The organism is Simplicispira sp. GW247-4R2A, from assembly GCF_059424465.1.
The window spans coordinates 1-55,734 of sequence record NZ_JBWKZM010000027.1 but is presented as its reverse complement, the minus strand read 5'-3'; the positions used below and the strand labels follow the sequence as shown (position 1 = coordinate 55,734).

At 65.4% G+C, this 55,734-nt stretch carries 52 protein-coding genes (1 of these 52 only partly in view); 17 read left to right on the top strand and 35 right to left on the bottom strand.

Annotated features, from left to right (window positions below; all coding sequences use genetic code 11):
- A protein-coding gene (gene serS / locus AC07ZH_RS16525; protein ID WP_495200593.1) for a serine--tRNA ligase crosses the window boundary here: on the bottom strand, nucleotides 1–963 show its 5' portion. Its footprint begins 348 nt before the window's first position; the window shows 963 of its 1,311 coding nt (coding positions 1–963); it begins with the start codon at nucleotides 961–963; its stop codon lies off the left edge, out of view.
- A gap of 86 nt (nucleotides 964–1,049) precedes the next feature.
- Here serS and AC07ZH_RS16520 point away from each other — a divergent pair, with 86 nt between their 5' ends.
- Nucleotides 1,050–1,721 carry a CBS domain-containing protein gene (locus AC07ZH_RS16520; protein WP_119109453.1) on the top strand — a complete coding sequence of 224 codons (672 nt, stop codon included), beginning with the start codon at nucleotides 1,050–1,052 and terminating at the stop codon, nucleotides 1,719–1,721.
- 175 nt (nucleotides 1,722–1,896) lie between these two features.
- Here AC07ZH_RS16520 and ispH read toward each other — a convergent pair whose 3' ends face one another.
- Nucleotides 1,897–2,865 carry a 4-hydroxy-3-methylbut-2-enyl diphosphate reductase gene (ispH, locus tag AC07ZH_RS16515; protein WP_495200592.1) on the bottom strand — a complete coding sequence of 323 codons (969 nt, stop codon included), beginning with the start codon at nucleotides 2,863–2,865 and terminating at the stop codon, nucleotides 1,897–1,899.
- 163 nt (nucleotides 2,866–3,028) lie between these two features.
- The gene (locus AC07ZH_RS16510) at nucleotides 3,029–3,481 is read right to left on the bottom strand and encodes an FKBP-type peptidyl-prolyl cis-trans isomerase (protein WP_495200591.1); all 453 of its coding nucleotides are present in this window, start codon (nucleotides 3,479–3,481) and stop codon (nucleotides 3,029–3,031) included.
- Between the two features lie 66 nt (nucleotides 3,482–3,547).
- On the opposite strand from AC07ZH_RS16510, the gene radC reads away from it, so the two are divergent.
- Together radC and AC07ZH_RS16500 are read left to right on the top strand one after the other, a co-directional pair.
- Nucleotides 3,548–4,261 (top strand): RadC family protein, encoded by a 714-nt coding sequence (gene radC, locus AC07ZH_RS16505; RefSeq protein ID WP_119108878.1) that lies wholly within the window; start codon nucleotides 3,548–3,550, stop codon nucleotides 4,259–4,261.
- On the top strand, nucleotides 4,258–4,923 hold the full coding sequence (locus AC07ZH_RS16500) for a Smr/MutS family protein (RefSeq protein WP_495200590.1): 666 nt from the start codon (nucleotides 4,258–4,260) through the stop codon (nucleotides 4,921–4,923). The genes radC and AC07ZH_RS16500 overlap by 4 nt, the downstream gene beginning before the upstream one ends.
- A 105-nt stretch (nucleotides 4,924–5,028) precedes the next feature.
- Here the strand turns inward: AC07ZH_RS16500 and AC07ZH_RS16495 are convergent, their stop codons facing one another.
- From AC07ZH_RS16495 to AC07ZH_RS16425, 15 genes are all read right to left on the bottom strand, one after another.
- Nucleotides 5,029–6,147, bottom strand: a complete 1,119-nt coding sequence (locus AC07ZH_RS16495; RefSeq protein ID WP_495200589.1) for a M48 family metalloprotease — start codon at nucleotides 6,145–6,147, stop codon at nucleotides 5,029–5,031.
- A 23-nt stretch (nucleotides 6,148–6,170) separates the two neighbouring features.
- Nucleotides 6,171–6,764, bottom strand: coding sequence for a LemA family protein (locus AC07ZH_RS16490; protein WP_495200588.1), 594 nt, complete (start codon nucleotides 6,762–6,764; stop codon nucleotides 6,171–6,173).
- A gap of 126 nt (nucleotides 6,765–6,890) precedes the next feature.
- Nucleotides 6,891–9,410, bottom strand: coding sequence for an ABC transporter permease (locus AC07ZH_RS16485; RefSeq protein WP_495200587.1), 2,520 nt, complete (start codon nucleotides 9,408–9,410; stop codon nucleotides 6,891–6,893).
- A gap of 23 nt (nucleotides 9,411–9,433) precedes the next feature.
- Nucleotides 9,434–10,330 carry a formate dehydrogenase accessory sulfurtransferase FdhD gene (locus tag AC07ZH_RS16480; protein ID WP_495200586.1) on the bottom strand — a complete coding sequence of 299 codons (897 nt, stop codon included), beginning with the start codon at nucleotides 10,328–10,330 and terminating at the stop codon, nucleotides 9,434–9,436.
- A 54-nt stretch (nucleotides 10,331–10,384) separates the two neighbouring features.
- Nucleotides 10,385–10,753 carry a hypothetical protein gene (locus AC07ZH_RS16475; protein WP_495200585.1) on the bottom strand — a complete coding sequence of 123 codons (369 nt, stop codon included), beginning with the start codon at nucleotides 10,751–10,753 and terminating at the stop codon, nucleotides 10,385–10,387.
- A gap of 17 nt (nucleotides 10,754–10,770) precedes the next feature.
- A complete protein-coding gene (locus AC07ZH_RS16470; RefSeq protein ID WP_495200584.1) occupies nucleotides 10,771–12,000 on the bottom strand; it encodes a formate dehydrogenase subunit gamma in 1,230 nt (409 codons plus the stop codon).
- A gap of 13 nt (nucleotides 12,001–12,013) precedes the next feature.
- On the bottom strand, nucleotides 12,014–12,241 hold the full coding sequence (locus AC07ZH_RS16465; RefSeq protein WP_495200583.1) for a hypothetical protein: 228 nt from the start codon (nucleotides 12,239–12,241) through the stop codon (nucleotides 12,014–12,016).
- On the bottom strand, nucleotides 12,238–12,885 hold the full coding sequence (fdh3B, locus tag AC07ZH_RS16460; RefSeq protein ID WP_495200582.1) for a formate dehydrogenase FDH3 subunit beta: 648 nt from the start codon (nucleotides 12,883–12,885) through the stop codon (nucleotides 12,238–12,240). Before fdh3B ends, AC07ZH_RS16465 begins: the two co-directional genes overlap by 4 nt.
- A 28-nt stretch (nucleotides 12,886–12,913) precedes the next feature.
- A complete protein-coding gene (locus tag AC07ZH_RS16455; RefSeq protein ID WP_495200581.1) occupies nucleotides 12,914–15,883 on the bottom strand; it encodes a formate dehydrogenase subunit alpha in 2,970 nt (989 codons plus the stop codon).
- Between the two features lie 15 nt (nucleotides 15,884–15,898).
- Nucleotides 15,899–16,108: a formate dehydrogenase gene (locus AC07ZH_RS16450; RefSeq protein ID WP_495200580.1), complete on the bottom strand. Its 210-nt coding sequence runs from the start codon at nucleotides 16,106–16,108 to the stop codon at nucleotides 15,899–15,901.
- A gap of 154 nt (nucleotides 16,109–16,262) precedes the next feature.
- Nucleotides 16,263–16,841, bottom strand: coding sequence for a TorD/DmsD family molecular chaperone (locus AC07ZH_RS16445; RefSeq protein WP_119109457.1), 579 nt, complete (start codon nucleotides 16,839–16,841; stop codon nucleotides 16,263–16,265).
- A 50-nt stretch (nucleotides 16,842–16,891) separates the two neighbouring features.
- Nucleotides 16,892–18,958, bottom strand: a complete 2,067-nt coding sequence (locus AC07ZH_RS16440) for a 4Fe-4S binding protein (RefSeq protein ID WP_495200579.1) — start codon at nucleotides 18,956–18,958, stop codon at nucleotides 16,892–16,894.
- A complete protein-coding gene (locus AC07ZH_RS16435; protein WP_495200578.1) occupies nucleotides 18,918–19,583 on the bottom strand; it encodes a DUF3306 domain-containing protein in 666 nt (221 codons plus the stop codon). The genes AC07ZH_RS16440 and AC07ZH_RS16435 overlap by 41 nt, the downstream gene beginning before the upstream one ends.
- Nucleotides 19,580–20,158, bottom strand: coding sequence for a DUF3305 domain-containing protein (locus AC07ZH_RS16430; RefSeq protein WP_495200577.1), 579 nt, complete (start codon nucleotides 20,156–20,158; stop codon nucleotides 19,580–19,582). Before AC07ZH_RS16430 ends, AC07ZH_RS16435 begins: the two co-directional genes overlap by 4 nt.
- Nucleotides 20,149–21,639, bottom strand: coding sequence for an ABC transporter substrate-binding protein (locus AC07ZH_RS16425; protein WP_495200576.1), 1,491 nt, complete (start codon nucleotides 21,637–21,639; stop codon nucleotides 20,149–20,151). Before AC07ZH_RS16425 ends, AC07ZH_RS16430 begins: the two co-directional genes overlap by 10 nt.
- 132 nt (nucleotides 21,640–21,771) lie before the next feature.
- Here AC07ZH_RS16425 and AC07ZH_RS16420 point away from each other — a divergent pair, with 132 nt between their 5' ends.
- Entirely contained in the window at nucleotides 21,772–23,829 is a 2,058-nt protein-coding gene (locus AC07ZH_RS16420; RefSeq protein WP_495200575.1) for a GGDEF domain-containing protein, read from the top strand.
- On the opposite strand, the gene fdhF is transcribed toward AC07ZH_RS16420, so the two are convergent.
- The 3 genes from fdhF to apbC all read right to left on the bottom strand — a co-directional run bounded on the left by fdhF (nucleotide 23,795) and on the right by apbC (nucleotide 29,739).
- Nucleotides 23,795–26,653, bottom strand: a complete 2,859-nt coding sequence (gene fdhF / locus AC07ZH_RS16415) for a formate dehydrogenase subunit alpha (protein WP_495200574.1) — start codon at nucleotides 26,651–26,653, stop codon at nucleotides 23,795–23,797. The genes AC07ZH_RS16420 and fdhF overlap by 35 nt on opposite strands.
- Nucleotides 26,650–28,518: an NADH-ubiquinone oxidoreductase-F iron-sulfur binding region domain-containing protein gene (locus AC07ZH_RS16410; RefSeq protein WP_495200573.1), complete on the bottom strand. Its 1,869-nt coding sequence runs from the start codon at nucleotides 28,516–28,518 to the stop codon at nucleotides 26,650–26,652. Before AC07ZH_RS16410 ends, fdhF begins: the two co-directional genes overlap by 4 nt.
- A gap of 129 nt (nucleotides 28,519–28,647) precedes the next feature.
- Nucleotides 28,648–29,739 carry an iron-sulfur cluster carrier protein ApbC gene (gene apbC / locus AC07ZH_RS16405; protein ID WP_495200572.1) on the bottom strand — a complete coding sequence of 364 codons (1,092 nt, stop codon included), beginning with the start codon at nucleotides 29,737–29,739 and terminating at the stop codon, nucleotides 28,648–28,650.
- 101 nt (nucleotides 29,740–29,840) lie between these two features.
- On the opposite strand from apbC, the gene AC07ZH_RS16400 reads away from it, so the two are divergent.
- From AC07ZH_RS16400 to AC07ZH_RS16385, 4 genes are all read left to right on the top strand, one after another.
- Nucleotides 29,841–30,416: a restriction endonuclease gene (locus tag AC07ZH_RS16400; protein WP_495200571.1), complete on the top strand. Its 576-nt coding sequence runs from the start codon at nucleotides 29,841–29,843 to the stop codon at nucleotides 30,414–30,416.
- A gap of 108 nt (nucleotides 30,417–30,524) precedes the next feature.
- On the top strand, nucleotides 30,525–31,838 hold the full coding sequence (locus AC07ZH_RS16395) for a patatin-like phospholipase family protein (protein WP_495200597.1): 1,314 nt from the start codon (nucleotides 30,525–30,527) through the stop codon (nucleotides 31,836–31,838).
- Nucleotides 31,839–31,954: 116 nt separating this feature from the next.
- Entirely contained in the window at nucleotides 31,955–34,051 is a 2,097-nt protein-coding gene (gene metG / locus AC07ZH_RS16390) for a methionine--tRNA ligase (RefSeq protein WP_495200570.1), read from the top strand.
- Nucleotides 34,052–34,063: 12 nt separating this feature from the next.
- Nucleotides 34,064–35,773, top strand: coding sequence for a SulP family inorganic anion transporter (locus AC07ZH_RS16385; RefSeq protein WP_495200569.1), 1,710 nt, complete (start codon nucleotides 34,064–34,066; stop codon nucleotides 35,771–35,773).
- Here AC07ZH_RS16385 and AC07ZH_RS16380 read toward each other — a convergent pair.
- Nucleotides 35,676–36,716, bottom strand: coding sequence for an AraC family transcriptional regulator (locus AC07ZH_RS16380; RefSeq protein WP_495200568.1), 1,041 nt, complete (start codon nucleotides 36,714–36,716; stop codon nucleotides 35,676–35,678). The genes AC07ZH_RS16385 and AC07ZH_RS16380 overlap by 98 nt on opposite strands.
- 72 nt (nucleotides 36,717–36,788) lie before the next feature.
- Here AC07ZH_RS16380 and AC07ZH_RS16375 point away from each other — a divergent pair, with 72 nt between their 5' ends.
- The 4 genes from AC07ZH_RS16375 (at nucleotide 36,789) to AC07ZH_RS16360 (ending at nucleotide 43,694) form a co-directional block, all read left to right on the top strand.
- Nucleotides 36,789–38,417, top strand: a complete 1,629-nt coding sequence (locus AC07ZH_RS16375; RefSeq protein WP_495200567.1) for an FAD-dependent oxidoreductase — start codon at nucleotides 36,789–36,791, stop codon at nucleotides 38,415–38,417.
- Between the two features lie 21 nt (nucleotides 38,418–38,438).
- Complete coding sequence (locus AC07ZH_RS16370; RefSeq protein WP_495200566.1) at nucleotides 38,439–40,097, top strand: acetolactate synthase large subunit; 1,659 nt, start codon at nucleotides 38,439–38,441, stop codon at nucleotides 40,095–40,097.
- A 363-nt stretch (nucleotides 40,098–40,460) separates the two neighbouring features.
- A complete protein-coding gene (locus AC07ZH_RS16365; protein ID WP_495200565.1) occupies nucleotides 40,461–41,618 on the top strand; it encodes an FIST signal transduction protein in 1,158 nt (385 codons plus the stop codon).
- 3 nt (nucleotides 41,619–41,621) lie between these two features.
- Entirely contained in the window at nucleotides 41,622–43,694 is a 2,073-nt protein-coding gene (locus tag AC07ZH_RS16360; RefSeq protein WP_495200564.1) for an EAL domain-containing protein, read from the top strand.
- A gap of 88 nt (nucleotides 43,695–43,782) precedes the next feature.
- On the opposite strand, the gene AC07ZH_RS16355 is transcribed toward AC07ZH_RS16360, so the two are convergent.
- The gene (locus AC07ZH_RS16355; RefSeq protein ID WP_119108900.1) at nucleotides 43,783–44,289 is read right to left on the bottom strand and encodes an outer membrane protein assembly factor BamE; all 507 of its coding nucleotides are present in this window, start codon (nucleotides 44,287–44,289) and stop codon (nucleotides 43,783–43,785) included.
- 44 nt (nucleotides 44,290–44,333) lie between these two features.
- Between AC07ZH_RS16355 and AC07ZH_RS16350 the strand changes: the two genes are divergently transcribed.
- From AC07ZH_RS16350 to AC07ZH_RS16330, 5 genes are all read left to right on the top strand, one after another.
- The gene (locus tag AC07ZH_RS16350) at nucleotides 44,334–44,546 is read left to right on the top strand and encodes a DUF3460 family protein (RefSeq protein WP_119108901.1); all 213 of its coding nucleotides are present in this window, start codon (nucleotides 44,334–44,336) and stop codon (nucleotides 44,544–44,546) included.
- A 62-nt stretch (nucleotides 44,547–44,608) separates the two neighbouring features.
- The gene (locus tag AC07ZH_RS16345; RefSeq protein ID WP_119108902.1) at nucleotides 44,609–45,445 is read left to right on the top strand and encodes a segregation and condensation protein A; all 837 of its coding nucleotides are present in this window, start codon (nucleotides 44,609–44,611) and stop codon (nucleotides 45,443–45,445) included.
- 71 nt (nucleotides 45,446–45,516) lie between these two features.
- On the top strand, nucleotides 45,517–47,097 hold the full coding sequence (gene nadB, locus AC07ZH_RS16340) for an L-aspartate oxidase (RefSeq protein ID WP_495200563.1): 1,581 nt from the start codon (nucleotides 45,517–45,519) through the stop codon (nucleotides 47,095–47,097).
- Nucleotides 47,098–47,111: 14 nt separating this feature from the next.
- A complete protein-coding gene (gene panD / locus AC07ZH_RS16335; protein ID WP_119108904.1) occupies nucleotides 47,112–47,492 on the top strand; it encodes an aspartate 1-decarboxylase in 381 nt (126 codons plus the stop codon).
- An 11-nt stretch (nucleotides 47,493–47,503) separates the two neighbouring features.
- Nucleotides 47,504–47,863, top strand: coding sequence for a 5-carboxymethyl-2-hydroxymuconate Delta-isomerase (locus AC07ZH_RS16330; protein ID WP_495200562.1), 360 nt, complete (start codon nucleotides 47,504–47,506; stop codon nucleotides 47,861–47,863).
- Between the two features lie 123 nt (nucleotides 47,864–47,986).
- Here AC07ZH_RS16330 and tatC read toward each other — a convergent pair whose 3' ends face one another.
- From tatC to AC07ZH_RS16270, 12 genes are all read right to left on the bottom strand, one after another.
- Entirely contained in the window at nucleotides 47,987–48,784 is a 798-nt protein-coding gene (gene tatC / locus AC07ZH_RS16325; protein ID WP_119108906.1) for a twin-arginine translocase subunit TatC, read from the bottom strand.
- Between the two features lie 57 nt (nucleotides 48,785–48,841).
- On the bottom strand, nucleotides 48,842–49,309 hold the full coding sequence (tatB, locus tag AC07ZH_RS16320) for a Sec-independent protein translocase protein TatB (RefSeq protein ID WP_495200561.1): 468 nt from the start codon (nucleotides 49,307–49,309) through the stop codon (nucleotides 48,842–48,844).
- A 24-nt stretch (nucleotides 49,310–49,333) separates the two neighbouring features.
- Nucleotides 49,334–49,576 (bottom strand): Sec-independent protein translocase subunit TatA, encoded by a 243-nt coding sequence (tatA, locus tag AC07ZH_RS16315; protein WP_119108908.1) that lies wholly within the window; start codon nucleotides 49,574–49,576, stop codon nucleotides 49,334–49,336.
- A gap of 101 nt (nucleotides 49,577–49,677) precedes the next feature.
- Entirely contained in the window at nucleotides 49,678–50,034 is a 357-nt protein-coding gene (locus AC07ZH_RS16310) for a histidine triad nucleotide-binding protein (protein WP_119108909.1), read from the bottom strand.
- Nucleotides 50,035–50,047: 13 nt separating this feature from the next.
- On the bottom strand, nucleotides 50,048–51,076 hold the full coding sequence (locus AC07ZH_RS16305; protein ID WP_495200560.1) for a patatin-like phospholipase family protein: 1,029 nt from the start codon (nucleotides 51,074–51,076) through the stop codon (nucleotides 50,048–50,050).
- Complete coding sequence (locus AC07ZH_RS16300) at nucleotides 51,069–51,455, bottom strand: DUF4870 family protein (RefSeq protein WP_495200559.1); 387 nt, start codon at nucleotides 51,453–51,455, stop codon at nucleotides 51,069–51,071. Before AC07ZH_RS16300 ends, AC07ZH_RS16305 begins: the two co-directional genes overlap by 8 nt.
- 2 nt (nucleotides 51,456–51,457) lie before the next feature.
- A complete protein-coding gene (locus AC07ZH_RS16295; protein WP_495200558.1) occupies nucleotides 51,458–51,847 on the bottom strand; it encodes a phosphoribosyl-ATP diphosphatase in 390 nt (129 codons plus the stop codon).
- Nucleotides 51,848–51,852: 5 nt separating this feature from the next.
- Nucleotides 51,853–52,242: a phosphoribosyl-AMP cyclohydrolase gene (gene hisI, locus AC07ZH_RS16290; RefSeq protein ID WP_495200557.1), complete on the bottom strand. Its 390-nt coding sequence runs from the start codon at nucleotides 52,240–52,242 to the stop codon at nucleotides 51,853–51,855.
- Between the two features lie 10 nt (nucleotides 52,243–52,252).
- Complete coding sequence (locus tag AC07ZH_RS16285; protein WP_495200556.1) at nucleotides 52,253–53,290, bottom strand: S49 family peptidase; 1,038 nt, start codon at nucleotides 53,288–53,290, stop codon at nucleotides 52,253–52,255.
- Between the two features lies 1 nt (nucleotide 53,291).
- Nucleotides 53,292–53,663, bottom strand: coding sequence for a Rieske (2Fe-2S) protein (locus AC07ZH_RS16280; RefSeq protein ID WP_119108914.1), 372 nt, complete (start codon nucleotides 53,661–53,663; stop codon nucleotides 53,292–53,294).
- A complete protein-coding gene (locus AC07ZH_RS16275) occupies nucleotides 53,660–54,331 on the bottom strand; it encodes an HAD family hydrolase (RefSeq protein ID WP_119108915.1) in 672 nt (223 codons plus the stop codon). The genes AC07ZH_RS16280 and AC07ZH_RS16275 overlap by 4 nt, the downstream gene beginning before the upstream one ends.
- A complete protein-coding gene (locus AC07ZH_RS16270) occupies nucleotides 54,328–55,347 on the bottom strand; it encodes an RluA family pseudouridine synthase (protein ID WP_495200555.1) in 1,020 nt (339 codons plus the stop codon). The genes AC07ZH_RS16275 and AC07ZH_RS16270 overlap by 4 nt, the downstream gene beginning before the upstream one ends.
- Between the last annotated feature and the right edge of the window lie 387 nt (nucleotides 55,348–55,734).

The following is a 55,734-nucleotide window of genomic DNA, read 5'->3' as shown; positions in this document are numbered from 1 at the left end:
CACGGCTTCGGCGTGGCCGGTCATTTGTTCCAGCGCTTCATAGCTCTTTTCGGGATGCACGATCTGCACCATTTCGACCTTGTCGAACTGGTGCTGGCGGATCATGCCGCGCGTGTCCCGGCCGTAGCTGCCGGCCTCGGACCGGAAGCACGGCGTGTGGGCGGTGAGCTTGATGGGCAGCTGATCTTCAGCCACCACCACGTCGCGCACGAAGTTGGTCAGCGGCACTTCGCTGGTGGGGATGAGGTACAGCGCCGCGTTATCGGGCACGGGTTCGGCGTCCTGCCCGCCCTTTTGCGCGGCGAACAGGTCGCCTTCGAACTTGGGCAATTGGCCGGTGCCTTTGAGCGAATCGGCGTTCACCGCGTAGGGCACGTAGCACTCGGTGTAGCCGTGCTCTTGCGTCTGCAGGTCGAGCATGAACTGGCTGAGCGCGCGGTGCAACCGGGCAATCGGCCCTTTCATGACCGTGAAGCGCGAGCCTGAGAGCTTCACGCCCATGTCGAAGTCCAGCCCCAGCGGGGTGCCGACATCGACGTGGTCCTTGGGCGCGAAGTCGAAGCTGGGCAGGGTGCCCCAGCGGCGTACTTCCACGTTGCCCGCTTCGTCGGCGCCGACCGGCACGCTGGCGTGCGGCAGGTTGGGCACAGCCAGCAGCAGGGCTTGGATCTCGGGCTGGATCTGGTCGAGGCGCGCGGCCGACTGCTCCAGCTCGGCTTTGAGCGCGCCGACCTGGGCCATCACGGCATCGGCGCTTTCGCCTTTGGCTTTGAGCTGACCAATCTGCTTGGAGAGCTGGTTGCGCTGCGCCTGCAGCTCTTCGGTGCGCGTCTGCAGCGTCTTGCGCTCGGCTTCGAGCGCCTGGAAGGCCGCCACGTCAAGAAAGGGCTGGGGGTTTTTGCGGGTTTCCAGGCCGGCAATCGCGGTCGGAAGGTCTTTGCGGAGAAGGAGGATGTCGAGCATGCCGGGATTTTAGGCGGCGCCCCTTGAGGCTGGCTCCTTGGATGCCGATAACATGGCGCAAGGCACACGACGTGCGGGAGGAAGCCATGTTTTTTGTCTTTGGTCCTTCAGGGCAGATGCTACGGGGCGGCCCGGAGCAGATTTCCCGCATTGCATCCGTGCGCCGGGTGCGGCGTCCGCAGGCGCTGCGTGCCACCGGCCCGCGCGGGACGGCGCAGGCGGAACCCGTCACGCCCGCCGCGTACGACAGCGCCTTTGGCAGTTTGCGGGCACAGGACGCCGTCAGCGCCTATGCGCAGACCGACCAGGGGCCGGCCACGGTACGCCAGCCGCTCAGCCTGGTGAGCGATGTGATGACGCGCGGCGCACTGACGGTGCCCAGCGGCGCGCTGGTCAGCGAGGCCTGGGGCCTGCTGGCAGAGCACGGCGTGGGGCAGGCACCCGTGGTCGATACGCTGGGCCGCGTCATCGGCCTGCTGCTGCGCGCCGACATGGTGCCGCTGGAGCTGATTCCCAAACCGGGCGGCGTGCCAGCCGCCATTGCGCGGGCGCGCCGGCTGGTGGATGAGGTGATGGTCTCGCCCGTGCCCACGGCGTCTGCCGATACCGGCCTGCGCCGCGTCGCTTCGGTGCTGTTGGACACGGGCTTGCCCGGCCTGCCGGTCACCAACGAGCTGGGGCTGCCGGAGGGCTTTGTCTCGCGCACCGACATCCTGCGCGCGGTGGCGGCAGACCCGCCGCTTGATCTGTGGACCTGATTTCCTTGCCAAATCCAAGGTGCGCTTTGTCGGCCTCGCTTGCCGTAGGCCTGGGCCGTCTGCGCTTGGCCTTCGCGTTCACGCTGGATTTAGAAACGGGAAGGCGCAAAAACTTTAAGCAAAATAAGGCTTTAACGCTTATCCCATAAGCGCTGCCAGCTATCAAAACAATAGTTCAGGCCTCTTCGCCGGCCTCTGGCGCCGCACCGTCCATGCGCAGGCCCTTGGGCAGCGGGAACTTGATGGATTCTTCGATGCCGCTGAGCGTGCGCACCGACACCGCCCCCAGGGCCTTGACGCGCTCGATCACTTCGGCCACCAGCACCTCGGGGGCCGAAGCGCCAGCAGTCAGGCCCACGCGGGCGATGCCGGTGAACCATGCGGGCTGCAGTTCGTCGGCGCTGTCGACCATGTAAGCCGTAGTGCCCAGGCGCTCGGCCAGCTCGCGCAGGCGGTTGCTGTTGGAGCTTGTCGGGCTGCCGACCACGATCACCAGATCCACCTGCCGGCTCATCAGCTTGACGGCATCCTGGCGGTTCTGCGTGGCGTAGCAGATGTCCTGCTGCTTGGGTTCGCGCACCTGCGGGAAGCGCGCGCGCACGGCGGCCATGATTTCGGCGGCATCGTCCACCGACAGCGTGGTCTGCGTGACCACGGCCAGCTTCTCCTGCTGCACCGTTTGCACGCCGGCCACGTCCGCCACGTCTTCCACCAGGTGGATGCCGCCGTCGAGCTGGCCCAATGTGCCCTCGACCTCGGGGTGGCCCTTGTGGCCGATCATGATGAATTCGTAGCCCTCTTGCGCCAGCTTGGCCACTTCGACGTGCACCTTGCTGACCAGCGGGCAGGTGGCGTCAAAAATGTGGAAACCGCGCGCCTTGGCTTCTTCCTGCACCGCTTTGCTGACGCCGTGGGCGCTGAAGATCAGCGTGGCGCCGGGCGGAACGTCGGAGAGCTCTTCGATGAAGATCGCGCCCTTGGCCTTGAGGTCGTTGACCACGTAGGTGTTGTGCACGATCTCGTGGCGCACGTAGATGGGCGCGCCGAACTTGGCCAGCGCCCGTTCGACGATCTCGATCGCCCGGTCCACCCCCGCGCAAAAGCCGCGCGGCTCGGCCAGCAGGACTTCTTGCGGACTCATCATTTCAACACTCCATGGCACTGAGCACCGCACAAAAGGTTGGAAACCGACGCGATCAATGCCAGCAACCGCCGCGCAAGGGCCGACCCGCCGCGCTGGCGGTGTCCCCCTTCCCGTGCGCAGCGCGAGAGAAGGGGAAAGCGGCGCAGCCGCGCAGGGGGATGCCTCATAAAACGCCGATCACGTAGGCCTCGAAGCTCACGGCGCGGCCCGCCAGCGGGTGGTTGAAATCCACCAGCAGGGCGCGCGGGTCGCCCTCCTTGCCCACGCGCAGCACGGCGCCGGCGTAGGTGCCCTGGCCGTCGGGCGTGGGGAACTCGATGACCTCGCCGACGTGGTACTGCTCGTCAGGGTCGCCCACCTCGTCGAGCAGCTTGCCGGGCAACCACTGCTGCATTTCGGGGTTGCGCTCGCCAAAGGCCTCGCCAGCCGCCAGCTCAAAGGTGGTGCGCGCGCCCTCCTGCATACCGACCAGGCGCGCCTCCAGCGCGGGCGAGAGCTCGCTGTTGCCCAGCGTGAGCGTGGCCGGCTTGTCGTCGAAAGTGTTGATCACATCGCCAGCCGGGCCGGCCAGGCGGTAGTGAAGCGTCAGAAAGGAGCCTTGTTGAACGATTGCCATGCGTGCCTCTATAAACTGGCTGCATTTTAGGATTCCTGGAATTCCCACTCGGGAAAGTACCAATCCATGCCCCTCAAAGACCTCCCCGCCGACGCCCGCCCGCGTGAAAAACTGCTCGCACGCGGCCCGGCCGCGCTCAGCGACGCCGAGTTGCTTGCCCTGCTGCTGCGCACCGGCATCGTCGGCAAGGGCGTGCTGCAATTGGCGCAAGAGCTGCTTGATGCCCCGCGCACCTGCCCCGAAACCAGCCGCCCGGCAGGTGGGTTTGGCGGCATCGCCGGCCTGCTGCACGCCAGCATGGCGGACCTCTCGCGCATCAAGGGCCTGGGGCCCGCCAAACGCGCCGAGCTGGTGGCGGTGCTCGAACTCGCCCGGCGAGCCTTGGCCCAGCAGCTTCGCGAGCGCGAGGTGTTCGACTCGCCTGATGCGGTGGGCCATTACCTGCAACTGCACCTGGCGGCCAAGGGCCACGAAGTGTTTGCCGTGCTGTTTCTCGACAGCCAGCACCGGCTGATTGCCCTCGAAGAACTGTTTCGCGGCACGCTCACGCAAACCAGCGTCTACCCGCGCGAAGTGGTGCTGCGCGCCCTGCACCTGCAGGCCGCTGCCGTAGTGCTGGCGCACAACCACCCCAGCGGCAGCGTGCAACCGAGCCGCGCCGACGAGGTGCTGACGCAAACCCTCAAAAGCGCCCTGGCGCTGGTGGATGTGCGCGTGCTGGACCACGTCATCGTCGCACACGGCCAGTGGCTGTCGATGGCGGCCAAGGGGCTGGTGTGAGTCTGAGGCGCGAGCGCTTTCACGGCCTGGCCTCACTCGCCCAGCTCGCCCGCCACCTGCGCGAGCAGCAGGCGCTGCGCGCTGCGCAGGAGCAGGCCGCGCGCGAAGCCGCCGCCCGGCGCGAGGCAGAGCGCCATCTGTTTGCCCGCAGCGTGGGTGCGGTTACTGCGCTGAAAACCCGCAACCTGGCACACCTCGCACCGGCCCGGCCCGAGCCGCTGCCGGTGCAGCATTGGCTGGACGAAGCACAGGTGCTGCGCGAATCCATGAGCGACGAGTTCGACGTCAGCACCCTGCTCGACGTGGACGACCAACTGAGTTTTCGCCGCCCCGGCATCGGCACCGACGTGACCGCGCGCCTGCGCGCGGGCCGCTGGAGCATCCAGCGCCAGCTCGATCTGCATGGCCTGCGCGTTCATGAAGCGCGCGAAACGCTGGGGGAGTTCATCCGCCAGGCGCACAAGGCCGGTCTGCGCTGCGTGCGGGTGGTGCACGGCAAGGGCCTGGGCTCGCCGGGCAAGGCGCCGGTGCTCAAGAGCCGGGTACAGCGCTGGTTGGTGCAAAAGAGCGAGGTGCTGGCCTTCGTGCAGGCCAAGCCTGCCGATGGCGGTGCCGGCGCGCTGGTGGTGCTGTTGGCACCCGTGGGGCGGCGGCAAGTGTGAACTGCGCCGGCATAGGCCGGCGTGAAGGTTCCCGCAAAAAATATTAGCGTTTTAAGCCTCTAGCGATTATCCCATAAGCGATAGCAGCTATTATTTTTATAACATTTACAACCGTGCAAACGGGTCCACCAGCGACGCCAGCGAAGGCCCACTCGCTGGGGCCGCCGTGCCAGACGCCCCGTGCGCCCGCTCGGGCGGCTCATCCACCGGCGTCAGCGGCAGCGGCGCCATGCTGCGGCCATAAACACGCCGCACCCGGTCTTCCAGCGTAGGGTGCGAATCAAGCCGGCCAGCGAGGCGCGCGGCAAGCCCATCGCCCCAGCGCCCGTTGGTTTCCACGTCGACCAGCAGCATGTGTTGCACGCTCGGGTGCGCCAGGCCGCTGCGGCGTGATTCTTGCTGCCCGGTGCGCTCGGCCGCCTGGCGCTGGCCCATCACCTTGCGCAGCACGCCGCCCAGGCCGTTCTGGCTGCGCGTCCATTGCACGGCGCGGGCGTCGGCCAGGTATTCGCGCTGGCGCGAGACGGCTGCCTTGAGAATCCGCCCGGTGAGCCAACCCGCCAGGCCGGCCAGCATGATGGCCGAGCCAAACCACCAGGCCAGGCCACCGGATTCGCGCATTTCGTCGCCAAAGTTATAGACCAGCTCCAGCCCGAAGACCATACCCGCCAGCCGCATCTTCAGGCGCGTGTCGCCCTCGTGCAAATGGCTGAGTTCGTGCGCCACCATGCCCTGCATTTCTTCGCGCGTGAGGTGGCCAAGCGCGCCCTGGGTGACGGCGAGTACGGCATCCTGCTCGTCCCAGCCGGCGGCAAAGGCGTTGATGGCGTCCACACGCGGCAGCACCATGATTTCGGGGCGCGGCATCTGCGCCGCAAGGCACAGCTCATCGACGACGTTGGCCAGGCGCTGCTCGGCATGCGAGAGGCTGGGCCGCAGCTCGCGCGCACCGATGCGCTTGGCCAACTTGACACCGCCGGCGCGCAGGTTCGATGTCTCCACCCACCAGCCGCCCAGCACCAGCAGCAGCGACACGCCCACGTTGGCCACCAGAAAGCCCGCCGGAAACGGCAGGCGCACCGGCAGCACCAGCGCCATCAGCCACCAGGCAAGCACCAGCGAGGCATGCACGGCCAGCACCAACAGGACGGTGGCGACCGCGAACGCCAGCAGCAGGCGCCGCGTTTCGCTGCGCGCGTCGTGCTGCTGGTCCCAAAAGCGCATGCCAGGAAAAGTGCTTGATGTGCTTAAAACTGCACGCGCGGCGCCCGGCGCTCCTCGTCACTTTGCGTCGATGCCAGCATGGCGGCGGGGGCAAACCCGGCCAGCCGCGCGACGATGAGCGCGGGGAACCGCTGGGCGGCGTTGTTGAAGTCCAGCACCTGGTCGTTGAAGGCCTGGCGGGCAAAACCGACCCGGTTTTCGGTGCTGGCGAGTTCTTCGCTGAGCTGCTGCATGGTGGCATCGGCCTTGAGTTCAGGGTAGCGCTCGGACACGGCCATCAAGCGGCCCAGGCTCGCACCCAGCACGCCTTCGGCCATGGCCAAGCCGCCCACCGCGCCCGCGTTGGTGGGCGCTGCACGCGCCACGGCGGCTGCGCCCTGTGCCTGACCGCGCGCCTCGATCACGGCCTGCAGCGTGCTGGCTTCGTGCTGCAGATAGCCGCGCGCGACTTCCACCAGATTCGGAATCAGGTCGTAGCGGCGCTTGAGCTGCACGTCGATCTGGCCGAAGGCGTTGGCAATGCGGTTGCGCAGCTCCACCAGCCGGTTGTAAGCGGCAATGGCCCACCACACGAGTGCCGCCACGATGGCAAGAAGAACCCAGCCGGTTGTTGTCATGTTGCTCCCTCGCTTGGATATTCTGGAAGCCGCATCTTAGAGGCAAGCGCCGGGCAAGCCGAAAAAACAAGGAAAATAAGCCTCTAGCGCAATACCCATAAGCGCAAGCAGCTATGTAATTAATAGCTATTCCGGGGCGCTGCGCAGGGTCTCCACCACCGGCCGCGCCAGCACGTCGCGCAGCCCCCACCAACCCGCCAGCAGCGCCAGCACCGCACCGGCCAGGCTGCCGGCGAGCGGCACCAGGGGTGAGGCGGTCCAGGTGAAGCCAAACACGTAGTGCGCCAGGGCCCAGCCCACCACCACGGCCGCGCTACTGGCCAGCAGGCCGGCAAGCAGGCCAACGCCCGCCAGTTCGGCGCGCTGCACCTGGCGCAGCAGGCGGCTGCCCGCGCCCAGCGCCCGCATGATGGCGAATTCGCGCGCACGCTCTTCGCGCGTGGCGGTGACGGCGGCAAACAGCACCACCAGCCCGGCGGCCAGGGTGAAGACGAACAGGAATTCCACTGCACGAATCACCTGGTCGAGCACGCCTTGAATCTGTGCCAGCGTGGCGCCCATGTCCACATTCGTCACGTTCGGGAAGCGCCGCACCAATGCGTTGTCAAACCCCGGCGTCTCGGGCGCGCGGTAGGCGGCCAGGTAGGTGATGGCCACATCCGGCATCGCATCCACCGGGTACATGACGAAAAAGTTGGCGTGCAGCGAGCCCCAGTCCACCTTGCGCAGCGAAGTGATACGCGCTTCGGACTGAACCCCGCCCATATCAAAGCGCAGACGGTCACCCAGCGCCAAACCCAAGGTCTTGGCCAAGCCCTCTTCCACGCTGATGGCGCCGCTCTCGCCTGCCTTCCAGGCGCCCGCGACGATCAGGTTGTGCGGCGGCTGTACCGCGCTGTTGGACAGATTGAACTCGCGTTCGACCAGCCGCTTGGCGCGGTCGTCGGCAAAAGAGCCCTCCTCCACCGCCTTGCCGTTGATGGCCACCAGCCGGCCGCGGAACATGGGGTACCAGTCGTAGCGGGCCACGCCTGCGCCATCGAGCATGGCGCGAAAGTCCTGCGCCTGATCGGGCTGGACGTTGATGACAAAGCGGTTGGGCGCGTCCGGCGGTGTGGCTTCGCGCCAGCTGGCGATCAGGTCGGTGCGCAGCAGCACCAGCAGCACCAGCGCCAAAAGCCCCACGGCGAGACTGCTGACCTGCACCACCGCATAGGCCGGGCGGGCGGAAATCTGCCGCGTGGCCAGCACCAGCCAGCGCGGCGCCGTGGCCTCGTTCACGGTGCGGCGCAGCAGGCGCACCGCGAGCCAACTGAGCAGCGCAAACAGCAGCACGGCAGCGGCAAAGCCGCCGATGGCAATCAGGCCCAGTCGCAGGTCGCGGCTGACCACCAGCAGCAGCGCGGCAAAGCCCGCGACGCCAATCCCGAGCACGGCCAGCGACGCGGGCCGTAGCGCCCCCACGTCGCGACGGATGACGCGCAGCGGCGGCACCTGGGCGAGCTGCAGCACCGGTGGCAGGCCAAACGCGAGCAACAAGGTCATGCCCACACCGACGCCGAGCAGCGCCGGCCAGATGCTGGCAGCCGGCAGGCCGGCCGTCACCAGGCCAGAGAGCAAATAGACAAAGGCGTAGTGCACTGCAAAACCCAACGCTACGCCCAGCACGCTCGCCAGCAGGCCGACCAGCGCGAATTCGGTGGTGTAGCTCGCGGCAATGCGCCGCTGGCTCTGGCCGAGCACGCGCAGCATGGCGGACGCATCAAGATGGCTGGCGGCAAAGGCACGTGCCGCCAGCGCCACGGCCACCGCCGACAGCATGGCGGCCAGCAGCGCCACGAGGCTGAGGAAGTTCTGCGCGCGCTCCAGCGTCTGCTTCATGTCGGCGCGGCCGGAATCCAGCGATTCCACGCGCATGCCGCGCATGCCCGGCTGCTGCAACTGCGCATCGACAAAGGCCTGGAACTGGCGCACCGGCGCCGCTGCGCCTGCCACCACCAGCCGGTAAGTGACGCGGCTGGCCGGCTGCACCAGGCCCGTGGCGGCGACGTCGGCTTCGTTGACCATGACGCGCGGGGAAAAGCTCATGAAGCCCGCGCCGCGGTCAGGCTCCAGCGTGATGATGCGGGCAATGCGCAGGCTGGCGTCGCCCAGCAGCAGCGGGTCGCCCAGATTCAGACCCAACGCGTCCAGCAGCGAGGCGTCGACCCAGGCCTCACCGGGCACAGGAATCTCGCGCGTCGGCTGTCCGGGAACATTGGGCGCATCGGCCACGCGCACGCTGCCGCGCAGCGGGTAGCCCAGCGTCACGCTCTTGAAGGCCACCAGCCGGCTGGCGCCGCCCTGCGCGTCGTCGGCGCGCGCCATGGTGGGAAAGCTCGCCGTGCGCACCATGCGCAGGCCCAGCGCCCGGGCACGCTCCACGATGGCAGCCGGCGTGGGGTGGTCGCTGGCCACCACGAAATCACCGCCGAGCAGTTGCAGTGCGTCGCGCTGCAAACCGCCCTGAAGACGGTCGGCAAAAAAACCGACCGCGGTCAGTGCGGCCACGGCCAGCGTGACCGCCACCATCAGCAGCCGCAGTTCACCGGCGCGCAGGTCGCGCAACAGGGTGCGCCAGGCCAGGCGGGCAAAGGAAAGATTCATGAAGCGTGGAAAAGAGAGAAATTTCAAACGCGCCCCTGGCCAAATTCCCCGACCAGCTCGGGTTGCAGCTCCAGCCGCTCGGCGCCGGTATAGCAGACAAAACGCCGGTTGGTGGCGCGGCCAATCGCGCAAAGCCCCAGTTGCGCGGCGACGGCATGTCCCATCTGGGTCATGCCGCTGCGCGAGACGACGATGGGCACGCCCATCTGGGCCGATTTGATGACCATCTCACTGGTCAAGCGGCCCGTGGTGTAGAACACCTTGTCGCCACCCTGCACCGTATGGGGCTGCATCCACATCCAGCCGGCAATGGTGTCGATGGCGTTGTGACGGCCGACATCCTCGACAAACACCAGCAGCTCGCTGCCCCGAAACAGCGCGCAGCCATGCACCGAGCCGGCCGATTTGTAGGTGCTTTCCTTGAGGCGGATGGCGTTGACCAGACCGTAAAGCTCGCCCTGGGTGATGCGCGCAGGCGGGAGGACAATGCTGGCAACGTCGTCCATCAGTGCGCCAAACACGCTGCCCTGGCCGCAGCCGGTAGTGACGACGCGGCTGGCGGTGCGCTCTTCGATGCGCTCTATGCCACGCCGCGTCTTCACCGCCGCAGCCCCCACGTCCCAATCCACCGTGATGGACTCGATGTCCCTCGCATCGGCCACCAGCCGCTGGTTGCGCAAATAGCCGAGTACCAGCAGCTCGGGGTGCGCGCCCAAGGTCATCAGCGTGACGAGCTCGCGCTTGTCGACGTACAAGGTCAGGGCGCGCTCGGCGGGAATGTGCACAAGCTCTGTCTCGCCCCGCTCGTTGACAGCTTCGACAGCGTGCGTGAGCGGCGCATGTGCATCAGTCAAGCGCGGCAATTCGCCACCATTTAGCGCAGTTGCGAGCGGCTTGGAAATGGCGGGCGCGTGTGTCATGGCCTCAGCGTAGCGCCATTTGCGCCGCGCCGACGCTCGCCGCGTGCAATGCCCTCAGGATTTGGGCGCCGCCTGCATCGGTTGGGTTGGCGCGCCCGTGCTGGGCGGGCTGCTGGCATTGCCCGTTGGCGAGTGGGCGCCAGAGGCTTCCATGGGTTTTTCGGCGGGCGGCGTATAGGCAAACGGCCCCGGTTGCACACAGGCAGGCATGGCAGACGCATCGGCTTGCCGGGGTTTGCCAAACTTGGCGGCAATGCGGTCCTGAACCTGGCATAGCTGGAATGCGTCCATCTGGCCCGCCCATTTGGCGCGCGCGGCGCTCTCTGCGGCTTTGGCAGCCACCTCGGGTGCCGGAGGTGGGAGTTTGGCCCAGGCCGAACCGATCAGGGCAGACAATGCAAGCAACCAAAGTGTGCGTTTCATGGCGGAGCTCTCCAGGTTCAAGCCTGCAACGGGGCAGCGGGCCGCTCCGGTGCAGGGGCGCCGTCGCCGCTGCGCTGCGCCGGAATGCGGCCGGCACGGATGTCATCGGCCCACAGCTTGTGGTGTTCCAGGGCCCAGCCCTCGGGAACATAGCCGGTTTTCATCGCGCGGTAGGCGCCGCGCATGCCGATGGTGCCCATGTAAATGTGGCCGATGAGGAGCGCCACCATCCACAGCGCCAAACTGGCGTGCAGCATGTGCGCGATCTGCATCTGGCCGCGCAATTCGCCGAACCCCGGAATCAGCTTGTCAAGCACCAGACCCGAGCCGACGACGAAGATGCCGGGAATCGTGATGCCCCACCAGAACAGGCCTTTCTCACCGGCGTTGAAGCGGTGCGAGGGCACTTGCGCGTCGCCGAGCAAGCCGCCGAGTTTCATCAGCCAATGGAAGTCAGCCCGATTGGCAATGTTGTCCTTGACGAAGGTGAGGACGATGATGGCCAAAGACACGGCGAACAAGGGCCCCATGAAGTTGTGCACGTATTTCAGCGCATACGCGAGCCAGCCCGCGAGGGACAGGCCCAGCACGGGCAGCAGGAAAAACTTGCCGAACGCCATCACCAGGCCCGAGGTGGCCAGGGCCACGAAGGCAAAGGCGTTGGACCAATGCGCAGCGCGCTCAAAGGGGGTGAAACGCTCGAACTTGCGCTCCGACTCGGGGTGCACGTGGCCGAGCGGGCCTTTGGCCAAGAAGAACAGGGCCAGGGCCAGCACCACGATACCCAGCAAGGCCGCGCCGTACGGAAGAATCCAGCGGTTGCGCACCTGCCGCCAGGCTTCTCCGGCGTTGGTCTCGCGCATGAAGGGGTAGTCCACAAAGCCCTGAATGAGGTTGCCTGCTTCCGGTGCCTGGCTGGCCGGGAGGCTGCTGTAGCCGGTAATGCCGCCCGACACCTGGCGCCACATCGGCGCATTGTTGCCTGGCTGCACCTTGGCGCGCTCCCCATTGGTTTGGTCGCGGTAGCCCGGCTCCGTGCTGGCGTCAGGCTGCACGTCAAAAATGTTCTGGCTGCGGATGGCGCCAGCGGCAGCTTGGCTGGCCGACCCACTTGGCGCAGGCGCCGCCACACCTACTGGGCCTGACTGCTGGCTCCCCGCAGGAGACGCAGCCGCCGGCTGCGCAATACCCGGCGTAACCACCAGTGCAGCCGTGGCAAATACGAGGGTCGAGAGGAACTGGTTCATGGCCCGCCTCCCCTCACGGCATGCGCGAATAGTCGTTCTGGCCACGCTGCATGCGCGCACGCAGGTGCTGCTCCCAGCTGTTCTTGTCCCCCACCTTCCAGCCCGCATCGACAAACGCATCCTTCGCGCCTTCGTATGCGGCGGTGTCCAGCGTCCCTCGGTTCGCCTGAGGCCGCTCGCCACAAGCGCTCAGGGCCGCAAGGCACAAACCCGCCGCGAGACAGACAGAGAGTCGGCTCATGATTGGCCTCCTTCCGCTTTGTGCTGGCCATTTCCCTGGCCTTCACCCTGGCCCTTGTGTTGGGCGCCATAGGCGGTGCCCCAGCCCCAGATTTCTGCCCCCTTGCCGCGCTGCACGACGCGGGTGCGGAAGATATCGGCCACCACATCGCCATCGCCGGCCAGCAAGGCCTTGGTGGAGCACATTTCGGCACAGGCTGGCAGCTTGCCCTCTGCCAAGCGGTTGCGGCCGTATTTTTCAAACTCCGCCTCGCTGCCACTCACTTCCGGGCCGCCAGCGCAGAAGGTGCATTTGTCCATCTTGCCACGCACGCCGAAGCTGCCTTGCGACGGGAACTGGGGTGCGCCAAAAGGACAGGCGTAGCTGCAATAGCCGCAGCCAATGCAAACATCCTTGTCGTGCAGCACCACGCCTTCGTCGGTGCGGTAGAAGCAATTGACGGGGCACACCGCCATGCAGGGCGCGTCGCTGCAATGCATACACGCGACGGAGATGGATTTTTCCCCCGGCACGCCGTCATTGAGCGTGACCACACGGCGGCGGTTCACGCCCCAGGGGATCTCATGCTCGTTCTTGCACGCCGTGACGCAGCCGTTGCACTCGATGCAGCGCTCGGCGTCGCAGATGAATTTCATTCTTGCCATTGCTGTCTCCTGCTGGCGGGCGGGCCGGTTACGCACGTTCCACGTTGCACACCGTGGTCTTGGTTTCCTGCATCATGGTCACGGAGTCGTAGCCATAGGTCGTGGCCGTATTGACGGCCTCGCCGCGCACCACGGGGTGCGCGCCATCGGGGTAGTACGCCAGCATGTCCGCGCCCTGCCAGCGGCCCGAGAAGTGGAACGGCATCCAGCAGGTGTCGGGCCCCACGCGTTCTGTCACCAGGGCCTGGACGTTGAGCCGGGCCCCGGTGGGGGAACTGAGCCAGACGCGGTCGCCGTTGCGGATGCCGCGATCGGCCGCAGCCTTGGGGTTGATCTCGACAAAGGCCTCTTGCTGCAGTTCGGCCAGCCAGGGATTGGAGCGGGTTTCCTCGCCCCCGCCTTCGTATTCGGTCAGGCGGCCCGAAGAGAGGATGAGCGGGAATTTCTCGTACACCTTTTCGGCGACGTTCTTGTCCTGGAGGCTTTTGTAGAGCGTGGGAAGGCGCCAGAAATTGCGCTTGTCGTCGTGCGTGGGGTACTTGGCGACCAGATCCGGGCGCGTGCCGTAAATCGGTTCGCGGTGCAAGGGAATCGCGTCAGGGAAGTTCCACACCACGGCGCGCGCCTTGGCATTGCCGAAGGGGTGGCAGCCATGCACCTGCATGACCACACGCTGTATGCCGCCCGACATGTCGGTTTTCCAGTTCTTGCCCTCGGCCGCCTGCTTTTCAGCATCGGTGAGATCGTTCCACCAGCCGAGCTTCTTGAGCAGCACATGGTCGAACTCGGGGTAACCGGTGGTGATGTCGGCACCCAGCGAATGCGAGCCGTCTTCGGCCAGCAGGTTGACGCCGTCCTTTTCCACGCCAAAGTTGGCGCGAAAGTTACCGCCGCCGTCCATGACGTGCTTGCTGGTGTCGTAGAGGTTGGGGCTGCCGGGGTGCTTGAGTTCGGGCGTGCCATAGCAAGGCCAGGGCAGTCCGAAGTAGTCGCCGGTGAAGTCGTAGCCGGTTTCCTTGTCCTTGCCACCGCGCGCCTTGAGCGTTTTCACGTCAAACACGCCCATGTTGCGCATGTGCGCCTTGAGGCGCTCAGGGCTCTGGCCGGTGTAGCCAATGGTCCACATGCTGCCGTTGATTTCGCGCAGGATGTCCTCGATCACGGGCTCATCCTGGCCCTTGACCTTTTGCATCTTGTAATTCTTGACCAGTTCCGGCCCAAAGCCCAGTTTCTGTGCGAACTGGTACATGATCATGTGGTCGCTGCGGCTCTCCCACAGCGGCTCAATGACCTTTTCGCGCCATTGCAGGGAGCGGTTCGACGCCGTCACCGAGCCACTGGTCTCAAACTGCGTGGCGGCCGGCAACAGGTACACCGCGCGGTTGGGGTTCAGGTCTTCTGGCTTGCCCGGCATGGCGGCCATGGCGGCGGTGGCTGAGGGGTACGGGTCCACCACCACCAGCAGGTCGAGCTTGTCCATGGCGCGCTTCATCTCCAGACCACGCGTCTGCGAGTTGGGCGCGTGGCCCCAAAAGAACACGCCGCGCAGGTTGGAGTCCTGGTCGATGAGCTCGTTCTTTTCCAGCACGCCATCGATCCAGCGCGAAACCGTAAGGCCCGATTTGGTCATCATGGCCGGGCTGGCAAAACGCCCCTTGATCCACTCATAGTCCACGCCCCAGGCTTTGGCGAAATGCTTCCATGAGCCTTCGGCGACACCGTAGTAGCCCGGCAGAGAGTCAGGGTTCGGGCCAATGTCGGTCGCACCCTGCACGTTGTCGTGGCCACGAAAGATGTTGGCACCGCCGCCGCTCTTGCCAACGTTGCCCAACGCCAACTGCACGATGCATGAGGCGCGCACCATGGCATTGCCAATACTGTGCTGCGTCTGACCCATGCACCACACCAGCGTGGACGGGCGATTCTTGGCCATCATCTCGGCCACACGCGCCATCTGCTCTTCCTCGACGCCACAGGCTTCCTCGACCTTGTCGGGCGTCCATTTGGCCATCACCTCGGCCTTCACGGCGTCCATGCCGTAAACGCGGTCGTGCAGGTACTGCTTGTCTTCCCATCCGTTCTTGAAGATGTGGTAGAGCAGGCCGAAGAGGAAAGGAATATCGGTTCCCGAGCGGATGCGCACGTACTCGTCGGCCTTGGCTGCCGTGCGGGTGAAGCGCGGGTCCACCACGATCATCTTGCAACCCATTTCCTTGGAGTGCAGCATGTGCAGCATGCTGACAGGGTGGGCTTCCGCCGCATTGGAGCCGATGTACAACGCGCACTTGCTGTTTTGCATGTCGTTGTACGAATTGGTCATGGCGCCGTAGCCCCAGGTGTTGGCTACGCCGGCCACCGTGGTGCTGTGGCAGATGCGCGCCTGGTGGTCGCAGTTGTTGCTGCCCCAGAAACTGACGAACTTGCGCAGCAGGTACGACTGCTCGTTGTTGTGCTTGGACGAGCCCACGAAGTACACGCTGTCTGGGCCGCTGGCCTTGCGCAGCTCCTGCATTTTGGCAGTGATCTCGCTCAGCGCCGTGTCCCAGCTGATGCGTTCGTATTTGCCGTTCACCAGCTTCATCGGATAACGCAGCCGGTATTCGCCATGGCCGTGCTCGCGCAAAGCAGCCCCTTTGGCGCAGTGCGCGCCCATATTGATGGGCGAGTCAAACACCGGTTCCTGGCGCGTCCAGACACCGTTTTCCACCACCGCATCAACCGCGCAACCCACCGAGCAGTGCGAACACACCGTGCGGCGCACGACGATGCCGCTCTTGTCGCCGCCAGCAGCAGGGGCATCGGCGGCATCGGCCTTCTTGATCAGGCTCAGCTGCGCAGCGGCCAGCCCCACGCTCACGCCCAGACCCGAGCGGCGCAGAAAGGCGCGGCGGTCCATGGTAGGGATGGCGTGCGCAAGGCCGCGGCGCAGGCTGTGAACAAAAGGCGATTCAGCGGCTACCAATGCGCCTGAGGAAGGAACTTTTCGGGTCAACAACATGCTGCACTCCGCCGGTCAAAGTTGGGTGGACTGGTAGTACCGCTGCACATGCTCGGACAGCCAGTAGCCGCCGCCGCGCTCCGGTGGGGGTGGCGCTGCCTCAGCGCGCGCAGGCGCCGAAGCGGGAAGTCCAGGGAGAACGGTGACTGCAGCGGCGGCGGCCCCTACGGTAGCGGCACCAGCAAAAAAGCGGCGACGTGAGGCTTGGGACTTGGGGTCGGACATGCGGATCTCCATCAGGGCATGCGATTTATATGAAACGGCGTGCATACCCAGTCTAAGCCGCTTCTCCCCATTGGATATAGGGAAAACCCGAGAAAATCATCCCGCCGACCATCCTGGGAGGCGCGCGGGCGCGATAGCCGCCCCGAAACCTTGCTTAACTGTCCAGCATGTCAAAGCCTTGCGCTTCTACCGTCACAAACGCCTGCGTAAAAGCAGCAAGCGCCCGGCAGAACCGCGCCTTGGGATGCGCGAGCAGCGCCTCGCACAGAGCGGGAACCCAGGGCTGCACATGGGTGGCAAAGAAGTGGCTTTGGCCTGCAAGGTGGCACACGGCGCCATCGTCACCGGCAATCAGGTAGCGCATCACTTCACAAATGCAGGCGACGTGGTCTTCGGGCTCGGACATGGCGTCGCTGCGTGCAAGCCCTAGCGCGGCAAGGTCGCCGCGCAGCTTGGCGAGGGGCCGCTCGTTCAGAAAACCGCTCAGGTAATGCGAGGCGTAGAGGTAAATCTCCGGTTTGCCCAGCCCGCCGAACAGGGCGTCGTATTCGGCGGCCAGTGCAAGAGCGTCCAATTCGCGCGCCGCGCTGACCAACTGCTGCCATGGCTCTTCCAGGAAACCGCCCGCCGCGGGCGCTTCGGTGATGGCGGCTCGCAAGGCCAGAAGCTGCGTACCGTCGGGCGCCGCGTAGTACAACTGTGCGAGCAGCCCGTAGACCTCGGCGCGGGCCATTTCTTCGTCGAGGCCCGTGCTGGCCACGACATGCAAAGGGTGCACAGTGCTCACAGATCAATCACTTTCCGCTCGTTGGAGGAGGAATACAGGTCAATCACCCGACAATCTCCGCACATCTTGAGACGTTCCAGCGCCTCACCCTGGAACATGGCATGGCCCGCCAATTTGCCGAGCATCCCTTCAATTGCCTTGAGCGTGCCAAAGGGCGTTCCACAGCGGATGCAGACGTACGGCGGCATCTCGTTCAGCACACGCGCCTGTGCCCGATCGGGCGAGAGTGAGAGGCGCGCGTGCAGCCCAATGGCGTCCTCCGGGCAGGTGGTTTCGCACAAACCACACTGGACGCAATTTTTTTCGATGAAGCGCAACTGGGGCAGTTGCGGGTTGTCGAGCAGCGCGCCCGCCGGGCAGGCGCTGACACAGCTCAGGCACAGGGTGCAGCGGTCCTTGTTGACCAGCACCTCGCCCAGCGGTGCGCCGGGCGCCGGCAGTTCGATGGCCATGGCACCCGCCGGAACAAGCGGCGCAAGCGCGAGCAAATGGTCCAACGCCATTTCCAGCGTGCTGCGCTTCTCCGGCGCTGCGGCAAACCGGGCGGGCCTCGCGATGGCCGCGCGCCGCGACCCCAACAGGGCCTGCAATCCCGCATCCAGATCGGTGTGTGCCTTGCAGTGCAGCAGCTGCACTGCGCCCGCAGGGTAGCCGAGGCCGGTCACCATCGCCTCGACCACATCGGCCTGCTGTTGCAGGACTTCAAGGTACTGCGGCGCTTCTTCCTCGGTGACGACGAGCACCACCCGCGCAGCGCCCCAGGCCAGGGCACTGAGCCACAGCTCAATGCCGGTGCTGGCCGTGTGCCACAACCCCAAGGGAATGCAGCTTGCCGGCAACCCCTTCGCCACACCCAGTTGGGCGGCACGGCCCAATTCCTCGACCAACGCCAGGCCGCGCTCCTGGCTATGCAGCACCAGAACCGCGTCGCGCCCCCCTGCCGCAACGTAGTGCGTCAGGACGGTGCGCAGACGCAAGCCCTGGTCGGCAATGCCCGGCGCCCGGTACGCCATCGCGCCCGTGGGGCACACCGTCGTGCATGCGCCGCAGCCAACGCACAGGTGCGGGTTCACCTCTACCCGCTGGTGCTTGGGATCGCTGGCGATGGCTTCTGCCGAGCACACGTCCAGACAGGCACGGCAGCCGACGGTGCCATTGCGGCTGTGCGCGCAAATTTTCTGCTCGTAGGTGATGAAACGCGGTTTTTCAAAATCGCCCACCAAGGCGCGCAGTGCCAGCAGGGCGGCCAGGTCGCGGCCATCCCAGCGCAAATACCCTTGTGGCGGCGCATGCTGGTTGAACGTCGGCGTCGCAGCGCTGCTGCGCAGATCGAGTACCAAATCAAAACGCTCGGTTTGCGTTTGCAGCGGGCGCTGGAAATCGATGGCTCCGGCCACCTGGCACGCCCTGACGCAATCGCGGTGCGAGCGGCACAAGGCCATGTCGATTTGGTAATCCAGCCCGATAGCGACTTCCGGGCAGGCCTGCACACAGGCATTGCAACGCGTGCACACGTCCAGCGAGATGGGGTTGTCCGCCTGCCAGGACAATTCGAACGCGCCCAGCCAGCCGTGCAAACGGGTGATGCGGCCAGCAAGCACCGGGTAGCGCCGCTCCTGCATGCCGCCCGCATCGCCGGGGCCGGTCGCAAACAGCGTGATAGAGAAGTCCTCGCCAAACAAGGCCGCCGCGCGTTCCGCGGCATCCAGCGGGCCGAGGATCAGCAAGTGCCCGGTGCTGTGAAACGGTACCGTTGCCACTGGTTCAGGCTCGGGCAAACGTGCTGCCGCAATCAGCGCCGCAATTTTGGGTGTGGCGCGCGGCGCTTCGCTGCTCCAGCCTGCGGTTTCACGAATATTGACGAATCGCAGCGGCGAGACAGCCCCCTCGGTCTGTTCAGCCAGTTCGCTGAACAGGCGGCGCTCCTGCGTGCATGCGACGAGCACTTCTTCACCAGAGCGGATGGCGTTCTGGAACGCCCCGGCTTCGCGCCGGCACAGCGTGGAGTGGAGCGTGAGGGACTCACCGATCGCCGTCCCCAGACTGTCCGTCTGGAGGGGCATGGTCCGGTTGCAATCGCAGAGAAGCGTGGGCATGGGGCGTTGGGCTGGCGGTGGCTGGCGAAGGAAGGTGCGGCACGGCGGCCTGCCCGTGGTGCGCGAGGTCGCCTTGCGACTGTGCCACGTCTGGCGCCAAAGGGGTACTCTGATTTTCCGGGTCTGGCAGTGTGGGCCCGGGTTGGGCGGCCGTCTGTGAAGCGGCCTCGTCCTCAGCCGGCACCATGCCGAGAAACTTCGCACTGGCCAGCTTGCGCAAGGTCGCCAGCGGTATCGGATCGGCGCCGCTGTAGTCGCCAATGTAGGTATCGAGCCCATCCATCACGTTGAAATGCGGGTCGCGAAAGAGCCGCTTCATGGCGGCGTTGCGCACTTCAGGCGCCACGGCGCGCGAGACAAAACGGGAAAAGTCAGACGCGGGTGTGAGCGCCTGCGCCTCGGCCAGGGTGGGAGCAAGTTCAGACGGTGCCCCAGGCGCAAGCCCTGAGGGCGCCAGTGGCGCGGCAACCGGAGTCGGCGCCGCCAATGGCTTTTCGGGAGTCGGCTCTGCGGGCAGCTCTGGCGCCTTGTCGCGCCCTTCCCGCGCCTCCTGCTTGCGGCGTGACCAACGTCCCAGGAAACCGTCGCTCATGACCCTTCCCGCTTTTTAAAGGTGCTGACGGACGCCGGGTTGCCGAAGCGGTCCGTCAGCGCCTGGAAGCTCTGCGGCCGCCGGCGCCTGCGCGGCTCGGGTTGGTAGTGCTGGTTCACAAACGCCTGCAGCCATTGCACGACCACCGGGTCGGCAGGCAATTGGTCTACCGACTCCTGCGCGTCAAGCCAACGGCCTGCGTCGTGGTAGCTCAGGCTGACCGCCACAGGGCGCGCCAGCGGCTCGCCATCGGCTTGCGGTGCTTCGTCAAGCCGCCAGAGCACAAACCAACAAGGTGCGGGTGAATCGAGATTGAGGTGGTAGCCCTCCGCGTCGTCACGAAACAGCTCCACGCGCAGGGCCGGGAACAACCAGCGCGCTTCGTCAACGGATTGCCGCAAGGGCCGCGGCTCGGTGCCGAAGGCCGGCTCGTGCGGCACGACCTCTTCAGGGGCCCAGCGCCAAGTCTGCCAGCGGCTTTGCGGACCCTGGACCTTGGCGCGCCGCATGACCACGGCCACCTCCAGGCTGGGGTGCAAAGCCACCCCTTCGGCCTCATGCGGCATCACTCCCATCGCAGCGCTGCCAGGTCGTGTACGAAGATGGGGTAGTTCATCCACAAGCCTTTGAGCCCTTTGCGCGCCACCGTGCTGATTTGCGGAGCAAAAATCCAGGCGTTGACGGCATCGGCGGCCAGCTTGCGCTGGATTTTCGCAAACAGCACTTGGCGCTCACGCGCGTTGCCGCTGGCGGCGTGGCGGGCAACGAGATCGCGGAACTCGGCACTGTCATAGCCAAAATAGTAGTCTGGATCGGTGTAGATCTGGTAATCCAGCGGCTCTACATGGTTAATGAGCGTGAGGTCGAAATTGCCACTGAACGGCCCCGACATCCAGTGCGCCCAATCCACTTCCTGGGTCTCGACCTCAATACCAATGCGCGCCAGCGCAGCGACGATGAGTGGCGCGCCCCCACGCGCGTACGGCGTGGGGGGCAGCGTCAGCCTGAGCTTGAGCGGCAAGGCCACGCCGGCTTCGCGCATCAGCGCCTGCGCACGCTCGGGATCGTAGGGGTAGAGGCCCGCCAGGTGCACATAGCCTGCATCGGTGGGTGAAAAGTGGCTCCCTATGGCTTTCCCACGGCCGTCGAGCACCTCCTGAATGAAACGCTCGCGGTCGATGGCATGCACGATGGCGCGGCGCACGCGCACGTCGTTCAGCGGTGTTTTTCGGTTGTTGATCGCCAGCATGCCCTTGCCGCTGGATGCCCCGATCAGCACCTGGTAGGCGCTATTGGCCTGGAAATGTGCCACGGCCTGGGTGGCGATATTGAAGAACACGTCCACTTCGCGTGCTTCCAGGGCCTCGGCCTGCGCCGCGGGCTGGTTGATAAAGCGAAACAGCACCTCCCGGATGTGCACGTCAGGCGCATTGCGGTAGCCCTCGAACTTGACGAGCGAGATTCCGTAGCCGCGTTTCCAGCTCTCAAATCGGTAGGGGCCCGTGCCAATCGGCGCCGTGACGGCCTGCGCGGCACTCGCCGGGTGCAGCACTACGGCCGGGCCCTCGCCCAGGCGAAACAGCGTATTGGCGTCTGGATGGCGCAGGTGCAGCACCACGGTGTAGGGATCAGGCGTTTCGATGCTGGCGATGTTGTCGAACAACGACTTTTTGGATTTGTTGGCCGAGCCTGGCGCCATGGCCCGCTCAAAACTGAAGCGCACGGCCGCGGCGTCAAAAAGCGCTCCGTCGTGAAAGTGCACGTTTTTGCGCAGCACAAAGTGGTAGGTGGTGCCGCCCTCTTCGACCTTCCAACTGCTGGCCAGCAAAGGCGTGGTGGCACCACTCTCTTCGATTTTTACCAGACCTTCAAGCACGTTGTAGTGCACCACTTCGCCGATGGAAGCTGACGGCGCAATGGTCGGGTCAAGGCCGCCAGGCTCCAGGGACAGGCTGAACACCACGCGCGAAGAAACCGTTTGTGCTTGCGCCACCGCACCCGGGCCCGGCACTGCCAGCAGCAGCGCGACAAGGAAATGAACCGCTAAACGCAACATTTCTGCCCTTCTCCTGCGTGTTTTCCCTGGACCCCAAGCACCCGGGAATTGCAAGTCTGTTTACAAAATCTGACATAGTGTGCCATTGCTTGCCACGTCTGATCGCACCCGCATTTCCTTCGTCCTTTGTCCATGCCTGTACCCCGCCGACTGTTTCGCGCTCCAAGCCGCAGCCTGCTCGCACGGCTGGCCGCGCTCATCGCGCTCCTCGTCGGCGCGTTGCTCGTATGGACACTGTCCACTGTGTACGAGCAGCGCAAGCTGATGCACCGCCACCAGGCTGAGCGCGAGCTGCAGACGATTGGCCGCTTGCAGGCGCAGGCGGTGGCCGACTGGCGGACCAGCCGCCTGGCAGACGCCAATGCCCTGACGGACGACAGCCTGTTCGCGCAGGCAGTGGCACGCTGGCAAAGCGCGCCTCAGACAGAACATGAAGCGACAGCCTTCGTACAGGAGCGGCTGCGCATTCTGCAAGAGCGGGCACGCTACAGCGTCGTATCCTTTGTCGCCCCGGATGGCACCGTATCCATGGGCAACAGCAGCAAAACGGTGCCCGATGCGGAAAAGAAAGCGCTCGCTCACGCCATAGAAAGTGCAGCGCCGGCGATAGTCGAGCCGCGGCGCGCCCCATTTTTTGCTTTCCCGTTCTTCAGCCTGATGGCGCCCATCTTTGACGGCACTCGCCCGCTGGGCGCCGTGTGGCTGGTGATGGACGTACGAACCAGTCTCTATCCCCTGCTCTCCCCCTGGCCCACGGCAAGCGAAACGGCCGAATCGGTTCTTGTGCAAGCACAGGGGAAAGACGCCTTGCTGCTGACTCCGCTGCGCCGCCATGGCGAGTTGGAAACACCGACCGTCGTCTCCGCGTCGGACTCGGCCAGACCCTTGGTGCAGGCCGTCGCAGGCGCGCGCGGCCTGCTCTACGGACATGATGACCGGAACACTCCTGTCATCGCTGTGGTCAACGCCATTGCCGAATCCCCCTGGCTTCTCGTCTCCGAAATCGAAGTGAATGAGGCTTTTGGCGAGGCGGCCACGCGCGAACTGTGGGTACTAAGCCTGCCGGTGAGTGCCGCCGTGCTGATCGCTGCGCTGCTGCTGGGCGGCTGGCAGTGGCGGGCGCGGCTGCGCGAGAGCGCGCTCAAGGACAAGCTGGCGCAGAACATGCAATGGCTGGAGAGCGCACAAAAAGCGGCGTTGGTGGGCTACTACGTGTACGAGCGCAGTGGGGACACCTTTACGCTCTCGCCCATGGCCAGCGAGCTGTTTGGTCTCACGCCCGAAGCGCCCGTGGCGCGAACGCAGTGGCTGGCGCAGGTGCTTCCGGCGGATCGCGCGCAGGTGCTGGCGGGGCTGGACGAGGCACTGCGCGAGCGCAAGCCACTGCGCATGCAGTACCGCCTTGTCGATGGAAGCCAAGAACGCTGGGTGGACATGTGGGGCGAGCACGACGCCCCCAGTGCCAACGCGCGCATGACGGGCACGGTGCAGGACATTACCGAACGCCAGCGCGCGGAAGAAAAACTGGGGCAGTACCGCACGGCACTGGAAGCCCTGGTGCGCCAGGACCCGATGACGGGCGTCGCCAACCGGCGCGCGCTCACCGAGGCCCTGACGGTGGAGTGGCAGCGTGCAGCGCGCATCCAGGCGCCCCTGTCGGTGCTGATGATCGACGTCGACCATTTCAAGGCGTTCAACGACCGCTATGGCCACCTGGCAGGCGATGAGTGCCTGCGCAAGGTCGCCAAGGCACTGGCGCGCACAGTCGCGCGGGCGACCGACCTGGTGGCGCGCTACGGCGGCGAAGAATTTGCCGTGCTGCTGCCGGCTACCGGTCGCGCGGAAGCACAAGCCATTGCCGAAAAGCTGCGCCTTGCCGTGCGCAAGCTGGCGATCGTGCACGCAGCGTCCGGCGTGGCCACCGTGGTCACCGTCAGCATTGGCGTCGCCACCGCGCAGACCAAAACCGCGATGCGCAGCGAAGAACTGGGCCGCGCCGGAGCACAGGCCAATGCCGAGCGCGAGAGCCTGCACCTCATTCACCAGGCCGACCAGGCCCTCTATGCCGCCAAGGAGGGCGGGCGCGATACCGTGGTGGCGCAGGCCGAAGCCCCCTCCAGCACCGCGCTTGTGGGCAGCGGAGCAGCGCCAGACCCTACAGTTTCACCACCGCCACCGCGCAGTACTTGACTTCGGGAATTTTCCCAAAGGGGTCCAGCGCTGCATTGGTCAGCAAATTGGCGGCCGCTTCGCGGTAAGCAAAGGGCAGAAACACCGTGGCATCGGGCGTGCCGTCGTCCTGGCGCAGCAGGACCTCAACCCGCCCCCGGCGCGAGGCAATCACCACGCGCTCGCCCGCGGCCAGGCCCAGCCGCGCCATGGCCGCGCCATTCATGGACGCAGTCGCTACCGGCTCGATCGCGTCCAGCACGTGGCTGCGCCGCGTCATGCTGCCGGTGTGCCAGTGCTCCAACTGGCGGCCCGTGATGAGCACCAGCGGGTAGTCGGCATCGGGCGGCTCATCACCTGGCACCAGGCCGGCGGGCACCAGGCGCACGCGGCCGCTGGCGGTGGGAAAGCATTCCGTGAAAACAATGGGTTGGCCGGGATCGTCCAGGGACAGACAGGGGTAGGTGACGCTGCCTTCGCTCTCCAGCCGCTCCCAGGTGATGCCGGCTATTGAAGCGTGCATGGCCTGCCGCATTTCCTCGTACACCGCCGCTACGCCATCATGGGCTCCGGGGTAGTTCCAGGCCAGGCCCATGCCGGCGGCCATTTGCTGAAGAATCCACAGGTCGGCCCGCGCATCCCCAGGCGGGGCGACGGCCCGTCGGCCAAGCTGCACCATGCGGTCGGTGTTGCTGGCCGTGCCGGTTTTTTCCATCCAGCTGCTGGCGGGCAGCACCACGTCGGCCAGCCAGGCGGTTTCGGTCAGGAAGATGTCCTGCACCACGAGGTGCGACAGGCTGCCCAGGGCATGGCGCGCGTGGTTCAGGTCGGGGTCGCTCATGGCGGGGTTCTCGCCCAGGATGTACATGCCGCGAATCTTGTGCGGGTCGCCGTCCGGCGCCAGTGCCTTGTGCAGGATTTCCACGACGGTGTAGCCAGGCTCGCTGTCGAGTGGCTGGCTCCAGAAATTCTCGAACCACGCCCGCGCTGCCGGGTCGTCCACGCGCTGGTAGTTGGGCAGCATCATGGGAATCAGCCCGGCGTCGCTGGCGCCCTGGACGTTGTTCTGGCCCCGCAGCGGGTGCAGGCCGGTGCCAGGCCGGCCGATCTGGCCGGTGATGGCGGCGAGCGCAATCAGGCAGCGCACGTTGTCGGTGCCGTGCACATGCTGGCTGACGCCCATGCCCCACAGAATCATCGCGCTTTTGGCCGTGGCAAAGGCCCGCGCCACCTCGCGCAGCAGCGGCGCCGCAATGCCGCAGACCGGTGCCATGGCCTCGGGGCTGAAGGGAGCGAGGTGCGCGCGCAATGCGTCGAAGCCTTCGACGCGCTCGCGCACAAAGGCTTCGTTGACCAGGCCCTCGTCGATCACCGCGTGCAACAGGGCATTGAGCAGCGCCACGTCGCTGTCGGCGCGGAACGCCAGCGTGCGCCAGGCGTGCGCGCCCAGGTCGGTGATGCGTGGGTCGGCCAGCACAATCTTGGCGCCACGGGCAGCCGCGTTCTTCATCCAGGTGGCGGCCACCGGGTGGTTGGCCGTGGGGTTGGACCCGATGACGAAAATCAGCTCGGAGAATTCGACATCGCGCACCGGGTTGCTCACCGCCCCCGAACCCACGCCTTCGAGCAGCGCAGCGACGCTCGATGCATGGCACAGCCGCGTGCAATGGTCCACGTTGTTGCTGCCAAAGCCGGTGCGCACCAGCTTCTGGAACAAATAGGCCTCTTCGTTGCTGCCCTTGGCCGAGCCAAACCCGGCCAGCGCCTTGGGGCCGTGGGCATCGCGCAGCTGCCTGAGGCCCCCCGCGGCCAGCGCCAGCGCCTCGTCCCAGGAAGCTTCGCGGAAGGTGTCGCGCCAGTCGGCGCCCGGCTCGGGCATGCCCTTGGGAACGCCGGGCTTGCGAATCAGGGGTGCCGTCAGCCGGTCGGGGTGGTGGATGTAGTCAAAACCAAAGCGGCCCTTGACGCACAGCCGCCCCTCGTTGGCCGGGCCATCCCGGCCCTGTACGCCGACGATTTTTTCGCCCCGCACCTGCCAGGTGACCAGGCAGCCGACGCCGCAGAAGGGGCAGACCGAATCGACGCTGCGGTCCATGGCCTGCGAGCCCACCAGGGGTTTGGCGCTGAGCGCGCCGGTCGGGCAGGCCTGCACGCACTCGCCGCAACCTACGCAGGTGCTCAGCCCCATGGGATCGTCCAGGTCGAACACGGGCCGGGCGCCGGCCCCGCGCAGCGCCATGCCGATGACGCCATTGGCCTGTTCCTCGCGGCAGGCGCGCACGCAGCGGCCGCACTGGATACAGGCGTCGAGCTGCACCGCCATGGCGGGGTGGCTGACGTCGGGTGCCAGCGGCGCGCGGCGCAAGGCTGCCAGCGCGGGGCGCACCGCCACCTGCAGGCGCTCAGCCCACTGGCTGAGCTCGCCGTGCTGGCCAACATTTTTTAAGCCTTTTTGGCCTCCAGCGCTTACTCCACTTGCACTGGCAGCTATGGTTTCCGTAGTTTTTATGCTCTCTGGCCCATCGCGCCACTGGTAGCCGGCCTCTGGCATATCCGAGAGCAGCAGCTCCACCACCATGCGCTGCGCGGCGCGCGCGCGCGGGCTTTGCGCCCGCACCTGCATACCGGGCGTGGGCGCGCGGCAGCAGCTGGGAGCCAGCGTGCGCTCGCCACCAATTTCGACCACGCAGGCACGGCAGTTGCCATCGGGCCGCAAGCCGTCGGTGTGGCACAGGTGCGGAATTTCGACACCGTGGCGCCGTGCGGCCTGCCACAGGCTCTCGCCTGGCAGAGCCCGGACCACTTCGCCATCGAGTTGGAAGGCGATGCCATCTGCCGCGCTCATGCGGCCCCCTCGGGCGGCAGGGTTTCGGTGAGCGGCCCGCCGCGCGGGCGCGGCAGATCGCCTGGCCACGCGCCTTCGCCCACCTCGTGCGCAAAGTACTTGGACACGCAGCGGATCGGGTTCGGCGCCGCCTGGCCCAGGCCGCAGATGGAGGCGTCGGCCATGACCTGCGCCAGATCGTCCAGCAATTCGGCGTCCCAGGCCGGCGCTTGCATGAGGCTGGCCGCCTTGTCCGTGCCGACGCGGCAGGGCGTGCACTGGCCGCAGCTCTCATGGGCCAAGAAACGCATCACGTTCAGCGCCGCGTCGCGCGCGCGGTCGTGGTGGCCGAGCACGATGACGGCGGCCGAACCGATAAAGCAGCCGTGGGCTTGCAAGGTATCGAAATCCAGCGGCAGATCCGCCAGCCGCGCGGGCAGGATGCCGCCCGAGGCGCCGCCGGGCAGGTAGGCGTACAGCTCGTGCCCGTCCTGCATGCCGCCGCAGTACTCGGCTATGAGTTCGCGCAGGGTGATGCCCGCCGGCGCGAGCTTGACGCCGGGCTGCCTGACCCGCCCGCTGACGCTGAAACTGCGCAGGCCATGGCGGCCGCGCCGGCCAAAGCCGGCAAACCACTCTGGGCCGCGTTCGACAATGTCGCGCACCCAGTACAGCGTCTCGAAGTTGTGCTCCAGCGTGGGCCGGCCAAACAGACCGCGCTCGGCAATGTAGGGCGGGCGCAGGCGCGGCATGCCGCGTTTGCCTTCGATGCTCTCGATCATGGCCGATTCTTCGCCGCAGACGTAGGCGCCCGCGCCGCGCCGCAGCTCGATATGCGGCAGATGGCAAGGCGGGTCGGCGCGGAGCTTGGCGAGTTCGGCTTGCAAAAGCGCTCGGCAGCCGTGGTATTCGTCCCGCAGGTAAAGGTAGACCGCCTCGGTGCCCACCACTTGCGCGGCGATGAGCACGCCTTCGAGAAACCGGTGCGGGTCGCGCTCCAGGTAAGTCCGGTCCTTGAAGGTACCGGGCTCGCCCTCGTCGATATTGACGGCCATGAACCGGGGGGCAGGCTGCTCGCGGACGATGCGCCACTTGCGCCCAGCGGGAAAGCCCGCGCCGCCCAGCCCACGCAGGCCCGAGCCTTCCATGGCCGCGAGCACCGCATCCGCATCCCTCTCGCCATTGACCAGCGCCGCCGCCAGCGCGTAGCCGCCTTGGGCGCGGTAGCTGGCGTAGCCGGTGGGGCCGGCATGGTCCGGCAGGCTGCGCTCCGCCCAGTCGGATGCTACGAAAGGAGTAGCTGCTAGCGCAGGTGCGATAAGCGCTAGAGGCCTATTTGACGCCAAAACCACGGCCTCCGGCGTGGCGTGCGGCACGGGCGTCTGGTGCACCACCGCCACGGGCGCCTGCTCGCAGCGGCCGACGCAGGGCACGGGGACGACGCGCACATCCTGCCCTGAAAAAAATCCCGGCAGTCGCGCCAGCAGTTCCTGCGCGCCGGCCAACTGGCACGAGAGCGAATCGCAAACGCGGACCGTCAGGCCCGGCGCGTCGCGCTCACCCCGCACCACGTCGAAGTGGTGGTAAAAGCTCGCGACCTCGAACACCTCGGCCATCGGAATGCGCATCTCCCGGGCCAAGGCCACCAGGTGCCGGTCGTGCAGGCAGCGCCAGGCATCGTTCAACAGATGCAGGTATTCGATCAGCAGGTCTCGGCGATGGCCTTCGGGCGGGCACTCGCCAATGAGGGCCCGCACCTCGGCCGTGGATGCCGCATCCGGCTGGCGGCCCTTGAGCCGGCTATTGCGGCGCAGGCCTGCGCGCAACGCGTCGGGGGTGGCAAGGGCGACGGCTTGGGGGAAAGAAGGCTTCGCGGCAAAGCTCACTGGGTAACCTCCGTGCGGCGCAGTGCGGTGCTAACTGGCTTGGGGCGGCCCGGCGCGGCGCCCATGCGCCACTATGGCACGGCGCGCGGGCCTTGCGAAGCCTGCCGGGCGCAGAGCGCGAACCCGTTCTCAGGTGTCCTTGCTGACCGAGATCGTCGGAAACTTGGCGGAGAAATCCTTGGCCTGCTGCGCAATTTTCACCGCCACGCTGCGCGCCACCTGTTTGTAGATTTGCGCCACATCGCCGTCCGGGTCGGCGACCACGGTGGGCTTGCCGCTGTCGGCCTGGAGCCGAATCTGCATGTCCAGCGGCAACGCGCCCAGGTACGTCATGCCGTAGTCCTGCGCCATTTTCTTGCCGCCATCGGCGCCAAAAATATGCTCGACGTGGCCGCAGTTGGTGCACACGTGCACGGCCATGTTCTCGACGATGCCCAGGATCGGCACGCCCACCTTTTCAAACATCTTGATGCCGCGCTTGGCGTCCAGCAGTGCAATGTCCTGCGGCGTGGTGACGATGACGCCGCCGGTAATCGGCACGCGCTGGCACAGCGTGAGCTGGATATCGCCGGTGCCGGGCGGCAGGTCGATGACGAGGTAGTCCAAATCGCGCCAGTTGGTCTGGCGCAGCAGTTGCTCCAACGCCTGCGTGGCCATGGGGCCGCGCCAGATCATGGCTTCGTCCTGGGCCACCAGGAAGCCGATCGACATCACCTGAATGCCATAGTTTTCCAGCGGCTCCATGTTCTTGCCATCCACGCTCTCGGGCCGGCGGTTGATGCCCAGCATCATCGGCTGGCTGGGGCCGTAGATGTCGGCGTCCAGCACGCCCACGCTGGCGCCTTCGGCAGCCAGGGCCAGGGCGAGGTTGGCGGCGGTGGTGCTCTTGCCCACGCCGCCCTTGCCCGAGGCCACGGCAATGATGTTTTTGACCTGCGGCAAGAGCTGGACGCCGCGCTGTACCGCGTGCGCGGCAATCTTGCTGCTGATGTGTGCCGACACGTTGGCCACACCCGCCACGCCCCGCGCGGCAGCCACGAGCTGCGTGCGCAGGCCCGGAATCAGGCTTTTGGCCGGGTAGCCCAGCTCGACGTCAAAGGCAACATCGCCGCCTGTGATCTGCAGGTTGCGCAGCGCCTGCGTGCTGACAAAATCCTTGCCGGTATGCGGGTCCTGCACCTTGGCCAGGGCGGCCAGCAGGTCCTGTTCGGAAACAGCCATTCAAATCTCTCCTGGTAAGTGCCGCGAGTCTATTGCGCGAAGCAATGACAATGGAGGCAGTGGGGCGGCTGCCCTTCCACCTGAGAGCATGAAAGAGACCCGTGAAACTGAAAATGGCCGACAACTCGCTGTTCGCAATCCTGCTGCGCTCGCCCTGGTGGATAAGCATGCTGCTGGCAGGCGCCATGACCCTGGCGGTTGCCGCACTGGCACCGGAGCGCTTCAAACTGCTAGGCGCTTTTGGCGCGTTGCCGCTGTACGGCGTGGGCTGCGTGGCCGCCTGGCGCCAGTGGCACGCGCCTTCTGCTGCTGCGGTTGCTGCGCAGGCTGCCGCTCTGCGCGCCATGGCCTGGCGCGAGTTTTCTGCCGCGCTGGAGCAGGCCTGGCACGCGCAAGGCGCGAGCGTGCAGCCGATTACAGGCCTGGAAGCCGATTTTTGTGTAGAGCAGGGCGGCCGCACCACCTTGGTCAGCGCCCGCCGCTGGAAGGCCGCGAGCCACGGCGCAGATGCCATCGGCCACCTGGTGGCTGCGATGCGCAAGCGGGACATTCATGCCGGCCAATACCTGGTGGCGCACGGCACGGTCAGTGATGCAGCGCGCGACCTGGCCCGTACCGAAGGCGTGGCGCTGGTGGAGGGCGACGCCCTGGCGCGGCTGCTGCTCCCCAAAACTTGAGCCACGGATCGCCACGGGTTTTCCCGTGGCGATCTGCGGGCGCCACTGTCGCACACTGTTGCCAGCGCATTGCACGAAACCTGCTCCCGCAGGGGCATGCCGAACGAAATGGCCCAGGCAGCACTCCCTCCGACCGAGCCCCCGACAGCAGGCGCCGACAGCCCGGCAGCGCACGCCGGCCACACCGGTCTGCTGCTCACGGGCGGCGGAGCCCGTGCGGCCTACCAAGTGGGCGTACTCGAAGCTATTGCCGACCTGCGCCTGGCCTGCGGCGCGGGCGAGGCCCCCAACCCGTTTCCCATCATCACCGGCACTTCGGCGGGCGCTATCAACGCGGCAGCGCTGGCCTGCGGCGCCGACCAGTTCGACCGCACAGTGCGCCGCATCGCCCGCGTGTGGCGCAACTTCCAGGCGCAGCAGGTGTACCGGGCCGATTCGCTCAGCGTGGCGCAAAGCGGTGCGCGCTGGCTCACGCTGCTCTCGCTGGGCTGGGTGCTGGCGCGTTGGCGCCGGCTGCGCCCGCGCTCGCTGCTGGACAACGGTCCGCTGATCAAGCTGCTGGCAAAAATGGTGCCGCTGGTGCGCCTGCCGCAGGTCATCCGCAAGGGGCACCTGTATGCGCTCGCCGTGACCGCATCGAGCTACACCACGGGCGACCACGTCACCTTTTTCGAGGCGGGCGAGCGGCTTGACCCCTGGGTGCGCTCGCAGCGCCGGGCCGTGCGCGACCGCATCACACACGAGCATTTGCTGGCGTCAAGCGCCATTCCCTTCATCTTCCCAGCCACTGCCATTGAAGTGGACAATCGCACCGAGTATTTTGGCGACGGCTCCATGCGCCAGTCGGCGCCTATCGCCGCCGCCATTCACCTGGGCGCCCAGCGCATCCTGGTCGTTGGCGCCGGCCGCATGCACGAGCCCAGGGAGCTGGCGCCCGAAAGCACCATGCCGTCCTACCCCTCGCTGGCGCAAATTGCCGGCCACGCGCTCTCGAATATCTTTCTTGACGCGCTGGCCGTGGACATCGAACGCATGCAGCGCATCAACCAGACGATCTCGCTCATTCCACAAGCCTCGCGCAGTGGCAGCCTGCTGCGCCCCATCGAACTGCTGGTCATTGCCCCCTCGGAGCGCATCGACGCCCTGGCAGCGCGCCACGTGGGCGACCTGCCCGCGGCTGTGCGCACCATGCTGGGCGCGCTCGGCGTCACCGCGAACATGCAGGATGTGCGCGGCGCGGCGCTGGCCAGCTACCTGCTGTTCGAGGCGGCCTACACGCGCGAACTGATGGCCCTGGGCCGCGCCGACACGCTCGCCAAGCGGGGCGACGTGTGCCGCTTCTTTGGCTGGCAAGACGCGGGCGTGCCGGTCGCGACCGCGCTGCAGGCGACGGATTCAGATTTCCCGCGAAGCGCCGCATAGACCGCGTTTAAGGCGTGCTCCCACGCCGAGGAACAGGCGGCACAGACGCTGGTCCTAGAATTGCCGATTGCGCCGCCCAGCCTTTCGGCAGCGCCGCCCCCGACCACCTTCTGCCCATGCCCCGCAAACTTTTCGTCACTACCGCCCTTCCCTACGCCAACGGCAAGTTCCACATTGGCCACATCATGGAATACATCCAGGCCGACATCTGGGTGCGCACGCAGCGCATGTTGGGCAACGAAGTCAACTTTGTCGGCGCCGACGACACACACGGCGCACCCATCATGATCGCCGCCGAGAAGGCGGGCCTGACGCCGCAGCAGTTCGTCGCCAACATTGCCTCCGGCCGCAAACAGTACCTCGACGGCTTTCACATCGCGTTCGACAACTGGCACAGCACCGATGCCCCCGAGAACCACCAGCTCGCGCAAGATATCTACCGCGATCTCAAAGCCAACGACCTGATCGAGACGCGCACCATCGACCAGTTCTTCGACCCCGAAAAAGCGATGTTCCTGCCGGACCGCTACATCAAGGGCGAATGCCCGCGCTGCCATGCCAAGGACCAGTACGGCGACAACTGCGAGGTCTGCGGCTCGGTCTATGCGCCCACCGACCTCATCGACCCCTACTCCACCCTCTCGGGCGCCAAGCCGGTGCTCAAGTCGTCCGAGCATTTCTTCTTCAAGCTCTCCGACCCGCGCTGCGTGGCCTTCCTGGAAGACTGGACCCAGGACGGTCGCCTGCAGCCCGAGGTGGCCAACAAGGTGCGCGAGTGGTTCAGCGTGCGCACCAACCCCGACGGAACGACCAGCGAGGGCCTGGGCGACTGGGACATCTCGCGCGACGCGCCCTACTTCGGCATTGAGATTCCCGATGCGCCGGGCAAATATTTCTATGTGTGGCTCGACGCCCCCATCGGCTACCTGGCCTCGCTGAAGAACCTGCTATCCAAGCGCGGCGAGGACTACGGCGCCTACATGGCCGACCCGGCGCTGGAGCAGGTGCACTTCATCGGCAAGGACATCGTCACCTTCCACACCTTGTTCTGGCCCGCCACGCTCAAATTCAGTGGCCGCAAGGTGCCCGACCGCGTGTTCGTGCACGGTTTTCTCACCGTGAACAACGGCGAGAAGATGAGCAAGAGCCGGGGCACGGGCCTGGACCCGCTCAAGTACCTGGAGCTCGGCATGAACCCCGAGTGGCTGCGCTACTACCTGGCGGCCAAGCTCAGCAGCCGCAACGAAGACATCGACTTCAACGCTAGCGACTTCATGGCGCGCGTGAACAGCGACCTGGTGGGCAAGTACATCAACATTGCGTCCCGCGCCGCGGGCTTTCTGACCAAGCGCTTTGGCGGCCAGCTGGCCGAAGTATCGGCCGACGGCGACGCGCTGCTGGAGCATCTGAAGGACGTCGCCCCCAGCATCATCGAGCTGCTGGCCGAACGCGAGTACGGCAAGGCGCTGCGCGAAACCATGCTGCTGGCCGACCGCGTGAACGCCTACGTGGACCAGAACAAGCCCTGGGAACTGGCCAAGCAGCAAGGCATGGACAGCCGCCTGCAAGACGTGTGCAGCACCTGCATGGAAGCCTTCCGCCTGCTGACCATTGTGATGAAGCCAGTGCTGCCTGCGCTGGCAAGCGAGGTGGAAGCCTTCCTCAACGTCCCGCCCTTCACCTTCGAGAGCGCGCAGCAACGCCTGGGCGCAGGCCACGCGATTGGCAGTTACCAGCACCTGCTGCAGCGCGTGGACATCAAGCAACTTGAAGCACTTTTTGAGCCTCCAGCGCAAGAGGAGCAAGCGGATGCAGCTATTGGTTCAGGAGCATCCGGCACCAACGCCCTGCCCGGCGGCGAAGCCATTGCCCCGACCATCACCATCGACGATTTCGCCAAAATTGATTTGCGCATTGCCCGCATCGAGCAGTGCGAGCGCGTCGAAGGCTCCACCAAGTTGCTGCGCCTGACGTTGGACGCGGGCGAGGGAAAGACCCGCAACGTCTTCAGCGGCATTGCCAGCGCCTACGCACCCGAGCAGCTCACCGGCAAGCTCACGGTGCTGGTCGCCAACCTGGCGCCGCGCAAGATGAAATTTGGCGTCTCCGAGGGCATGGTGCTGGCCGCCAGCCACGCCGATGGCAAGGCACAACCCGGCATCTACGTGCTGGAGCCCGGGCCGGGCGCAGCCCCCGGCATGCGCGTGAAGTAACCAAGACTCGCCATGGTCCCCATCCACCGCTTTCAGCCCCGCGTCTTCGAAGCCCTGCGCGGCTACAGCCGAAGTCGCCTGCTTGCCGACCTGGGGGCCGGGGTCACGGTCGGTGTGGTGGCCCTGCCGCTCGCCATGGCCTTTGCCATTGCCAGTGGCCTGACGCCGCAGGCAGGGCTGTGGACGGCCATCATCGGCGGTTTCCTGGTGGCGCTGCTGGGTGGCACCAACGTGCAGATCGGTGGGCCGGCGGGGGCCTTTATCGTCATTGTCTACGGCATCGTCGATCGCTATGGCGTGGCCAACCTGCTCATTGCCACCGCCTGCGCAGGTGTGCTGCTGTTTGCGCTTGGCCTGCTGCGCCTGGGGAGCCTGGTGCGCTTTGTGCCGGTGAGCATCGTTATCGGTTTCACCAATGGCATTGCGGTGCTGATTGCCGTCTCGCAGCTCAAGGATTTTCTGGGTCTGCAGATTGCCAAGATGCCTGGCAACTTCTTCTCACAAGTGGATGTGATGGCGCGGCACGCAGGCACTGTGAACCCTTACGCCCTGGGCCTGGGCGCAGCCTGCCTGGGTGGCCTGTTCCTGTGGCCACGCCTCTTCATGAGCGGCTCCCCCGTGCTGCACATGGCCGAGGGGCATACGGTGCGCAACTTCGCGCGCATTCCCGCGCCTGTGGTGGCGCTGATTACCCTCACCGCGCTCTCGCACGGCATGGGCTACCCGGTCGAAACCCTGGGAACGCGTTTTGGCGGCATTCCCCAAAGCCTGCCCATCTTCGCCTTGCCCGCTTTTTCCTGGGACACCGTGCGCCTGCTGGTTGCGCCCACGATCACCATTGCCTTGCTGGGCGCCATCGAGTCGCTGCTCTGCGCACGCGTGGCCGACCAGTTGGCTACCGACCCGCATATCCGCAAGCACGACCCCAACCAGGAGCTGATGGCTCAGGGTGTGGCCAATTTCGTCGTGCCATTTTTTGGCGGTATGCCGGTGACGGGCACGGTTGCCCGCACGGTGACGAATCTGCGCGCCGGTGCCACGTCGCCGGTGGCGGGCATCGTGCACGCGGCAACCATCGCCGTCATCGTGCTGGTGGCGGCTCCGCTGGCGATGCACATTCCGCTTGCCGTGCTGGCCGGCATCCTGCTGCATGTGGCCTGGAACATGGGCGAGTGGCACGAGTTTGGACGCCTCAAGCACTTCTCCAACCACTATCGGCTGCTGCTGCTGGGCACTTTCTTCCTCACCGTGGTGTTTGACTTGACGGTGGCCGTGCAAGTCGGGCTAGCGCTGGCCTGCGTGCTGTTTGTACGGCGCATGAGCGAACTTTTCCGTGCCGAGCCCGAAAGGCTACCCGCCGCGGCTGGCGTGCCGCAGCTTGGCTGGCAACTGCATGGCGCACTGTTCTTTGGTGCGACCACCAAAATCGACCCCCTGGTGGGCGCCATTGAGGCGGCCCCCGAGGGCGTACAGGTGCACCTGGATATCCACGACCTGTTCGCCCTGGATACCACGGGCCTCGAAGGTCTGGAGCAAATCCTCAAAACAGTGGCCGAGCGCGGCGGGCGGTTGACGCTCTCGGGCGCGCAGGCCCAGCCTGCATCGCTCATGGAGCGATCGGGCTTCAATGCCCGGCTGGCGGCGCAGTCTGCGGCGCCACAGGGCCCTGCTGCTGCCAGTGCCCCGGGGCATGGCCCGTCCAGCGGCGAAACGCCCGGTTGAAGGCACTGGCCTCCGAAAACCCCAGGCGCCGCGCAATGCGAACAAACGGCTCGGCCCCGCTCGCCACGGCCTGGCAGGCCAGCGCATGGCGCACGCCATCGACCAGGTCGGCGTAGCACACGCCCTCCTCCTGCAACCGGCGCGCAAACGCCCGCTCCCCCAGCCCGAACTGGCGCGCCGCCTGGGCGCGGCCAGGCACGCTGCCGTCCAGCGCGCCGGTCAGCCACTGCTCGACCCGGGTGCTCAGCAGCATGGGTGCCGACAACGCCGCCAACTGCGCCGCCGCATGGGTGCGGTGCAACAGCGCCAGCTCGGCATCGGCCTGGGGCAAGGGGGCATCCAGGACGGTGTTCTCCAGCAGCAAGCCATTGAAGGCCTGCTCGAACTGCACCTCGGCCCCCAGAGCCTGGGCATAGGCCGGCAATGGCCCGATCTGCCCATGGCTGAACTGCACGCGCACGGGCTGCAGAGGCCGGCCCGTCACCCAGCGGCTGAAGCACACGGCAGCGGCCAGCACAGACTCCACCTGGTGCGGGCTGAACGCAAGGCTGCCCTGCTGCGGGTGGTAGATGAGCCAGCTGCGCCGCTCCCCGGCCAGGGTCTGGAAGCGACCGCCGTCGCTGATGAGACGCTGGTACTCCTGCAACTGGCCGATGGCGCTGCGCAGCGTGGCCGACGACAGCAGGATGAAGCTGACCACATTGAAGCTGCCCGGCCCCACCTGGCGCCCGGTGTTCAGGCCAAAGGCGGCGTCGCCCGTCAGCGCGGCGGCGGCCCGCCAGAGGCGGGTGATGTCGTCGACCGGCCAGCGCGGCGCGCCCAAGCGGTCGTGCGCCACCCCGGCGCGCGCCAGCAGGTCGGCGCAAGGCACGCCCTGGCGCTCGGCGGCGGCAATGACGGTGTTGACCCAGCTGAGCGACACGCTGGGCGCTGAAGTCAACATGCAGTGGCTCCAAGGTCAAGAAAAATTCCATGATACGGCGCTATGGTTGAGCGATAAAAAAGGAGACAAGCGATGCACTCACAGCGGCACGATGTGGTGGTGGTCGGTGGGGGACTGGCCGGTATCGTCACCGCGCTGGAATGCCTGCGCGCGGGCCAATCCGTCGCCCTGGTGGACCGCGACACGTCCGAGCGCTTCGGCGGCTTGGCGCTGTGGGCCTTTGGCGGTATGGCACTGGTGGGCACGCCGCTACAGGCGCGTATGAAGATCCCCGACACGCCCGAGCGGGCGCTGGCCGACTGGCTGCGCTTTGGGGAGCTGGGCGAGAACGACATGCTGCCGCGCCAATGGGCACAGCACTACGTGCAGCATTCGCGCAGCCAGGTGTACGACTGGCTGCTGCAGGAGGGCGTCAAGTTCATGCCTGCCGTGAACTGGGTCGAGCGCGGAATGAACGGCGACGGCAACAGCGTGCCGCGCTACCACATCGTCTGGGGAACGTCGCGTGAACTTACGCGGCGCATGGTTTCCGCGCTGCGTGCGGCGGCCTCCACAGGCCGAGGCGCTGGACGCCTCACCCTGCTACACCAACACCGGGTCACCGCGCTGGAACACAGCGCAGGTCAGGTCTCGGGCGCTGTGGCGGTGAACGACGCCACCGGCGCAGAGGTGCGCCTGTCGGCACCCGTGGTGGTGCTGGCCATGGGCGGCATCAACGGCAGCCATGAAGAAGCGCGCGCCAACTGGCCCCAAGATCGCCCCCGCCCCAGCCAGATGCTCAATGGCGCACACCCCTTTGCCGACGGCAAGATGCACCACTGGGTGGCCGACGCGATGAAAGGGCGCATCACCCACGCAGGCGAGATGTGGAACTACGCCGCAGGCTTTCCGCACCCGTTCCCGCATTTCGAGGGCCATGGGCTCTCGACCATTCCCTGCAAGTCGGCCCTGTGGCTCGACCACCGGGGCGAGCGCATCGGCCCCGAGCCGCTGGTCACCGGTTTTGACACCCACTGGCTGTGCCAGCGCGTCGCCGCGCAAGACAAGCCCTGGACCTGGCACCTGCTCAACTGGCGCATCGCCATCAAGGAATTCGCCATTTCGGGGGCCGAGCACAACCAGCGCATCCGCGATAGGCAGTTCCCGGCATTCCTGAAGGAAACGCTGCTCGGCAACCACCGCCTGGTGCGCCAAATGCAGAGCGAAAGCCGGCACTTTCTGGTGGACGACACCCTTGCTGGTCTTACCGCCAAAATGAATGCGCTGACCTGCTCGCACGACATTGACCCCGCCGTACTGCAGGATACCGCGGACAGCTTTGACGCCAACTTCACCAATGGCAACAAGCTGCACAACGACGACCAAATCCGCCGCATCCTGCATGCACGCCAGTGGGGGCCCGACAAGCTGCGTACTTGTGCCCCGGCACCGCTGCAGAAGGCCGGTGCCGGTCCCTACATCGCCATTCAGATGCAGCTCATTACCCGCAAAAGCCTGGGCGGCCTGCAGACCGATTTGCAAAGCCGCGTACTAGACGGCGCGGGCCAGCCCATTGGCGGCCTGTACTGTGTGGGCGAGGCGGCGGGCTTTGGCGGTGGCGGCGCCAGCGGCAAGCGCTCGCTCGAAGGCACCTTCCTGCCCGGCTGCCTTCTCACGGGGCGGGCTGCAGCGCGCTCCATCACCACCGGCCACGGCCTTTGACCTTTCCCCAGGAGACATTCCATGCCCAACGGCGCACAAGCCCTGATGAAAACGCTGGTCGATGCCGGCATCGAAGTCTGCTTCAGCAATCCCGGCACCAGCGAGATGCACTTTGTGGCGGCGCTGGACAGCGAACCGCGCATGCGCGCCGTGCTCGCCCTGTTCGAGGGCGTGGCCACTGGCGCTGCCGACGGCTATGCCCGCATGGCGGGCAAACCCGCTGCCACGCTTTTGCACCTGGGCTGCGGCCTGGGCAATGGCCTGGCCAACCTGCACAACGCGCGCAAGGGCAAGGTCCCCATCGTCAACATCGTGGGCGACCATGCCACGTACCACACGCGGCTAGACGCCCAACTGCAGTCCGACATCGAAACCGTGGCGCGCAATGTGTCGCCTGGTTTTGTGCGCACCTCTTCCAGCACCGCCCAGTTGTGCCAAGACGCCACCGACGCCATCGCCGCCGCGCGCGGCCTGCCGGGACAAGTGGCGACGCTGATCCTGCCGGCCGACGTGTCTTGGGGCGAGGGCGCCGAGCCCTGCCCGCCGCCCGCACAGCCCGCACCCCAGGCCGCGGATGCTGCGGTGGTGCAAGCCATTGCCAAGATATTGCGCTCGGGCAAGAAAACGGTCTTGCTGCTGGGCGGGCACGCCCTGCGCGAGCCCGCGCTGCTGGCCGCCGCGCGCATTGCCGCGCACAGCGGCGTGCAGTTGCTGGCCGAAGTGTTCCCCACCCGCATGGAGCGGGGCGCCGGGCTGCCCTATGTCGAGCGCATTGCCTACCTGGCCGAAATGGCCGGCGTGCAGTTGGCCGAGATCGAACACCTGGTGCTGGTCGACGCCAAAGCGCCAGTGTCGTTCTTCGCCTACCCCGGCAAGAAGAGCGAGCTGGTGCCCGACACCTGCACAGTACATACGCTCTCCACCCCGGCCCAAGACGCAGCCGCCAGCCTGCAACAACTCGCCACCGCGCTGGGCGCCACGCAGACCGCGCCCGCCCTGCAGGCTGCACAGCGCCCAAGCCGCCCGCGCGGCAAACTTACCGCGCCCAAGGTGTGCAAGGCCGTGGGCCACCTGCTGCCGGACAACGCCATCCTCATCGATGAAGCCATCACCTCGGGGCTGATGCTCTCGGCGATGACGGCAGGTGCGCCGCGCCACGACCTCATTACCCTGACTGGCGGCGCCATCGGCCAGGGGCTGCCCAACGCCATCGGCGCGGCCATTGCGTGCCCGGGCCGCCCCGTCATCGCGCTGATTGGCGACGGCACCGCCATGTACACCTTTCAGGCCCTTTGGACCATGGCGCGCGAGAAGCTGCATGTGGTGTCCGTCGTTTTCAACAACGCGTCCTACTCGGTGTTGAACGTGGAGCTGGAGCGCGTCGGCGCCGACGAAGTCGGGCCCAAGGCCCAGTCGCAGCTCGACCTGAGCGAGCCCACGCTGAACTTCGCGCTGCTCGCCCAGGGCATGGGCGTGCATGCGGTACGCACCGACACCGCCGAAGGCTTCACCAAAGCGCTGGAATATGCCCTGGCAGAGCCGGGGCCGCACCTGATCGAAGCACTGGTGCCCGAGTCCCTGAGCGGTGCCAAGCGCAAGGTGCTGCCCTGGCTGCTGCGCTCCATGCCCCACTTGCCGCAGCCGGTGGCGCGGGCGCTAAAACGGAAAATCGCGCCGTAGGCGCGCTCTCACCCCCCTGCGCCGCTCCGTACGGCCGCCTGAGGCGGCGGCTCCTCGGGATCGTCCAAACCTGCGCAGATGTGCGTGGCCCACCCAGAAAGCACACTGCACGGGGAATTGTGAGAGCGCTCACTTGGATTGAAGCTAGATCACAGCGGGAATACTGGCTTGCATGCCTTTGAAATGCCTCAGCCGCCTACCACTTGGGCGCTTGACGGCCGTGCTTCGGGTTTCTCCGGGAGGGGAAATTCTCTCGAATGGGCGCATATTTCCAGCATCTCGTCTTGAAGGCTGCGATCTCAAAATCCAGCGCATGTCTGTGGAAATGGGATACCGCTCAGCACAGCGTCACAAGGGAAAACCATGCAGATATTCCAGCGTATTTTTACTGCCAGCAATCGCCCACATTTTGACGCGCTACCCGTCCATCGCCAGAACCAGCTCATTCTGGTCTTTGGCAGCACGGCATTGCTCAGCGACAGTGGTCATTTCGACGCGATTCGCAGCGCCTTTCCGGGTGGATTGGTCGTTGGATGCTCCACCGCAGGGGAGATTCATGGCACCGAGGTAAGCGATGACACCTTGGTGGTGACCGAGGTGAATTTCGAGCACACCCGGCTGCATTTTTCCCAAGGGCATATCGTCGACTCCTCGCAAAGTTTTGCGGTTGGGCTTGCTCTGGCCGAGTCTTTGCCCGCTGATGAACTCGTGCATGTGCTGGTTTTCTCGGATGGACTCCATGTCAATGGCACGGCCCTGGTGCGGGGCATGCGGGAAGGACTTCCGCCACACGTCGAGATCACGGGAGGTTTGTCCGCGGATGGCGCCAGGTTCCAAAAAACCCTGGTGTGCGCCAATGACGTGCCAGCACCCAATCAGGTGGCCGTTGTGGGCTTGTATGGCGACCATATCAAGGTCGGCTATGGGTCGTTGGGCGGCTGGGATCCGTTTGGCCCCGAACGGGAAATCACCCGCGCCCAAGGCACCGTGTTGTTCGACCTGGACCGCAAGCCCGCGCTGGAGCTGTACAAACGCTATTTGGGAGAGCATGCCGCTGGTTTGCCGGCAACCGGGCTGCTGTTTCCGCTGGCCCTGCGCCATCCCGAAATGGTGGGCGGTACGCACGGAGGCAGCAGCAGCGTGGTGCGCACCATTCTCGGTATCGACGAGGAGCTCGGCAGCATGACCTTTGCCGGCGACATGCCTGAAGGTGGATACGTCCGACTCATGAAAGCCAACTTCGAACGCTTGATCGACGGCGCATCCGGCGCGGCAAGAATCAGCATGCAACCTTTGCAGGACCAGTCGGCTCAGTTGGCTTTGCTTATCAGTTGCGTGGGCCGCAAGCTGGTACTCAAACAGCGGGTGGAAGAAGAAGTCGAGAGTGTGCGCGACGTCCTGGGTGATCAGGCCGTATTCACCGGGTTCTATTCCTATGGAGAAATTTCGCCGCACATGGCGGGCGACGCGTGCGAACTGCACAACCAGACGATGACCATTACCACGCTTTTTGAAAACTAAGGGATGCACAGCCTACTTCTGCGCCAGATCCGACGGCTTTTCGGAGAAGTCCAGGAGCTTCCCGTCAGGATGCTGCCTCTTTTCGAGGCTATCGACGCCTACTACCACCAGGCCGACAACGACCGCGAGATGATCGAGCGCTCGCTGGACATTGCCTCACAGGAAATGCTGGAGCAAAACCACGTGCTGACCAGCGAACTTGAGGCGCGCAGGGCCGCAGAGTCCCGTGTGATGACCTTGTCCAACTTCGATACGCTGACCGGGCTTGCCAATCGCAACCTGTTCGTGGACCGGCTCAACCAAGCGATTGCCGGTGCCCTGCGGGAAAGCCATAAAGTGGTGGTCGTGGTACTGGGGCTGGACTATTTCAAGCTGGTCAACGAGAGCCTGGGCTACAGCACCGGCAACGAGTTGCTGAAGGTTGTTGGTGACCGCTTGCGCGGCTGCGTCCGCGGCAGTGACATGGTGGCCCGTTTGGGCGGCGACGAATTCGCCCTGATCTTTACGGAGTCGGCGCCGGGTCAGCGCGACATCCATCCCCCCCACTACCGCAGAAACACCAACGATGAAGTCGAACCGGGGACCGCCGAACTTCTGCAACGGATCATGAAGACCGTTTCAACCTCACTCATGCTGGCTGACCGGGAACTTGAAGTCACCTGCAGCATGGGCGTCAGCCTGTATCCGCGGGACGGCACGAACAGTGAGGCCCTGCTCAAGGCGGCCGGCGTGGCGTTGAGCAACGCCAAGCGCATCGGGAGCAATAATTTTCAGTTCTTCACAGTGGACCTCAGTGCCAAAATCCAGGCGCGATTGGCCTTGCAGGGGCAGCTTCGATTGGCAGTCGAGCGTGAGGAGTTTGTCTTGCACTACCAGCCCCAGGTGGACCTATGCAGCGGCCGCATTGTGGGCGTGGAAGCGCTGATCCGCTGGAACCACCCCGAACTTGGCTTGGTGCCACCGGGGCAATTCATCGGCTTGGCGGAAGAAACCGGTCTGATCGTGCCGATCGGCGCCTGGGTCATCCGTACCGCATGCGCGCAAAGCAAAGCCTGGGAGCGACAGGGACTTGGCAGTTTCCGCATGGCGGTGAATGTGTCAGTCCGCCAGTTCGCTCAGCCCGACCTGGTTGAATACATCGCAGCGGTGTTGGCAGAGACCGGCCTGGAGCCGCAATCGCTGGAAATCGAATTGACCGAGAGTCTGGTCATGAACGATGTGGATCGATCCATTGACATCTTGCAGCGGCTCAAGGCCATCGGCCTGCAAATGTCGATTGACGATTTCGGGACCGGTTATTCCAGCCTTGCGTATTTGAAACGGTTTCCCATCGACCTGCTGAAGATCGACCAGGCGTTCGTGCGCGACATCGAGACCTCCTCGGATGATGCCGCAATCGTAAAGACCATCATTTCCATGGCGCACAGCCTGGGAATTCGCGTCATTGCCGAGGGAGTGGAAACCGAGGCACAGTGCAATTTCCTGCGGCTCAACATGTGCGACGAAATACAGGGCTATTTCTTCAGCAGACCCGTTGACGCGGCACGTATCGGGGAGCTTCTGGCACAGGATCAGCGCCTGGCGGATCATTTGCTGCGCTTCAAGCGAACCAAGCGCTCTTTGTTGCTGGTCGATGACGAACCCAGCGTCGCACACGCACTCAAGCGCCTCCTCCGACGCGAGAATTTGCAGATCCTGATCGCTGATGGTGGGCAGGCAGGCCTGGACATCTTGGCGCAGCACCCGGTTGACGTGATCATTTCTGACCAACGCATGCCCGGCATGACCGGGGTTGAGTTCCTGAAAATTGCCAAAAACCGCTATCCAGATGCCATCCGCATCGTACTTTCCGGGGACTCGGAAATGCGCTCGGTGACCGAAGCGGTAAATGATGGTGCCATCTACAAGTTTCTGAGCAAGCCATGGAGCGACCAGCAGCTTTGTGACTGCATTGAGGAGGCGTTCCTGCACAAGGAAATGGCCGACGACAACCGCCAACTACAAATGGAAATATTGGCTAGCAATCAAAAGTTGGCGGCAGCGAACCGCGAGCTGGAGAAGCAACACGCAAGATGAACTGCCCCGGTGGACTGGCGGAGCCAGATCCACAGTGCCACGGGTTTGGGGGCGCGCCCATTTCAGAGGGCCTTGGTGGTTCTCGGCTCTATCGCCCACCGCCCTGGTTCTGCGGCGCGTTCAGGTCGGGGCCGTTTTGCGTGCGCAGCACTCGGCCGTCGTTGCCGGTGACCACGGAGAACAGCATGTGCGTGTCGGGCTGCACCAGGTAGTGCCAATCCAGATGCGTCTCGCCACTCAAGTCAAAATGCGTGGTCTTGGCCGGTTTGCCCAGCAGGCGGCGCACTTGCCCTATGGCCATACCCGGCTGCACGCGCGCGAAATTCTCTTGCGTGAGCACCTGGCGCACGGCGACAAGCCTGCCGTCGGCGCCAATCGTGATCATGTAGTTCTCAACTCCGGCGGGCTGGCGGTTGTACTCCAGTGTGTGGCCGCCGTCGGGCTCGGGCCAGGTGTTCTCGGGCACGCCAAAGCGGTCGCGCACGTCGGCTTCGGTGGACTGGCCGCTCTGCAGTTCGCTGATGCGTTGGGCATCGCAAGCTGCGAGAAGCACCAGACCCACGAGTGTGGTGGCAAACAGTTTGGCGATAGGCATGATGGTCCCCGGTAAAATCGTGAGAACTAGCGTAACCCAAAGCCATGTCCCTCTTCGCCCGCCCCCACTACACCTCCGACGCCACCCAGTTCATCGAGAAGCTCAAGCACGAGCGCCCCGAGCTCGATGCCCAGCAACGCGCCGGGCGTGCCCTGCTGTGGGACAAGCCGGTAGATCGGGCACTCTGGCAAGAGTACCGCGCCGGCCGTGTGCCGCAAAAATCCTACGTCTACTACTCGTACAGCGACGAGCAGTAAAACTGGCTCCAGCGCATTATTGACAAGCGCTTGTAGCTATAAAAACCATAGTGACTATCGGCATGGTGAGCGACGCTTCTCAAGACGCGCCCACAGTTGCCATGCCCGAGGTGGTGGACCAGGTGGCGCTCGCCCGCCTGTACGGCGAGCCGCTGTTCGCGCTGCCAAGCGACCTGTACATTCCGCCCGACGCACTCGAAGTCTTCCTGGAGGCCTTTGAAGGCCCGCTGGACCTGCTGCTCTACCTGATCCGCAAGCAGAACTTCAACATCCTCGACATCCCCATGGCCGGGCTGACGCGCCAGTATTTGGCCTATGTGGAGGAAATCCGCAGCCGCAACCTGGAGCTGGCCGCCGAATACCTGCTGATGGCGGCCATGCTCATCGAGATCAAGTCGCGCATGCTGCTGCCGCCGCGCAAAACCGAGGGGGCCGAGGAAGCCGAAGACCCACGCGCCGCCCTGGTGCGCCGCCTGCTCGAATACGAGCAGATGAAGCTCGCGGCCGCCCGCCTGAACGCATGGCCGCAGCACGGACGGGATTTTCTGTGCGCCCAGGCGGTGATCGAGCAGGGCCTGCAGCCACGCTTTCCCGATGTGAGCCTGGCCGACCTGCAGCAGGCCTGGCAGGACATCATGAAGCGCGCGCGCCTGGTGCAGCACCACCACATTTCCCGCGAGGAGTTGAGCGTGCGCGAGCACATGAGCCAGGTGCTCAAGGCGCTGCAGGGCCGGCGCTTCGTCGAATTTGAAACCCTGTTCGACCCGGCACGCGGCAGCACGGTGCTGGTCGTCACCTTTATCGCCTTGCTCGAACTCGCCAAGGAAACCCTGATAGAAATTACCCAGGCGGAAGCCTTTGCCCCCATCTACGTCCGGCTGGCATACACCCCCAGCTGACACACCTCCAACCCCTTTGCAACCCTCCGAGTCGGCCCGCTGGCACGCAGTTGCACCGATTGCATTGACCCATGGCTTCACACGATTTTGACGTTCTGATTGTGGGCAGCGGCCTGGCCGGCCTGTCCGCTGCCCTGCACCTCGCTCCCACGCACCGCGTGGCCGTGATCACCAAGCGCCAGATGCAGGACGGCGCCAGCGCCTGGGCCCAGGGCGGCATTGCCGCCGTGCTGGCCAACGACGACAGCTTTGAGGCGCATATTCAGGACACCCTGGTGGCGGGCGCCGGCCTGTGCGATCTGGCCACCACCCGTTTTGTCGTGGAGAACGCCCCCGCCGCTATTGCCTGGCTGCGCGGCCTGGGCGTGCCGTTCACCGAAGAGGCCGGCGAGCTGCACCTCACGCGCGAAGGCGGCCACAGCGCACGCCGTATCGCCCATGTCACCGACGCCACCGGTGCAGCCGTGCAGAAAACCTTGATCGACGTGGTGCGTGCCACCCCTGGCATCACGCTGTTCGAACACCACACGCTGGTGGACCTGATCACCAGCCACAAACTGGGGCTGGCTGGACAGCGGTGCCTGGGCCTGTACGCGCTGGACGAGTCGACGGACGAGGTGGTCACCTTCCGCGCACCACAAACCATTCTGGCGACTGGCGGCGCCGGCAAGGTCTACCTCTACACGACCAACCCCGACACCGCCACGGGCGACGGCATTGCCGCTGCCTGGCGCGCCGGCTGCCGCGTGGGAAATATGGAATTCATCCAGTTCCACCCCACGGGCCTGTACCACCCGCACGCCAAGTCTTTCCTCATCAGCGAGGCGGTGCGCGGCGAAGGCGGCAAACTGCTGCTGCCCGACGGCACCCGTTTCATGCCGGAGCATGATGCACGCGCCGAGCTTGCCCCGCGCGACGTGGTCGCCCGCGCCATCGACTATGAAATGAAGAAGCACGGCCTGGACTGCGTGTTGCTCGATATCTCGCACCAGAGCCCGGCATTTTTGCAGGAGCATTTTCCCAACATCCTGGCACACTGCGCCAATCTGGGTATCGACATCACCAAAGAGCCGATTCCGGTGGTGCCCACGGCGCACTTCACCTGCGGCGGCGTGCTGACCGACCTCTCGGCGCGCACCGACCTGCCCGGCCTGTACGCGGTGGGCGAAGTGGCCTGCACCGGCCTGCATGGCGCCAACCGGCTGGCCAGCAACTCGCTGCTCGAATGCATGGTCTTCGCCCGCGCCGCCGCCCAGCACATCGCCAGTGCACCGCGCGTGCAGATTCCGGCGCTGCCACGCTGGGACGACAGCCGTGTGACCGACGCCGACGAATGCGTGGTCATCTCGCACAACTGGGACGAGCTGCGCCGCTTCATGTGGGACTACGTGGGCATCGTGCGCACCAACAAGCGCCTGGAGCGCGCCACGCACCGCATCACCTTGCTGCTGACCGAGATCGACGAGTTCTACGCCAATTTCCATGTCACGCGCGACCTGCTGGAACTGCGCAACCTGGTGCAGGTGGCACAGCTCATCGTGCGCTCGGCGCAGCTCAGACGCGAGAGCCGCGGCCTGCACTACAGCCGCGACTACCCGGACCTTGCCGCGCCAGCCGCGTCCACCATTCTGGTCCCCCCTGTCACCCACTAATCCCTTCACGCCCCATGCTTCGCACCCTGCTCAAATCCAAAATCCACCGCGTCGCCGCCACGCACTGCGAGCTGCACTACGAAGGCTCCTGCGCCATTGACGAAGATTTGCTCGACGCTGCCGGCATTGTCGAAAACGAACAGGTCCACATCTGGAACATCGACAACGGCGAGCGCATCGTCACCTACGCCATCAAAGGCCAGCGCGGCAGCGGCATGATCTCCGTGAACGGCTCGGCCGCGCGCCGCGCCAGCGTGGGCGACCTGCTGATCATTGCCGCCTTCGCCCAAGTGCCGGAAGCCGATGTCCCCAGCCACCGCCCCCAGCTCGTGTTCGTGGACGCCCACAACCGCCAATGCGGTCTGCGCGACCACGTGCCTACCCAGGCTCTCTGAAAGGCCATGCCATGCCACACCTGACCGTCGAATACTCCGCCAACCTGGCCCCCTTTCCCGAGCGCAAGGCGCTGGGGGAACTGAACGAGGCCATCTGTGCCAGCCCCGAGGTGCAGACCGAGGCCGACCTGAAGACCCGCTTTGTCTGCCAAAGCAGTTTTGCCGTCGGTACGGAATCGGGCCCGCGTGGCTTCGTGCACGCCCAGCTGCGCTTGCTCGCCGGCCGCACGCCCGAAGCCAAACAGGACCTGGCTGAGCGCGTGGCGACCGTACTGCGCCGCCGCACCCCGAAACCCGAGGGCATGTTGGTGCAGCTCTCCGTGGAAATCGTGGATATGGACCGCCCGTCCTACATCAAGGAACGGCTGTAGGTTTGTCGGCCCAGCATTGACCCAGCCCTAAAGCGCGGTCAAAAACTCATGAATTGATAGCTGCTAGCGCTTTGTGCACAAGCGCTAGAGCCCAATTTCACTATAAATTTTGGCGCGCAAACCCTACGAAGAGGCCGATGCAGATTCCTCGGCATCTTCGGGCGCCTTGGTATGGCGAATGAAGACTTGGGCCGCCCAGATACCCATTTCATAGAGCAGCACCATGGGAATGGCCAGCGCCAGTTGTGACACCACATCCGGCGGGGTGACGACGGCGGCAACAATGAAGGCCACCACGATGAAGTAGCCCCGATAGCGTTTGAGCTGCGCCACACTGACGATGCCCAGGCGTGCCAGCACGATAACCACGATAGGCACCTCGAACGCCAGGCCAAAGGCAATGAACATGGTGAGCACAAAGCTCAGATAGGCCTCAATGTCAGGCGCGGCCGTGATGCTCTTGGGCGCAAAGCCCTGGATGAAAGCAAACACCTTGCCAAAGACAAAGAAGTAGCAGAACGCCACGCCAACCAGGAACAGCACGGTACTGGAGATGACCAGCGGCAGCACCAGACGCTTCTCGTGCTGGTACAGACCGGGCGCGATGAACCCCCAGACCTGCCACAGCACCACCGGCAGGGCAATCATGAACGCCGACATCAGCAAAATTTTGAGCGGCACCATGAACGGCGAGATCACCGAAGTGGCAATCAAGGTCGCTCCCTTGGGCAGGTGCGCCACCAGCGGCGCGGCCATCAGGTCGTAGAGCGCGCCGGGGCCAGGGAAAAAAAACAGCACCGCCGCCACGACGCCTACGGCCACGATCGACTTGACCAGGCGGTCGCGCAGCTCCATCAGGTGCTGCACAAAGGGCTGCTCGGTGCCGGCGAGTTCGTCGTCTGGAGAAGGATTCTGGGACATGGGACAGAAAGTGGCGGGCAACTCATGCCCGAAGCCGCGCAGCTGGCGGCGCAGCGTTCAATGAAATTTCTGGGGACGGTAGCGTGCTACCCGGGCCGCGCCCGACTGCGCCTTGGTGCGCACACCGGCACGCGATTTGTACCACTGCGGCATGGCCCCCCGCTTGAGGCGCCAGTTCTTGCCGGGATTGCGGTAAGCAGGAACAACAGCGCTCTCGGCGTTTGCCAGATACGCGGCGTGCGCGTCATCGGTGGCCTGTGTCAGGTTCCGCTGAAATTCTTCGGCGCTGGTGTGAATGCTTTGCTCGACGTCGCGGGCCGCGCCCTCCACCGTGTCCTTCATCTTGCGCAGCTCATCGAGCTCCATGGAGCGGTTGACCTCGGACTTCACATCGGCCACGTAGCGCTGGGCCTTGCCCAGCAGCGTCCCCACGGTACGCGCCACGCGTGGCAGTTTCTCGGGACCAACGACGATCAGCGCGACCACGCCGATCAGCGCCATTTTGGACAGGCCGATATCAATCATGCGCGTGCGCGGCGGTACGGATGATCAGCTTTTCTGCTTGGCCTGCACGTCGATGGTCGACGTATCAGGCGCGGCAGCGGCGTTGGTCACTTGCGAGGGCGGCGGCACGGGCGCAGCGTCGTCGGCCGAGCCATCCCTCATGCCGTCCTTGAAGCCCTTGACGGCGCCGCCCAGGTCAGAGCCGATGTTCTTGAGCTTTTTCGTGCCAAAAACCATGACCACGATCAGCAGCACGATCAGCCAGTGCCAGATAGATAAAGAGCCCATGAAAATCTCCTAAGGAATGCAGACCATTTTAGTCCGTGCCGACAAGGTGGCTTGCAGTCAGCTTGCAACGCCCCCCAAGACGATGGTGATTGGGTGCGCTGTCAGCCCTTGAGCCAGGGGCGTGGCCCGCCCATGACGTGCATGTGCAGGTGGTCCACCTCTTGGCCCCCTTCGCGCCCGGTGTTCACCTGGATGCGAAAACCGCCTTCCGGATACGGCCGGCAACCCTGTTCCAGGGCCAGGCGGGGTGCCAAGGCCATCATGCGCCCCAGCAGGCCGGCGTGTCCGGGTTCCACCTGCGCCATGGAAGGGATGTGCAGGCGCGGCACCACCAGGAAGTGCACGGGTGCATGCGGGTGGATGTCGTGAAAAGCGACAAACTCCTCGTCTTCATAGACCTTGCGCGAGGGGATTTCGCCGGCGGCAATTTTGCAGAATAAGCAGTTCGGGTCGTGCATGGCAACGCTTGGGTTATTGGGCATTTTGCGTCAGATCAAGGGTGGCCCGCACGCCCAGATCTTTGCGGTGCGCGGCCAGCCAGGCGCTCCCTGCGGCGCGGCCGCGCTCAAACAACAGGCGCACAAAGGACAGGTCGGCGCGCGCCTTGCTGGCCGCGCCAAACTCCGAAAGCGCGGCGCCTCCGTCGATGCGGTGCATGCGGATGTCCTTGTAATGCGTAGGGTCAAGCTTGCCTTCACGGAGCAAGCGCCGCACAAATTCGATAGCGCGCAGTTCGGCCAGCAGGCAGGCGTTGAAGTTGATCTCGTTCATGCGGTCCATGATCTCGGGCACGGTGTCGGGCACCGCGTCGTGCTCGATCGGGTTGATCTGGACCAGCAAGATATCGGTGCACTCTACTTCGTAGGTCAGTGGGTACAGCGCCGGGTTGCCGGAATAACCCCCATCCCAATACGCTTGCCCGTCGATCTCCACCGGCTGGAACACCATCGGCAGGCAAGCCGACGCCATGACCGTTGCGGCGCTCAGACCCGCACCCGAGAAAATTTCCCCCCGGCCCGTGCGCACATTGGTGGCGCAGACAAAGACACGCGGCACGCCCGCAGGGGTTGCGGCGAGGCGCTCAAAGTCGATTTCCCGCTCCAACAGGCTGCGCAGCGGGTTGATGTCCAGCGGATTGGACTGCGCCGGCGCCAGCCAGGGTGTTATCAAGGCCATGGCCGGCAGCACCGCGGTACCGCCCCAGCCTGGGCCGCCCAGCGCGCCAACACCCTCCCACAGGCGGGCCAGCGTTTTGCGCGCGAGCCTTGCCCCTTCGACACGCGCCTCAACCGGGTCGCGGGTCTGCGCGGCAGCCTGGGCGAAGCCATGCGCCACCGCCACGGCATTCATGGCGCCGGCGCTGGTGCCGCTAATCCCGTCGATATCGATACGCCCATCTTCCAGCAGGGCATCGAGTACGCCCCAGGTCAAAGCGCCGTGCGAGCCGCCGCCTTGCAGTGCCAGGCTCAGTGCGTGCCGGGCCGCGTGCGGCTCAGACATTGACGGCCCGGTTCTGGTTCATGGCCACCATGCCGCGCACGATGCGGTAGAGGAACCAGATGGAAATCAGGCACCACGCCAGCCAGCCAGGCAAAAAGAACAGCAGCCACAGCGGCGCGGTGACGATGTACAGAACACCCGCCCACAGCACCGTGCGGATGCGCCAGGAAAAATGGCTCGCCTGCCAGGTGCCCTCAGCGTCCGAGCGCTTGACCAGATCGATGATGAGGGCAATCACCAGCAGCAGCGCGCCGGGCTGGGCACCGGGAATCACTGCGCCCAACGCGACGATCAGGTGCAGCGCATAGCTCACCCAGCCCCAGGCCTTGAGGCCTTCCGCGCGTTCGCCGTCGTTCGGGATGTCGATGATGTCGTTCATGGCTAACCCTCTTCGCTGGCGCGGCGTTGCGCTTTGCGCAAGGCCTTTTCCTCGATGCCGCTGGTGCCGGCGCGGCGCTCGAGTTCAGCAATCACATCGTGCGGCGACGCGCCGTAGTGCGCCAGCGCCACCATGGAGTGGAACCACAGGTCAGCGACTTCACCAACAAACTTGCTGCGCTCGCCACCGTGGTCCAGGTCTTTCGCGGCCATGACCACCTCGGTGGCCTCTTCGCCGATTTTTTTCAGGAAGGCGTCGGGCCCTTTGTGCAGGAGCCGGGCCACGTAGCTGGTCTCGGGGTCGCCGCCGTGCTCGCGCTTGCGGCTTTCGATGGTGGCGGCAAGCCGGGCGAGTGCGCCTTCGTCACTTGCCAGCAAATTTTTGTCATTCATGGGCATCATTTGTAGATGGAGGCCGGGTCTTTCAAGACCGGCTCGGTCGCTTGCCACTGGCCATCCTTGAGCACGCTGAAGAAGCAGCTGTGGCGACCCGTGTGGCAGGCAATGCCGGGTTCGTGGCCGAGCTGGGTGACGCTGAGCAGGACCACGTCCTGATCGCAGTCGATACGAATCTCGTGCACTTCCTGCACATGGCCGGATTCTTCGCCCTTGAACCACAGCTTGCCGCGCGATCGGCTGAAATACACCGCGCGGCCCAGCTCGGCCGTCTTGGCCAGCGCCTCGCGGTTCATCCAGGCGAACATCAGCACATCGCCTGTGCCACGCTCTTGGGCAATCACCGGCACCAGGCCTTGCGCGTCCCACTTCACTTGATCAAGCCAGTTCATTTGGAGACCCTCAACGCAGGTTCAGCACAGCAGACTGCATGGCACGCACGGTCCCCGCACCGAGCGCCGCACCAAAACGCTTGGCAAGCCGCTCGGCCACGTTTCCATGCTGGGTGTAGTCGACTACGTCCTCGGCCTTGACGACGTCGCGGGCCACCGAATCAAGGCTGCCGAAATGGTCGGCCAGGCCCATCTCGATGGCTTGCTGACCGGTCCAGAAGAGGCCGCTGAAGGTTTCCGGGGTTTCCTTGAGCCGGTCGCCCCGGCCCGCCTTGACGGCAGCAATGAACTGCTGGTGGATCTGGTTGAGCATCGCCTGGGCAAAGGCGCGCTGTTTCTCGGTCTGCGGGCTGAAAGGGTCGAGAAACCCCTTGTTCTCGCCAGCGGTCAGCAGCCGCCGCTCGACGCCCAGCTTATCCATGGTGCCGGTGAAGCCAAAACCATCCATCAGCACGCCAATGCTGCCGACGATGCTGGCCTTGTCGACGTAAATATCATCGGCCGCCGCCGCAATGTAATAGGCCGCCGAGGCGCAGGTCTCTTCCACCACGGCATAGACTGGCTTGTTGTACTTGGCCTTGAGCCGCACGATCTCGTCGTTGATCATGCCCGCCTGCACCGGGCTGCCGCCGGGGGAGTTGACCAGCAGCACCACGGCCTGCGAGCCTTCGTCTTCGAACGCACTGCGCATCGCCGCCATCACGTTTTCGGCACTGGCGTCGGCGTCGGAGGCGATTTCACCCTTGATTTCCACCATCGCCGTGTGCGGGCTGCTCTTGCTGGGGGTCGCCAGTTCGCTCGAAAACAGCGCCCAGGCAATGCCGCCGATCAGCAGCAGCCACATGAGGCGCAGAAAAATGCGCCAGCGGCGCGCGGCGCGCTGCTCGCGCACCGTAGCGAGCACCAGCTCTTCGAGCACACCGCGCTCCCAGCCGCTGTTCGCAGCGCCTTGTTTGACTTCTGAATTCATAGCTTCCTTTGCCCAGATATCGGGCGCTGGCGGGGGTTTTTGTGTCGAACCTACGTTCGGATCTTTGGCGTCTGTCATGTCACCGCCTGGAGGGCTGGAGTTGGGGAGAAGTATGCCAGCGCACCCGTCCACCCTCCTCGGAAACGGCTATTTTGATCAGTCCCTGCCGGCACGGGCCGGCGACGCAGAGGCCGGTTTGCGGCGCATAGGTGGCGCCGTGCGTGGCACACATCAGCCATTGGCCGCTGCTGTCAAAGAATTGCCCGTCCACGTAGTCCATCTCCATGGGCACATGGCCGCAGCGGTTCAGGTAGGCATGCGCCTGGCCTTGGAAGCGAATGGCGAACGCCCGGCACGGCTGCCCCTGGTACACCACGTCGAACGGCACGGCTGCGCCGCTGTCGGCCAAGGCGCCGCTCGCACACAGGTCGAGCACGACGGCTTCGCTCATCCGTTCTGCTCCAGCCAGGCCGCCAGTTCGGCGACCGAAGGCGCGATGTAGCGCGGGGCGAATGCGGCAAAGGCGCTGCTGTCATGGGCGCCATAGCCCACCCCGACACTGGCGCAGCCGGCGCTTTGCGCCATTTGCAGGTCGTGCGTGGTGTCGCCAATCATCAAGGTGCGCTCGGCGGGCACGCCAAACTCGGCCATAAGCTCCTGCAGCATCAGCGGATGCGGCTTGCCAGCGGTCTCGTCTGCCGTGCGCGAACCGTCGAACACGCCGCGAAGCTGCACGCTGTGCAAGGCTTCGTCCAGCCCGCGCCGGCTCTTGCCGGTGGCCACGGCCAGCAGGTGGCCGCGCGCGCGCAGGCGCTCGAGCAGCGGCAGCACGCCCTCGAACAGCACCAGGTCATCCTGGTGGCGCGCGTAGTGGGTACGGTAGCGCAGGCCCAGCTCGGGGTATTTTTCGGGCGGCACATCGGGTGCGGCGTGGGCCAGCGCCTGCGTGAGCGCCATGCCAATCACGTAGCTGGCGTCCAGATCGGTAGGACGCTTGCCGCCCACGTCGCACACTGCCTCCTGGATGCAGCGCACGATGATGGCGGTGGAGTCGAACAGGGTGCCGTCCCAGTCGAAGGCAATGAGGTCAAAGCGGCGCGCAGGCAGGAAATCGGTCATGAGAGGGGGCAGAAACAGGCCAAGTCAGGCGGCAATGGTGCCAGCAGTTCGATGCGTTCGCTGCTTGCGGGGTGGGTGAACTGCAAGCGCCAGGCGTGCAGGTACATGCGTTTGAGGCCGTGGCGCTGCAGGCGGCGGTTGAGCTCGAAGTCGCCGTATTTTTCATCCCCGGCAATGGGGCAGCCCTGGCTGGCGAGGTGCACCCGAATCTGGTGCGTGCGGCCGGTCTTGATGGTCACTTCGAGGAGGGAAAACTCCGGCAGGCCTGCTTCTGGCCGCGCCGGCAGGCGTTGGCGCAGCTTGACCAGGGTGATCGAACGCATGCCGTCCGGGTCGTCCGCCGTGGTGGTGCGCACGCGGCGTTCGCCATCCGCCTGGAGGTATTTGTGCAGCGGCGTGTCGATGACCTTTTTATTGGCCTGCCAGGCACCGACCCCCAGCGCCAGGTAGGTCTTGCCGGTCTCGCGTTCGCGAAACTGCGCTTGCAGATGGGTCAGCGCGCTGCGTTTCTTGGCGATCAGCAAGATGCCCGAGGTTTCGCGGTCCAGCCGGTGCACCAGTTCCAGAAAGCGTGCCTGGGGCCGCGCCTGGCGCAGTTGCTCAATCACGCCAAAGCTCACGCCGCTGCCGCCATGCACGGCCACGCCGGCCGGCTTGTCGATGGCCAGCACCGCGTCGTCGTCGAGCAAGACGGGAAATTCGCGCGCTGGCGCCGGGTGGGCGGCCTTTTCCTCGATACGGTCCGACACCCGCACCGGCGGCACGCGCACCAGGTCGCCCTCGGCCAGGCGCGTGTCGGCACTGGCGCGCCCCTTGTTGACGCGCACTTCGCCGCTGCGAATGATGCGGTAGACATGCGTCTTGGGAACGCCCTTGAGTTCGCGCAGCAGGAAGTTGTCCAGCCGCTGGCCCGCCGAATTGGCGTCTACGGCCTGGAGACGGACGACCTGCGGTGCCGGGTGCGCGGCCGGCGACGCCGGGTGTGTGGGGGGTTTGGCCCCTATAATGTGTTTCACCTGCGCACTATTTTGTAAGTGGTTGATTTGTCTGAATTTTAGTCGACACAACCATTTCCCTTGCGCAGGCAGGTCGATGCCAGCGTGCGTCGCACTAGCGGGCGGCAGGCCAGTTGCCTGCCGCGGCAGGTGCACCGCACGGCGGGCGGACACATTGAAACACCGATACGGAATACTGAGTTTGCAGGCTTCCCCCACGAGGCGGGGCCTGCCAACGGATCGAAGCGAAAACATGCTGGCACTGGTACTGCGATGGATCTCCCTCTGGCAATGGCGCCTGCCTTTGTCATGGGCGTCAAATCGCGCTCAAGTGCTTGTCACACCTGCGCAGGCAGCTACTCTTTTAGTAGTAATCACGCCCTCCCCCAGGCTCGCCCCCTTCCACGC

Coding starts and splice junctions, on each gene's coding strand:
- AC07ZH_RS16520 (WP_119109453.1), top strand. CDS start 1,050: ATGTTTTTTGTCTTTGGTCCTTCAGGGCAGATGCTACGGGGCGGCCCG.
- ispH (WP_495200592.1), bottom strand. CDS start 2,865: ATGATGAGTCCGCAAGAAGTCCTGCTGGCCGAGCCGCGCGGCTTTTGC.
- AC07ZH_RS16510 (WP_495200591.1), bottom strand. CDS start 3,481: ATGGCAATCGTTCAACAAGGCTCCTTTCTGACGCTTCACTACCGCCTG.
- radC (WP_119108878.1), top strand. CDS start 3,548: ATGCCCCTCAAAGACCTCCCCGCCGACGCCCGCCCGCGTGAAAAACTG.
- AC07ZH_RS16495 (WP_495200589.1), bottom strand. CDS start 6,147: ATGCGCTTTTGGGACCAGCAGCACGACGCGCGCAGCGAAACGCGGCGC.
- AC07ZH_RS16490 (WP_495200588.1), bottom strand. CDS start 6,764: ATGACAACAACCGGCTGGGTTCTTCTTGCCATCGTGGCGGCACTCGTG.
- AC07ZH_RS16485 (WP_495200587.1), bottom strand. CDS start 9,410: ATGAATCTTTCCTTTGCCCGCCTGGCCTGGCGCACCCTGTTGCGCGAC.
- AC07ZH_RS16480 (WP_495200586.1), bottom strand. CDS start 10,330: ATGACACACGCGCCCGCCATTTCCAAGCCGCTCGCAACTGCGCTAAAT.
- AC07ZH_RS16475 (WP_495200585.1), bottom strand. CDS start 10,753: ATGAAACGCACACTTTGGTTGCTTGCATTGTCTGCCCTGATCGGTTCG.
- AC07ZH_RS16470 (WP_495200584.1), bottom strand. CDS start 12,000: ATGAACCAGTTCCTCTCGACCCTCGTATTTGCCACGGCTGCACTGGTG.
- AC07ZH_RS16465 (WP_495200583.1), bottom strand. CDS start 12,241: ATGAGCCGACTCTCTGTCTGTCTCGCGGCGGGTTTGTGCCTTGCGGCC.
- fdh3B (WP_495200582.1), bottom strand. CDS start 12,885: ATGGCAAGAATGAAATTCATCTGCGACGCCGAGCGCTGCATCGAGTGC.
- AC07ZH_RS16455 (WP_495200581.1), bottom strand. CDS start 15,883: ATGTTGTTGACCCGAAAAGTTCCTTCCTCAGGCGCATTGGTAGCCGCT.
- AC07ZH_RS16450 (WP_495200580.1), bottom strand. CDS start 16,108: ATGTCCGACCCCAAGTCCCAAGCCTCACGTCGCCGCTTTTTTGCTGGT.
- AC07ZH_RS16445 (WP_119109457.1), bottom strand. CDS start 16,841: ATGGCCCGCGCCGAGGTCTACGGGCTGCTCGCACAGTTGTACTACGCG.
- AC07ZH_RS16440 (WP_495200579.1), bottom strand. CDS start 18,958: ATGCCCCTCCAGACGGACAGTCTGGGGACGGCGATCGGTGAGTCCCTC.
- AC07ZH_RS16435 (WP_495200578.1), bottom strand. CDS start 19,583: ATGAGCGACGGTTTCCTGGGACGTTGGTCACGCCGCAAGCAGGAGGCG.
- AC07ZH_RS16430 (WP_495200577.1), bottom strand. CDS start 20,158: ATGGGAGTGATGCCGCATGAGGCCGAAGGGGTGGCTTTGCACCCCAGC.
- AC07ZH_RS16425 (WP_495200576.1), bottom strand. CDS start 21,639: ATGTTGCGTTTAGCGGTTCATTTCCTTGTCGCGCTGCTGCTGGCAGTG.
- AC07ZH_RS16420 (WP_495200575.1), top strand. CDS start 21,772: ATGCCTGTACCCCGCCGACTGTTTCGCGCTCCAAGCCGCAGCCTGCTC.
- fdhF (WP_495200574.1), bottom strand. CDS start 26,653: ATGAGCGCGGCAGATGGCATCGCCTTCCAACTCGATGGCGAAGTGGTC.
- apbC (WP_495200572.1), bottom strand. CDS start 29,739: ATGGCTGTTTCCGAACAGGACCTGCTGGCCGCCCTGGCCAAGGTGCAG.
- AC07ZH_RS16395 (WP_495200597.1), top strand. CDS start 30,525: ATGGCCCAGGCAGCACTCCCTCCGACCGAGCCCCCGACAGCAGGCGCC.
- metG (WP_495200570.1), top strand. CDS start 31,955: ATGCCCCGCAAACTTTTCGTCACTACCGCCCTTCCCTACGCCAACGGC.
- AC07ZH_RS16385 (WP_495200569.1), top strand. CDS start 34,064: ATGGTCCCCATCCACCGCTTTCAGCCCCGCGTCTTCGAAGCCCTGCGC.
- AC07ZH_RS16380 (WP_495200568.1), bottom strand. CDS start 36,716: ATGTTGACTTCAGCGCCCAGCGTGTCGCTCAGCTGGGTCAACACCGTC.
- AC07ZH_RS16375 (WP_495200567.1), top strand. CDS start 36,789: ATGCACTCACAGCGGCACGATGTGGTGGTGGTCGGTGGGGGACTGGCC.
- AC07ZH_RS16370 (WP_495200566.1), top strand. CDS start 38,439: ATGCCCAACGGCGCACAAGCCCTGATGAAAACGCTGGTCGATGCCGGC.
- AC07ZH_RS16365 (WP_495200565.1), top strand. CDS start 40,461: ATGCAGATATTCCAGCGTATTTTTACTGCCAGCAATCGCCCACATTTT.
- AC07ZH_RS16360 (WP_495200564.1), top strand. CDS start 41,622: ATGCACAGCCTACTTCTGCGCCAGATCCGACGGCTTTTCGGAGAAGTC.
- AC07ZH_RS16355 (WP_119108900.1), bottom strand. CDS start 44,289: ATGCCTATCGCCAAACTGTTTGCCACCACACTCGTGGGTCTGGTGCTT.
- AC07ZH_RS16350 (WP_119108901.1), top strand. CDS start 44,334: ATGTCCCTCTTCGCCCGCCCCCACTACACCTCCGACGCCACCCAGTTC.
- AC07ZH_RS16345 (WP_119108902.1), top strand. CDS start 44,609: ATGGTGAGCGACGCTTCTCAAGACGCGCCCACAGTTGCCATGCCCGAG.
- nadB (WP_495200563.1), top strand. CDS start 45,517: ATGGCTTCACACGATTTTGACGTTCTGATTGTGGGCAGCGGCCTGGCC.
- panD (WP_119108904.1), top strand. CDS start 47,112: ATGCTTCGCACCCTGCTCAAATCCAAAATCCACCGCGTCGCCGCCACG.
- AC07ZH_RS16330 (WP_495200562.1), top strand. CDS start 47,504: ATGCCACACCTGACCGTCGAATACTCCGCCAACCTGGCCCCCTTTCCC.
- tatC (WP_119108906.1), bottom strand. CDS start 48,784: ATGTCCCAGAATCCTTCTCCAGACGACGAACTCGCCGGCACCGAGCAG.
- tatB (WP_495200561.1), bottom strand. CDS start 49,309: ATGATTGATATCGGCCTGTCCAAAATGGCGCTGATCGGCGTGGTCGCG.
- tatA (WP_119108908.1), bottom strand. CDS start 49,576: ATGGGCTCTTTATCTATCTGGCACTGGCTGATCGTGCTGCTGATCGTG.
- AC07ZH_RS16310 (WP_119108909.1), bottom strand. CDS start 50,034: ATGCACGACCCGAACTGCTTATTCTGCAAAATTGCCGCCGGCGAAATC.
- AC07ZH_RS16305 (WP_495200560.1), bottom strand. CDS start 51,076: ATGTCTGAGCCGCACGCGGCCCGGCACGCACTGAGCCTGGCACTGCAA.
- AC07ZH_RS16300 (WP_495200559.1), bottom strand. CDS start 51,455: ATGAACGACATCATCGACATCCCGAACGACGGCGAACGCGCGGAAGGC.
- AC07ZH_RS16295 (WP_495200558.1), bottom strand. CDS start 51,847: ATGAATGACAAAAATTTGCTGGCAAGTGACGAAGGCGCACTCGCCCGG.
- hisI (WP_495200557.1), bottom strand. CDS start 52,242: ATGAACTGGCTTGATCAAGTGAAGTGGGACGCGCAAGGCCTGGTGCCG.
- AC07ZH_RS16285 (WP_495200556.1), bottom strand. CDS start 53,290: ATGACAGACGCCAAAGATCCGAACGTAGGTTCGACACAAAAACCCCCG.
- AC07ZH_RS16280 (WP_119108914.1), bottom strand. CDS start 53,663: ATGAGCGAAGCCGTCGTGCTCGACCTGTGTGCGAGCGGCGCCTTGGCC.
- AC07ZH_RS16275 (WP_119108915.1), bottom strand. CDS start 54,331: ATGACCGATTTCCTGCCTGCGCGCCGCTTTGACCTCATTGCCTTCGAC.